Source organism: Streptomyces cyaneofuscatus (assembly GCF_000718135.1).
Taxonomy (GTDB): Bacteria; Actinomycetota; Actinomycetes; order Streptomycetales; family Streptomycetaceae; genus Streptomyces; species Streptomyces cyaneofuscatus.
In genome coordinates, this window is record NZ_JOEM01000002.1 from 284,905 (window position 1) to 341,645 (window position 56,741).

49 protein-coding genes and 2 pseudogenes (2 of these 51 only partly in view) are annotated in these 56,741 nt (G+C 71.4%); 34 read left to right on the forward strand and 17 right to left on the reverse strand.

Annotation, left to right across the window (positions count from 1 at the left end; translation table 11 throughout):
• The 7 genes from IF17_RS0105130 to IF17_RS0105160 form a co-directional block, all read left to right on the forward strand.
• On the forward strand, positions 1–421 hold the 3' portion of the coding sequence (locus IF17_RS0105130) for a GntR family transcriptional regulator (RefSeq protein ID WP_076966672.1). 341 nt of this gene lie to the left of the window's left edge; 421 of the gene's 762 nt are visible here — the last part of the coding sequence; the start codon falls outside the window, past its left edge; it ends in the stop codon at positions 419–421.
• A gap of 357 nt (positions 422–778) precedes the next feature.
• Positions 779–1,783: a sugar ABC transporter substrate-binding protein gene (locus IF17_RS0105135; RefSeq protein ID WP_443045700.1), complete on the forward strand. Its 1,005-nt coding sequence runs from the start codon at positions 779–781 to the stop codon at positions 1,781–1,783.
• Positions 1,780–2,826, forward strand: coding sequence for an ABC transporter permease (locus IF17_RS0105140; RefSeq protein ID WP_030562579.1), 1,047 nt, complete (start codon positions 1,780–1,782; stop codon positions 2,824–2,826). The genes IF17_RS0105135 and IF17_RS0105140 overlap by 4 nt, the downstream gene beginning before the upstream one ends.
• Complete coding sequence (locus tag IF17_RS0105145) at positions 2,823–3,677, forward strand: ATP-binding cassette domain-containing protein (RefSeq protein WP_030562581.1); 855 nt, start codon at positions 2,823–2,825, stop codon at positions 3,675–3,677. Before IF17_RS0105140 ends, IF17_RS0105145 begins: the two co-directional genes overlap by 4 nt.
• Before the next feature lie 154 nt (positions 3,678–3,831).
• On the forward strand, positions 3,832–4,998 hold the full coding sequence (locus IF17_RS0105150; protein ID WP_030562583.1) for an ROK family glucokinase: 1,167 nt from the start codon (positions 3,832–3,834) through the stop codon (positions 4,996–4,998).
• 67 nt (positions 4,999–5,065) lie between these two features.
• Positions 5,066–5,662, forward strand: a complete 597-nt coding sequence (locus IF17_RS0105155) for a hypothetical protein (RefSeq protein WP_030562585.1) — start codon at positions 5,066–5,068, stop codon at positions 5,660–5,662.
• Between the two features lie 72 nt (positions 5,663–5,734).
• Complete coding sequence (locus IF17_RS0105160) at positions 5,735–6,511, forward strand: uracil-DNA glycosylase (protein ID WP_030562587.1); 777 nt, start codon at positions 5,735–5,737, stop codon at positions 6,509–6,511.
• Positions 6,512–6,575: 64 nt separating this feature from the next.
• On the opposite strand, the gene IF17_RS0105165 is transcribed toward IF17_RS0105160, so the two are convergent.
• Genes IF17_RS0105165 through IF17_RS0105175 form a run of 3 tightly spaced genes read right to left on the reverse strand, consistent with a single transcriptional unit; the run spans position 6,576 to position 11,008 of the window.
• Complete coding sequence (locus IF17_RS0105165; protein ID WP_030562589.1) at positions 6,576–8,270, reverse strand: alpha-amylase family protein; 1,695 nt, start codon at positions 8,268–8,270, stop codon at positions 6,576–6,578.
• Entirely contained in the window at positions 8,267–9,265 is a 999-nt protein-coding gene (locus IF17_RS0105170) for a TIGR03885 family FMN-dependent LLM class oxidoreductase (protein WP_030562592.1), read from the reverse strand. Before IF17_RS0105170 ends, IF17_RS0105165 begins: the two co-directional genes overlap by 4 nt.
• 42 nt (positions 9,266–9,307) lie before the next feature.
• Complete coding sequence (locus IF17_RS0105175; protein WP_030562594.1) at positions 9,308–11,008, reverse strand: glycoside hydrolase family 13 protein; 1,701 nt, start codon at positions 11,006–11,008, stop codon at positions 9,308–9,310.
• A gap of 211 nt (positions 11,009–11,219) precedes the next feature.
• On the opposite strand from IF17_RS0105175, the gene pcaDC reads away from it, so the two are divergent.
• The 4 genes from pcaDC to IF17_RS0105195 all read left to right on the forward strand — a co-directional run bounded on the left by pcaDC (position 11,220) and on the right by IF17_RS0105195 (position 14,809).
• The gene (gene pcaDC, locus IF17_RS0105180; protein ID WP_425315158.1) at positions 11,220–12,482 is read left to right on the forward strand and encodes a bifunctional 3-oxoadipate enol-lactonase/4-carboxymuconolactone decarboxylase PcaDC; all 1,263 of its coding nucleotides are present in this window, start codon (positions 11,220–11,222) and stop codon (positions 12,480–12,482) included.
• 12 nt (positions 12,483–12,494) lie between these two features.
• The gene (locus IF17_RS0105185; protein ID WP_030562598.1) at positions 12,495–13,148 is read left to right on the forward strand and encodes an MBL fold metallo-hydrolase; all 654 of its coding nucleotides are present in this window, start codon (positions 12,495–12,497) and stop codon (positions 13,146–13,148) included.
• Positions 13,149–13,190: 42 nt separating this feature from the next.
• Positions 13,191–13,976, forward strand: coding sequence for an exodeoxyribonuclease III (locus IF17_RS0105190; RefSeq protein WP_030562600.1), 786 nt, complete (start codon positions 13,191–13,193; stop codon positions 13,974–13,976).
• Positions 13,977–14,065: 89 nt separating this feature from the next.
• Positions 14,066–14,809 (forward strand): Clp protease N-terminal domain-containing protein, encoded by a 744-nt coding sequence (locus IF17_RS0105195; RefSeq protein ID WP_030562602.1) that lies wholly within the window; start codon positions 14,066–14,068, stop codon positions 14,807–14,809.
• A gap of 38 nt (positions 14,810–14,847) precedes the next feature.
• Here the strand turns inward: IF17_RS0105195 and IF17_RS0105200 are convergent, their stop codons facing one another.
• On the reverse strand, positions 14,848–15,627 hold the full coding sequence (locus tag IF17_RS0105200; protein WP_030562605.1) for an SDR family NAD(P)-dependent oxidoreductase: 780 nt from the start codon (positions 15,625–15,627) through the stop codon (positions 14,848–14,850).
• Positions 15,628–15,778: 151 nt separating this feature from the next.
• On the opposite strand from IF17_RS0105200, the gene IF17_RS0105205 reads away from it, so the two are divergent.
• From IF17_RS0105205 to IF17_RS0105225, 5 genes are all read left to right on the forward strand, one after another.
• On the forward strand, positions 15,779–16,219 hold the full coding sequence (locus IF17_RS0105205; RefSeq protein ID WP_030562607.1) for a DUF6278 family protein: 441 nt from the start codon (positions 15,779–15,781) through the stop codon (positions 16,217–16,219).
• 151 nt (positions 16,220–16,370) lie between these two features.
• The gene (locus tag IF17_RS0105210) at positions 16,371–17,114 is read left to right on the forward strand and encodes an amino acid ABC transporter ATP-binding protein (RefSeq protein WP_030562609.1); all 744 of its coding nucleotides are present in this window, start codon (positions 16,371–16,373) and stop codon (positions 17,112–17,114) included.
• 13 nt (positions 17,115–17,127) lie between these two features.
• Positions 17,128–18,069: a glutamate ABC transporter substrate-binding protein gene (locus IF17_RS0105215; RefSeq protein WP_380890461.1), complete on the forward strand. Its 942-nt coding sequence runs from the start codon at positions 17,128–17,130 to the stop codon at positions 18,067–18,069.
• Positions 18,070–18,085: 16 nt separating this feature from the next.
• On the forward strand, positions 18,086–18,730 hold the full coding sequence (locus tag IF17_RS0105220) for an amino acid ABC transporter permease (protein WP_030562613.1): 645 nt from the start codon (positions 18,086–18,088) through the stop codon (positions 18,728–18,730).
• Positions 18,727–19,593 (forward strand): amino acid ABC transporter permease, encoded by an 867-nt coding sequence (locus IF17_RS0105225; RefSeq protein WP_030562614.1) that lies wholly within the window; start codon positions 18,727–18,729, stop codon positions 19,591–19,593. Before IF17_RS0105220 ends, IF17_RS0105225 begins: the two co-directional genes overlap by 4 nt.
• 32 nt (positions 19,594–19,625) lie before the next feature.
• Here the strand turns inward: IF17_RS0105225 and IF17_RS0105230 are convergent, their stop codons facing one another.
• Both IF17_RS0105230 and IF17_RS0105235 read right to left on the reverse strand, forming a co-directional pair.
• Entirely contained in the window at positions 19,626–21,224 is a 1,599-nt protein-coding gene (locus IF17_RS0105230; protein WP_030562616.1) for a CocE/NonD family hydrolase, read from the reverse strand.
• A gap of 149 nt (positions 21,225–21,373) precedes the next feature.
• The gene (locus IF17_RS0105235) at positions 21,374–22,567 is read right to left on the reverse strand and encodes a L,D-transpeptidase (RefSeq protein ID WP_030562618.1); all 1,194 of its coding nucleotides are present in this window, start codon (positions 22,565–22,567) and stop codon (positions 21,374–21,376) included.
• Between the two features lie 228 nt (positions 22,568–22,795).
• Between IF17_RS0105235 and murJ the strand changes: the two genes are divergently transcribed.
• Positions 22,796–24,469: a murein biosynthesis integral membrane protein MurJ gene (murJ, locus tag IF17_RS0105240; RefSeq protein ID WP_030562620.1), complete on the forward strand. Its 1,674-nt coding sequence runs from the start codon at positions 22,796–22,798 to the stop codon at positions 24,467–24,469.
• Positions 24,470–24,481: 12 nt separating this feature from the next.
• Here the strand turns inward: murJ and IF17_RS0105245 are convergent, their stop codons facing one another.
• Complete coding sequence (locus tag IF17_RS0105245) at positions 24,482–25,228, reverse strand: hypothetical protein (protein ID WP_030562622.1); 747 nt, start codon at positions 25,226–25,228, stop codon at positions 24,482–24,484.
• A 104-nt stretch (positions 25,229–25,332) separates the two neighbouring features.
• Between IF17_RS0105245 and ggt the strand changes: the two genes are divergently transcribed.
• On the forward strand, positions 25,333–27,150 hold the full coding sequence (gene ggt, locus IF17_RS0105250; protein WP_030562624.1) for a gamma-glutamyltransferase: 1,818 nt from the start codon (positions 25,333–25,335) through the stop codon (positions 27,148–27,150).
• A gap of 161 nt (positions 27,151–27,311) precedes the next feature.
• Complete coding sequence (locus tag IF17_RS0105255; RefSeq protein ID WP_030562626.1) at positions 27,312–28,055, forward strand: glycoside hydrolase family 75 protein; 744 nt, start codon at positions 27,312–27,314, stop codon at positions 28,053–28,055.
• Positions 28,056–28,068: 13 nt separating this feature from the next.
• Here the strand turns inward: IF17_RS0105255 and map are convergent, their stop codons facing one another.
• Positions 28,069–28,836 carry a type I methionyl aminopeptidase gene (map, locus tag IF17_RS0105260; RefSeq protein WP_030562628.1) on the reverse strand — a complete coding sequence of 256 codons (768 nt, stop codon included), beginning with the start codon at positions 28,834–28,836 and terminating at the stop codon, positions 28,069–28,071.
• Positions 28,837–28,909: 73 nt separating this feature from the next.
• Here map and IF17_RS0105265 point away from each other — a divergent pair, with 73 nt between their 5' ends.
• From IF17_RS0105265 to IF17_RS0105275, 3 genes are all read left to right on the forward strand, one after another.
• Positions 28,910–29,197: a helix-turn-helix domain-containing protein gene (locus tag IF17_RS0105265; RefSeq protein ID WP_030562630.1), complete on the forward strand. Its 288-nt coding sequence runs from the start codon at positions 28,910–28,912 to the stop codon at positions 29,195–29,197.
• 28 nt (positions 29,198–29,225) lie between these two features.
• Positions 29,226–29,606 carry a PPOX class F420-dependent oxidoreductase gene (locus tag IF17_RS0105270; RefSeq protein WP_030562632.1) on the forward strand — a complete coding sequence of 127 codons (381 nt, stop codon included), beginning with the start codon at positions 29,226–29,228 and terminating at the stop codon, positions 29,604–29,606.
• Positions 29,607–29,760: 154 nt separating this feature from the next.
• Positions 29,761–31,161, forward strand: coding sequence for a hypothetical protein (locus IF17_RS0105275; RefSeq protein WP_030562634.1), 1,401 nt, complete (start codon positions 29,761–29,763; stop codon positions 31,159–31,161).
• 34 nt (positions 31,162–31,195) lie between these two features.
• On the opposite strand, the gene IF17_RS0105280 is transcribed toward IF17_RS0105275, so the two are convergent.
• The gene (locus tag IF17_RS0105280; protein WP_030562636.1) at positions 31,196–32,239 is read right to left on the reverse strand and encodes an aldo/keto reductase; all 1,044 of its coding nucleotides are present in this window, start codon (positions 32,237–32,239) and stop codon (positions 31,196–31,198) included.
• A gap of 320 nt (positions 32,240–32,559) precedes the next feature.
• On the opposite strand from IF17_RS0105280, the gene IF17_RS0105285 reads away from it, so the two are divergent.
• The 5 genes from IF17_RS0105285 (at position 32,560) to IF17_RS0105305 (ending at position 38,801) form a co-directional block, all read left to right on the forward strand.
• Positions 32,560–33,402 (forward strand): nitrilase-related carbon-nitrogen hydrolase, encoded by an 843-nt coding sequence (locus IF17_RS0105285; RefSeq protein ID WP_030562638.1) that lies wholly within the window; start codon positions 32,560–32,562, stop codon positions 33,400–33,402.
• On the forward strand, positions 33,399–34,682 hold the full coding sequence (locus tag IF17_RS0105290; RefSeq protein ID WP_030562640.1) for an aspartate aminotransferase family protein: 1,284 nt from the start codon (positions 33,399–33,401) through the stop codon (positions 34,680–34,682). Before IF17_RS0105285 ends, IF17_RS0105290 begins: the two co-directional genes overlap by 4 nt.
• 72 nt (positions 34,683–34,754) lie before the next feature.
• Entirely contained in the window at positions 34,755–36,155 is a 1,401-nt protein-coding gene (gene hydA, locus IF17_RS0105295; RefSeq protein WP_030562642.1) for a dihydropyrimidinase, read from the forward strand.
• Between the two features lie 10 nt (positions 36,156–36,165).
• Entirely contained in the window at positions 36,166–37,167 is a 1,002-nt protein-coding gene (locus IF17_RS0105300) for a TIGR03842 family LLM class F420-dependent oxidoreductase (RefSeq protein WP_030562644.1), read from the forward strand.
• A 74-nt stretch (positions 37,168–37,241) separates the two neighbouring features.
• A complete protein-coding gene (locus IF17_RS0105305) occupies positions 37,242–38,801 on the forward strand; it encodes an NCS1 family nucleobase:cation symporter-1 (RefSeq protein ID WP_030562646.1) in 1,560 nt (519 codons plus the stop codon).
• A gap of 79 nt (positions 38,802–38,880) precedes the next feature.
• Here IF17_RS0105305 and IF17_RS0105310 read toward each other — a convergent pair whose 3' ends face one another.
• A complete protein-coding gene (locus IF17_RS0105310; RefSeq protein WP_030562648.1) occupies positions 38,881–40,188 on the reverse strand; it encodes a ThuA domain-containing protein in 1,308 nt (435 codons plus the stop codon).
• Positions 40,189–40,480: 292 nt separating this feature from the next.
• On the opposite strand from IF17_RS0105310, the gene IF17_RS0105315 reads away from it, so the two are divergent.
• A complete protein-coding gene (locus IF17_RS0105315; RefSeq protein WP_244890413.1) occupies positions 40,481–42,709 on the forward strand; it encodes an RICIN domain-containing protein in 2,229 nt (742 codons plus the stop codon).
• Positions 42,710–42,735: 26 nt separating this feature from the next.
• Here IF17_RS0105315 and IF17_RS0105320 read toward each other — a convergent pair whose 3' ends face one another.
• Positions 42,736–43,497, reverse strand: a complete 762-nt coding sequence (locus tag IF17_RS0105320) for a hypothetical protein (protein WP_030562652.1) — start codon at positions 43,495–43,497, stop codon at positions 42,736–42,738.
• Positions 43,498–43,723: 226 nt separating this feature from the next.
• On the opposite strand from IF17_RS0105320, the gene IF17_RS0105325 reads away from it, so the two are divergent.
• The 5 genes from IF17_RS0105325 to IF17_RS0105345 all read left to right on the forward strand — a co-directional run bounded on the left by IF17_RS0105325 (position 43,724) and on the right by IF17_RS0105345 (position 50,612).
• Entirely contained in the window at positions 43,724–44,116 is a 393-nt protein-coding gene (locus IF17_RS0105325; RefSeq protein WP_030562654.1) for a hypothetical protein, read from the forward strand.
• A 173-nt stretch (positions 44,117–44,289) separates the two neighbouring features.
• Positions 44,290–45,771, forward strand: a complete 1,482-nt coding sequence (locus tag IF17_RS0105330; protein ID WP_030562656.1) for an amidase — start codon at positions 44,290–44,292, stop codon at positions 45,769–45,771.
• Between the two features lie 129 nt (positions 45,772–45,900).
• Entirely contained in the window at positions 45,901–48,123 is a 2,223-nt protein-coding gene (locus IF17_RS0105335; protein WP_030562658.1) for an NADP-dependent isocitrate dehydrogenase, read from the forward strand.
• Positions 48,124–48,296: 173 nt separating this feature from the next.
• Positions 48,297–49,889 (forward strand): sulfite oxidase, encoded by a 1,593-nt coding sequence (locus tag IF17_RS0105340; protein WP_030562660.1) that lies wholly within the window; start codon positions 48,297–48,299, stop codon positions 49,887–49,889.
• Between the two features lie 72 nt (positions 49,890–49,961).
• The gene (locus IF17_RS0105345; protein ID WP_030562662.1) at positions 49,962–50,612 is read left to right on the forward strand and encodes a fasciclin domain-containing protein; all 651 of its coding nucleotides are present in this window, start codon (positions 49,962–49,964) and stop codon (positions 50,610–50,612) included.
• A gap of 58 nt (positions 50,613–50,670) precedes the next feature.
• Here the strand turns inward: IF17_RS0105345 and IF17_RS0105350 are convergent, their stop codons facing one another.
• The 4 genes and pseudogenes from IF17_RS0105350 to IF17_RS0105365 all read right to left on the reverse strand — a co-directional run.
• Entirely contained in the window at positions 50,671–52,347 is a 1,677-nt protein-coding gene (locus tag IF17_RS0105350; protein ID WP_051883889.1) for an FAD-dependent monooxygenase, read from the reverse strand.
• Positions 52,348–52,426: 79 nt separating this feature from the next.
• Positions 52,427–53,296: an oxygenase MpaB family protein gene (locus IF17_RS0105355; RefSeq protein WP_030562666.1), complete on the reverse strand. Its 870-nt coding sequence runs from the start codon at positions 53,294–53,296 to the stop codon at positions 52,427–52,429.
• Between the two features lie 33 nt (positions 53,297–53,329).
• On the reverse strand, positions 53,330–54,394 hold the full coding sequence (gene lplAB / locus IF17_RS0105360) for a lipoate-protein ligase LplAB (RefSeq protein WP_030562668.1): 1,065 nt from the start codon (positions 54,392–54,394) through the stop codon (positions 53,330–53,332).
• An 84-nt stretch (positions 54,395–54,478) separates the two neighbouring features.
• A pseudogene (locus tag IF17_RS0105365) lies at positions 54,479–54,769 on the reverse strand (citrate/2-methylcitrate synthase); the annotation flags it as partial.
• 3 nt (positions 54,770–54,772) lie between these two features.
• On the opposite strand from IF17_RS0105365, the pseudogene IF17_RS0105370 reads away from it, so the two are divergent.
• Positions 54,773–55,213, forward strand: a pseudogene (locus IF17_RS0105370) (DUF2083 domain-containing protein); the annotation flags it as partial.
• Here the strand turns inward: IF17_RS0105370 and IF17_RS0105375 are convergent.
• Together IF17_RS0105375 and mmsB are read right to left on the reverse strand one after the other, a co-directional pair.
• A complete protein-coding gene (locus tag IF17_RS0105375) occupies positions 55,200–56,009 on the reverse strand; it encodes an enoyl-CoA hydratase (protein ID WP_030562673.1) in 810 nt (269 codons plus the stop codon). The pseudogene IF17_RS0105370 and the gene IF17_RS0105375 overlap by 14 nt on opposite strands.
• On the reverse strand, positions 56,006–56,741 hold the 3' portion of the coding sequence (mmsB, locus tag IF17_RS0105380; protein ID WP_030562675.1) for a 3-hydroxyisobutyrate dehydrogenase. Its footprint extends 185 nt past the window's final position; 736 of the gene's 921 nt are visible here — the last part of the coding sequence; its start codon lies beyond the right edge, outside the window — the gene reads right to left on this strand; the stop codon is at positions 56,006–56,008. The genes IF17_RS0105375 and mmsB overlap by 4 nt, the downstream gene beginning before the upstream one ends.

Below are 56,741 nucleotides of genomic sequence, written 5' to 3' on the forward strand. Positions count from 1 at the left end.
CAAGGTCCTGCGCATCACCATGGAACCGGCCACCGCCGAGATCGCCGCCGCGCTCGGTGTCGCCGAGGGCACCGAGGTCCACCTCGTCGAGCGGCTCCGCTACGCCCACGACGAGCCGATGGCCCTCCTGCGCAACCACCTTCCCCCGGACCTGCTCGCCCTCACGGCGCAGGAGCTGGAGTCCACCGGGCTCTACCGGCTGATGCGGGCCTCGGGCATCACCCTGCACAGCGCCCGCCAGTCCGTCGGTGCCCGCACCGCCACGGCGGGGGAGGGCCGGGCCCTGGACGAGGAGCCGGGGGCGCCGCTGCTCACCATGGAGCGGACGACGTACGACGACACGGGCCGGGCGGTCGAGTTCGGCTCCCACGTCTACCGGGCGTCGCGCTACAAGTTCGACTTCCAACTCCTGGTCCGCTGACCCAGCCTGTGCGGACGCGCCCCTTCCATCCCGTCCGGCGTGCAACCTCCCGCCCGTCCGGGCCCGCCCACTCCTGCCCGTCTGGGGGTGCCCACTCCAGCCCGTCCGGCGTTTGAGGACGGAACCCTTGCGCTGGTGCGCCCGCAGGCAGAGGATCCTGGGGCACGGGCTCCCCCGAGGGCGACCGACCACCCCATCGACGGTTCCGTCCTCAAACGCCGGACGGGCTGGGGGCGGGCCCCCGGGCGGGAGCGGGCAGGGCTCGGGGATACTGGGCAGTCGGCCCGGGGCCCGTACACTCCCCGGCCCCGTCAAGCGCACAGCGCACAGCGAGCAGCAGCAGAAGGGCACAGCGTCGTGGCAAGGGTTCGGACAGGGGTACGCGCGCTGGGCGCCGTCCTGGCAGTGGTGCTGGCCGCCGCAGGATGCAGCAGCACCGGCGGCAAGCGGGCGGAAGAGCGCGCGGCCGAGGCCGCCGAGGGCCGGGCCGCGGTGAACACGCCCCGCTGGACCTTCGCCATGGTCACCCACTCGGGCGACGGCGACACCTTCTGGGACATCGTCCAGAAGGGCGCCGAGCAGGCGGCCGTCAAGGACAACATCAACTTCCTCTACTCGCACAACGACGAGGCCAACCAGCAGGCCCAGCTCGTCCAGACCGCGATCGACAAGAAGGTCGACGGGCTGATCGTCTCGCTGGCCAAGCCCGACGCCATGAAGTCCGTGATCGCCAAGGCCGTCAAGGCGGGCATCCCGGTCGTCACGGTGAACTCCGGCTCCGCCGAGTCCAAGGAGTTCGGCGCCCTGACCCACATCGGCCAGGACGAGGCGATCGCCGGTGAGGCCGTCGGCGACGAGCTGAACGAGCGGGACCGTAAGAAGGCGCTCTGCGTCCTGCACGAGCAGGGCAACGTGGGCCACGAGCAGCGCTGCGCCGGGGCGAAGAAGACCTTCGACGGCACGATGCAGAACCTGTACGTCGACGGCACCAACATGCCCGACGTCACCGCGTCCATCGAGGCCAAGCTCCAGTCCGACAAGAGCATCGACGCGGTCGTCACCCTCGGCGCCCCCTTCGCCGACGCCGCCGTCCAGGCCAAGCAGACGGCGGGCAGCAAGGCCGAGATCGACACCTTCGACCTGAACGCCAAGGTCGCCACCGGCCTCCAGACCGACAAGCTCGGCTTCGCCGTCGACCAGCAGCCCTACCTCCAGGGGTACGAGGCCGTCGACCTGCTCTGGCTCTACCGCTACAACCGCAACGTCCTCGGCGGCGGCCTGCCCGTCCTGACCGGCCCGCAGATCATCACCAAGGACGACGCCGACGCCCTGGCCGACTACACCAAGCGCGGCACCCGATGAGCGGCTCCACCGCCACGCCGGAGCAGGTGGACGAGCGCCTCGTCCGCACCTCGCCGCTGCGCAAGCTGCTCGGCCGCCCCGAGCTCGGCTCGGTCGTCGGCGCGGCAGCGGTCTTCCTCTTCTTCGCGATCGTCGCCGACAGCTTCCTCCAGGCCTCCAGCTTCGGCACCGTGCTGTACGCGGCCTCCGTCCTCGGCATCATGGCCGCCCCGGTCGCGCTGCTGATGATCGGCGGCGAGTTCGACCTCTCCGCCGGTGTCCTGGTGACCAGCTCCGCGCTCATCTCCTCGATGTTCAGCTACCAGATGACGGCCAACGTCTGGGTCGGCGTCCTCGTGTCGCTGCTGGTCACGCTCGCCATCGGCGCGTTCAACGGCTTCATGCTGACCCGCACCAAACTGCCGAGCTTCATCATCACGCTCGGCACGTTCCTGATGCTCACCGGTCTGAACCTCGGCTTCACCAAGCTGATCAGCGGCACGGTCTCCACCAAGGCCATCGGCGACATGGAGGGCTTCGAGTCCGCCCGCGCCCTGTTCGCCTCGACGCTGACCCTCGGTGGCGTCGAGTACAAGGTCACCATCCTGTGGTGGGTGGCGCTCGTCGCGCTCGCCACCTGGATCCTGCTCCGTACCCGCTTCGGCAACTGGATCTTCGCCGTCGGCGGCGAGGCGGACGCCGCCCGCGCGGTAGGCGTCCCCGTCATCCGTACGAAGATCGGGCTCTACCTGGGCGTCGCGTTCGCCGCATGGATCTCCGGACAGCACCTGCTCTTCAGTTACGACGTCGTCCAGTCCGGCGAGGGCGTCGGCAACGAGCTGACGTACATCATCGCGGCCGTCATCGGCGGCTGCCTGATCACCGGCGGCTACGGCTCCGCGATCGGCTCGGCGGTCGGTGCCTTCATCTTCGGCATGACCAGCAAGGGCATCGTGTACGCCGAGTGGAACCCGGACTGGTTCAAGTTCTTCCTGGGAGCGATGCTGCTCCTGGCCACCCTGCTCAACGCGTGGGTGCGCAAGCGCGCGGAGGCGACGTCATGACGGCCACTTCTGACACGACCGGGAAGACCGCCGGTCCCCTCGTCGAGCTGGACGACGTATCGAAGTTCTACGGCAACATCAAAGCCCTGGAGCACGTCTCGCTGGAGGTCCACGCGGGCGAGATCACCTGCGTCCTCGGCGACAACGGCGCCGGCAAGTCCACCCTCATCAAGATCATCGCGGGGCTGCACCGGCACGACGCCGGCCGGTTCCTGATCGAGGGCGAGGAGACCACCCTCGCCAACCCGCGCGACGCCCTGGACCGGGGCATCGCCACCGTCTACCAGGACCTCGCCGTCGTCCCGCTGATGCCGGTCTGGCGGAACTTCTTCCTCGGCTCCGAACCGACCACCGGCGTCGGCCCCTTCAAGCGCCTCGACGTGAAGAAGATGCGCGAGACGACCCGTACGGAACTGCTGCGCATGGGCATCGACCTGCGCGACGTCGACCAGCCCATCGGCACGCTCTCCGGCGGTGAGCGCCAGTGCGTGGCGATCGCCCGCGCCGTCTACTTCGGCGCCAAGGTCCTCGTCCTCGACGAGCCGACCGCCGCGCTCGGCGTCAAGCAGTCCGGGGTGGTGCTCAAGTACGTCGCCGCCGCCCGTGACGCCGGCCTCGGCGTGGTCCTCATCACGCACAACCCGCACCACGCTCACCTCGTCGGCGACCGGTTCATCCTCCTCAAGCGCGGGGTGATGTCCGGCAGCCACACCAAGGACGACGTCACGCTCGACGAGCTGACCCGGCAGATGGCGGGCGGCAGCGAGCTGGAGGAGCTCAGCCACGAGCTGGAACGCACCCCGGCACCCACCCTTCCCGGCACCTCCGCCGCGACCGAAGAAAGATCCTGACCGGCGACAGAAGGATCCTGACCGGCGACCCGCCCCGGCGCGGCTGACCCCGGCCGACCGCTCCGGGGGCCGGGCAGTGGCAGAATCGGGCGCGGCGGGCGCCGTCCGCCGCCGACCGTGACAGCGGCCCGGCCCCTCAGACCCCGCAGGGACGATGAGCACGTACCGCGACTTCGCAGACCGCGGCTCCGCCCGCGCCACCGTCCTCAAGACCGTCGGCACCAAGGAGCGCCGCTCGCACCTCACCGCCCCCCGCGTCCCGACGGTCGGGATCGACATCGGCGGTACGAAGGTGATGGCGGGCGTCGTCGACGCCGACGGCAACATCCTGGAACAGCTGCGCACCGAGACGCCCGACAAGTCCAAGAGCCCCAAGGTCGTCGAGGACACCATCGTCGAGCTGGTCCTGGACCTCTCCGACCGGCACGACGTTCACGCGGTGGGCATCGGCGCGGCGGGCTGGGTGGACGCCGACCGCTCCAAGGTCCTGTTCGCCCCGCACCTCGCCTGGCGCGACGAACCCCTGCGCGACGCGATCGCCTCCCGCCTCGTCGTCCCCGTCATGGTCGACAACGACGCCAACACCGCCGCCTGGGCGGAGTGGCGCTTCGGCGCCGGGCGCGGCGAGGACCACCTCGTCATGATCACGCTCGGTACTGGGATCGGCGGCGCGATCCTGGAGGACGGCCAGGTCAAGCGCGGCAAGTACGGCGTGGCCGGTGAGTTCGGCCACATGCAGGTCGTGCCCTCGGGCCACCGCTGCCCCTGCGGCAACCGGGGCTGCTGGGAGCAGTACAGCTCCGGCAACGCCCTGGTCCGCGAGGCCAGGGAGCTGGCCGCCGCCGACTCCCCGGTCGCGCACTATCTGCTGGACCGGGTGAAGGGCAACGTCTCCGACATCACCGGCCCGCTCATCACCGAACTGGCCCGCGAGGGCGATGCCATGTGCATCGAGCTCCTCCAGGACATCGGCCAGTGGCTCGGTGTCGGCATCGCCAACCTGGCCGCCGCGCTCGACCCCTCCTGCTTCGTCATCGGCGGTGGTGTCAGCGCCGCCGACGACCTCCTGATCGGCCCCGCCCGGGACGCCTTCAAGCGCCACCTCACCGGCCGCGGCTACCGCCCCGAGGCCAAGATCGCCAAGGCGCAGCTGGGACCCGAGGCGGGTATGGTCGGCGCCGCGGACCTCGCCAGGCTGGTGGCCCGCCGCTTCCGCCGGGCCAACCGGCGCCGCGTCGAGCGGTACGAGCGGTACGCGCAGATCTACGACCAGGCGGCGAGCACCATCCGCAACACCCGTTCGACCCGTACGGTCGACTGAACCGCAGCCGCCAGCCCGGCGTCTCAGCCTCCGTACCCCGCTCCGCAGCACGAGGGACCTCCTGATCATGATCGCAGCCGACCACCCCGTGGCGCCGCCCCAGTCCGATTCGCCGGGCGACGGCGAGGGCAAGCCGCCCGAGAGTCCCCGGCGGGTCTTCCGGCGGCGGTTCATCACCGCCACGATCATCGTCCTGCTGATCGGCATCCCGGCGGGCTACCTCCTCGTCTCCGCGGGCCAGAGCCGCCGCTCGGGCAAGGACAAGGAGGCCGAGGCGGCCGCCGTGGGCCTCCGCGAGGGCTGGCCCTCCAAGATGCAGCGCCGGATCTTCGAGATCCCGATCCCCGGGAACGGGATCGGGGTCCAGTACTACGAGACGAACAACTGGAAAGCCAGCCGGATGTACGCCAAGTTCCGGACGACCTCCGCCGGCCTCGACCGCTTCCTGAGCGGCATCGGCACCGGCCGCGCGGCCCTGGAGCCCGGGAAGGTCAACATCAGCTCCCGGGACATCGCCATCACCGGGTGGTACTTCAGCCCGAACGAGAACTGGGCCAGCGTCACCCACACCAACAAGAAGCCGCGCCCCACCCAGACCATCACGGTCAATATGACCGACCCGGCCAGTCCTGTCGTCTATGTCGTCTCCGCGGCGACCCCATGAGTCGTTCCGGGCCGAGCCTCCCCGCCGGCCGGGACACGGCGCCTCGACGGCCGCGGCAGGAGCGTGACGGGCATGGATGAGACGGCGGGCCCGGTACCGGCGGCCGACGACCCGGGCTTCCCGGCCCGCCACGCGGCCTCCTGCACCGGGCTCGGCGAGCTCGACGCTCTCGTCACGCACTGCCGGGCCTGTCCACGGCTTGTGACCTGGCGGGAGGAGGTCGGCGAGGTCAGGCGCGCCGCCTTCCGGGACCAGGAGTACTGGGCACGACCGGTGCCCGGCTTCGGCCCGGCGGACGCGACGATGGCCGTGGTGGGGCTGGCACCCGCAGCCCACGGCGGCAACCGGACCGGGCGGATGTTCACCGGGGACGCGACGGGCGACTTCCTCTTCGCCGCGCTGCACACGCTGGGCCTCTCCTCGCAGCCGTCCTCCGTCCACGCCGGGGACGGGCTCCGGCTGCGCGGCGTGCGGCTGACCTCGCCCGTGCACTGCGCGCCCCCGGAGAACCGGCCGACGCCCGGGGAACGCGACACCTGCCGGCCCTGGCTCGCGGCCGAGCTGAACCTGCTGGGTCCGCAGCTGCGCTCGGTCGTCGTCCTCGGCGGCTTCGGCTGGCAGGCGCTCCTGCCGGTCCTCGCACAGGCGGGATGGGAAATCCCGCGTCCGCGTCCCGCCTTCGGTCACGGCACCCGGGTCGTCCTGCCCGCCACCGGGAGCCGGCAGGAGCTGCACCTGCTCGGCAGCTACCACCCCAGCCAGCGCAACACGTTCACCGGGCGCCTGACCATGCCCATGCTGGTCGACGTGTTGCGTGAGGCCGCCGCTGTCGCCGGGATCGCCACCTGAGCCCGGCGACGACCTTCCTCCGTCAGGACGGGCGGACCGCCGGGAACGGGTTCCCGGCGGTTCCTCACACGTCGGTCACGCGGTCCGGGTCGTCCAGGGGGGTGTTCACCCGCAGCCAGCGGTAGCCGTACGGCTCCAGCTCGGTGCGGACGAGCCCCCCGGCCGCCGACTTCACCGTGTCGCCGGTGAAGACGTCGGTGAGCAGGCGGCCGCCTTTCAGCCCGGGGACCGTCGTGGCCGCGGTGACCGCCCGGTCGGAGAAGTTGTGCACCGCCAGCACCGCCCCTTCCGGCAGCGAGCTGATGTGCGCCAGGACGCCGGGGTCGTCCGCGTCGAGCACCTCGTACGCGCCCCAGGCCAGTTCGGGTGCCTCGCGATACCGCTCGATCAGTGTCCGCATCCGCGCGAGGAGCGAATCCGGATCGTGCGCCTGGTCGTGCACATTGACCCGCTTCGGTCCGAACGCGCCCTCCACGACCGGGTTGGGCAGAGCGGCGGCGTCCGCGCCGGAGAAGCCACCGCCCTTGTCGGCGGTCCACTGCATCGGGGTCCGTACGGCCTGCCGGCCCTCGGCGGCGAGGTTCTCCCCCATCCCGATCTCCTCGCCGTAGAAGAGCACGGGGGTGCCCGGCAGGGTGAAGAGCAGGCTGTAGGCCAGCTCGACCCGGCGCCGGTCGCCCTCCACCATCGGCGGCAGCCTGCGGCGCAGACCACGGCCGTAGAGCTGCATGTCCTCGTCCGGGCCGAAGGCCGCGAAGACCTCGGCGCGCTCGTCGTCGTCGAGCTTGTCGAGCGTCAGCTCGTCGTGGTTGCGGACGAAGGTCGCCCAGTGCGCGTCGCGGGGAGCGGTGGGCCGCTCCCGCAGGGCGGCGGCCAGCGGTCCCGCCTCGCCCCGGGCCATCGACAGGTACATCCGCTGCATGCCGATGAAGTCGAAGCACATGGTCAGCTCGTCGCCCCGGCCCGACTCCGGCTCCCCGAAGAACGTGGCGGTGTCGGGGTAGGGCAGATTGACCTCGCCCAACAGCACCGCCTCACCGTTGCGGCGCCCGAGGAAGGCCCGCAGGTCGGCGAGGTACTCGTGCGGGTCGGGCAGCCGGTCCGCGTCCTGCTGGCCGTCGGTCTCCAGCAGGAACGGAACCGCGTCGACGCGGAAGCCGGACAGCCCCAGCTGCGTCCAGAAACCCATGATGCGGGCTATCTCGTCGCGTACCGCCGGGTTGGCCACGTTCAGGTCGGGCTGCTGCTTGAAGAAGCGGTGCAGGTAGTACTGGCCGGTGGTCTCGTCCAGCTCCCACACACTGCGCTCCGCGTCGGGGAAGACCACGCCCTCGGGGCCGTCCTCCGGCGGCGAGTCGACCCAGACGTACCAGTCACGGTGGGCGGATGTGCGGCTGGAGCGGGCGTCCTGGAACCACGGGTGGTGGTCGGAGGTGTGATTGACCACCAGGTCGGCGATGACCCGGATGCCCCGGTCGCGGGCGGTCCGCACGAACTCGGTGAAGTCGCCGAGCGTGCCCAGGCGCGGATCGACACCGTAGAAGTCGGTGATGTCGTAGCCGTCGTCGCGCTCCCGGGTCGGATAGAAGGGCATCAGCCACACACAGGTGACTCCCAGGCGCACCAGATGGTCGATCCGCTGGGTCAGACCGGCGAAGTCGCCGGTCCCGTCACCGTCGCCGTCCTGGTACGTCTCCACGTCCAGGCAGTACACGACGGCGTTCTTCCACCACAGGTCGGAGGTCCGGGTCAGCCTCATCGGGCACTCTCCGCAAGGTAGGGCTCGGGGCGGGTCACATCGAGCCGGGGCAGCACCTCGGCGCCGAACGCGTCGATGAAGGCGCTCTGTTCCCGGCCGACGTGGTGCAGCATGACCACGTCGAAGCCGAGGTCGGCGTACTCCTGGAGCCAGGCCGCGTGTTGGCCGAGGTCCGCCGAGATGTTGACGGACCCGGCGACCTGCTCGGGCGTGACGTGCTCGCTGACGCCGTCGAACAGCTCGGCCGAGTCCAGGTCCCAACTGACCGGCGGACCGTGGACGTTGGTGCGCCATTGGTCGTGGGCGACGGCGCGGGCGGTCTCCAGGTCGGGGTCCCAGCTGAGGTGGACCTGGAGGTGCAAGCGCCCGGCGCCGCCGGCGGAGCGGTACGCGTCCACGATCCGGCGCAGCTTCTCGTGCGGCGCGTTGACGGTGATCAGCCCGTCGGCCCACTCGGCGCACCAGCGGGCGGTGGCCTCGCTGCACGCGGCGCCCACCAGCGGCGGCACGGTCTCGGGGCGGGTCCACAGCCGGGCCCGGTCCACGGTCACCAGCCCGTCGTGACTCACCTCTTCGCCGTTCAGCAGCGCCCGGATGATGTCGACGCACTCGCGCAGCCGTGCGTTGCGGACGTCCTTGCGCGGCCAGCGCGCGCCGGTGATGTGCTCGTTGGACGCCTCACCGCTGCCCAGCGCTGCCCAGAAGCGGCCCGGGTACATGGCGGCGAGGCTGCCGACGGCCTGAGCGATGATCGCCGGGTGGTACCGCTGCCCCGGCGCGTTGACGACTCCGAACGGGATGTGGTCGGTGGCCTGGAGCGCGGCGCCGAGCCAGGACCACGCGAAGCCGGACTCGCCCTGCCGGACGCTCCAGGGCGAGAAGTGGTCCGAGCACATGGCGGCGGTGAAGCCGGCGCTCTCCGCGTGGACGGCCGCCGCCAACAGCTCGGCGGGAGGCACCTGTTCGTGCGAGGCGTGGAATCCGTAGACGGTCATGGGGTGCGGGTACCCGGTGCCACCGCGAACACCGGCACGGGGTCAGAGCATCTGCCGGTGTACCCTCGCCTCCCACGGCGCGAGGACCAGCCGGCTGGGGGGAGCGGGGACGGACGGGCCGTTGCCCAGGACGAGTTCGGCTCCCTCCCAGCCGTCCGGCAGCGCCACGTCGACCGTCTCGCCGGTGAAGTTCCCGGCGATGAGCAGGGTCGTGGCCCCGTGGCGGCGGGTGAAGGCGTAGATCCGCTCGTCGTCCGGCAGCAGCATGGTGAAGTCGCCGTGCACGACGGCCGGTTCGCTGCGCCGCAGCGCGATCAGCCGCCGGTAGTGGTGGAGGACGGAGTCGGGATCCGTCCGGGCGGCAGCGGCGTTGACCTCGGTGTGGTCGGGGTTGACCGGCAGCCAGGGGGTGCCCGTCGTGAAGCCGGCCTGCGGCGAGGCGTCCCACTGCATGGGGGTACGGGCGTTGTCCCGGCCCATCGCCCGAAGCCCGGGCAGGATGTCCTCGGGCTCGGCTCCGGCACGCAGTTCCTGCGCGTAGTGGTTCAGGGACTCGATGTCCCGGAAGTCCTCGATGGTGCGCAGGGGCGCGTTCGCCATGCCCAGTTCTTCGCCCTGGTAGATGTACGGCGTGCCGCGGTGCAGGTGGAGGACGGTGGCCAGCATCTTCGCGGACCGTATCCGGTGGCGGGGCCCGTCGTCGCCGAACCGGGAGACCACGCGAGGCTGGTCGTGGTTGTTCCAGTACAGGCTGTTCCACCCGACGTCGGCGAGGCCGGCCTGCCAGCGGCCCAGTGACGCCTTGAGATCGGTCAGGCGCAGCGGCCGGGGATCGAACTTGCCGCTGCCGTGGTCGAGTCCGACGTGCTCGAACTGGAAGACCATGTCGACTTCGGCCCGTCGCGGGTCCGTGAACAGCCGGGCCTGTTCGACGGTCACCCCGGGCATCTCGCCGACGGTGAGCAGCCGGCCGGGATACCGGGCGAACACCTCACGGTGCATTTCCTGGAGGTAGTCGTGGATGCGCGGGCCGCAGACGTAGTGGGGCGAGCCGTCACCGTACGGGCCGTCGCCACGCAGTTCGCCGTCGGGCAGTTCCGGATCCTTGGAGATGAGGTTGATGACGTCCATCCGGAAGCCGTCCACCCCGCGCTCCAGCCACCAGCGCATCATGGCGTGGACGGCCTGCCGCAGGTCGGGGTTCTCCCAGTTGAGATCCGGCTGTTTCGGGGAGAAGAGGTGGAGGTAGTACGCGTCACTCGTGGCGTCGTGCGCCCAGGCCGAGCCGGAGAAGAACGAGCCCCAGTTGTTGGGTTCACCACCCTCACGCGGTGGACGCCACCAGTACCAGTCACGTTTCGGACTGTCCGGATCGCGTGACTCCTGGAACCAGGGATGCTCGTCGGACGTGTGATTGACGACCAGGTCCATGACCAGTTTCATCCCGCGCTCGTGCACGGCGGCGAGCAGCCGGTCGAAGGCCGCCAGGTCACCGAAGACGGGATCGATGTCCTGATAGTCGCTGATGTCGTAGCCGTTGTCGTCCTGCGGCGACGGGTAGACGGGGGACAGCCACAGCACATCGACGCCCAGCTCCGCGAGGTGGTCCAGCCGGCCGGTGAGGCCCGCCAGGTCGCCGATGCCGTCACCGTCCGAGTCGGCGAAGCTACGGGGATAGACCTGGTAGACGACCGAGGACTTCCACCACGCGTCGTTGTCCTGCGCTGCACTGCCGCCCGCCATGGGAGGTCCCTCTCTCGCCTCGGGAGTCACGCGATGTGGTTCCCCTTCCCCGGACAGGGCGGTTGTAGCGGACAGCCGCCCGTGTGCAGCGGACAGCGGCCCGTGCCCCGCGCCGGGCGAGGGGCGAAAAGCCGGTCAGTCCGACCCGGGGCAGCGAGAACCGGTGAGAGATGAGAGGGTCGGGCGGGTGAGTGAGACACCACCGAACACCATGCAATACCGCCTCGACGGGCCGGATGACGCTCCGGTCCTGGTCATCGGGCCCTCCCTCGGGACGACCTGGCACATGTGGGATCGCCAGATACCCGAGCTATCCCAGCACTGGAGAGTCTTCCGCTACGACCTGCCGGGCCACGGCGGCGCCCCCGCCCACGCGGCGTCCTCGGTCGCCGAGCTGTCGGACCGGCTGATCGCCACCCTCGACGGGCTCGGCATCCAGCGGTTCGGGTACGCGGGCTGCTCGATCGGCGGGGCCGTCGGGGCGGACCTGGCCCTGCGCCACCCGCACCGGGTGGCCTCGCTGGCGCTGGTGGCCTCCTCGCCCCGGTTCGGCACGGCCGACGAGTTCCGGCAGCGCGGAGTGATCGTCCGTACCAACGGCCTGGAGCCGATGGCCCGCACCGCGCCGGAACGCTGGTTCACACCCGGCTTCGCCGCCGCGCAGCCCGCCATCGTGGAGTGGGCCGTGCAGATGGTCCGTACCACCGACCCCGGCTGCTACATCGCGGCGTGCGAGGCGCTGGCCACGTTCGACATCCGCGACCGCCTGGGCCGCATCGGCGTCCCGACCCTCGTCCTCGTCGGCGCGGAGGACCAGGTCACCGGGCCCGCCGAGGCCCGCACGCTGGTCGCCGGGATACCGGACGCCCGCCTCGCGCTCGTCCCCGGCGCCTCGCACCTGGCCCCGGTCGAGCAGCCCGCGGCCGTCTGCGACCTGCTCCTGACGCACTTCTCCACCGCCTGGCAGGACGCGCCCGCCGCCGCCCCCGCCACCCCGCTCGTCCCCGGACCGGCCACGCCCGCCACCTCGTTCGCCCCCGTCGCCGAGATCGCCCCGGCGCCCGACGCGCCCGAGGCCGTGGGCCCGCAGCGGGAGAGCCGCCACGAGCGCGGCGTGAAGGTGCGCCGCGAGGTGCTGGGGGACGCGCACGTCGACGCCGTGAACGCCTCCGCCGACCCGTTCACCGAGGACTTCCAGGAGCTGGTCACCCGGTACGAGTGGGGCGAGGCCTGGAGCCGGGACGGCCTGGACCGCCGTACCCGCAGCTGCGTCGCGCTCACCGCGCTCGTCGCCTCCGGCCACCTGGAGGGCCTGGCCGCGCACACCCGCGCCGCCCTGCGCAACGGCCTGACCCCCGCCGAGATCAAGGAGGTTCTCCTCCAGACCGCCGTCTACTGCGGCATCCCGGCGGCCGGCGCGGCCTTCGCCATCGCGCAGTCCGTGATCCAGGAGGAAACCACCCCGCCCGCGTAGCAGGATGGAGCCATGAACGCATCGCCTCAGCCACTCACGCTCACCAAGAAGACCCACTCCTGCGTGCGGATCGAGAAGGAGGGGCGCGTCCTGGTCATCGACCCGGGCGGCTTCTCCGAGGACGACGCGGCACTCGGCGCCGACGTCCTGCTCGTCACGCACGAGCACCCGGACCACTTCGACGAGGCCAGGCTCCGGGCGGGTCTGGAGGCCAACCCGGCGGCGGAGATCTGGACCCTGCGCAGCGTGGCCGACCAGCTCTCGGCCGCCTTCCCGGGCCGCGTGCACACGGTCGGCGACGGGGACGCGTTCTCGGCGGCCGGGTTCGACGTCACCGTGCACGGGGAGCTGCACGCGGTGATCCACCCCGACATCCCGAGGATCACCAACATCGGCTTCCTGGTCGACGGTTCGGTCTTCCACCCCGGCGACGCCCTCACCGTCCCCGACCGCCCCGTGGACACCCTCCTGCTGCCGGTGATGGCCCCCTGGAGCAAGATCTCCGAGGTCATCGACTACGTACGCGAGGTGAAGCCGCGCCGGGCGATCGACGTCCACGACGCCCTGCTCACGGACCTCGCGCGGCCGATCTACGACAACCAGATCGGCGCTCTCGGCGGCGCGGACCACGGCCGGCTGGCCCCGGGCGGCACCACCGAGCTGTGAGCCCGGCGGCCGCTGTCAGTGGGAGCCGCTAGGTTGGCTGCCATGCGCATCGCGACCTACAACGTCAATTCGATCACCGCCCGGCTGCCGAGGCTCCTGGCCTGGCTGGAGAGCAGCGGCACCGATGTGCTGTGCATCCAGGAGACCAAGTGCACGGCCGAGCAGTTCCCCGCCGAAGCCCTGCGCGAGGCGGGCTACGAGTCCGCGGTCAACGCCACCGGCCGGTGGAACGGGGTCGCGCTGCTCTCCCGGGTCGGCCTCACCGACGTCGTCTCCGGGCTGCCGGGCGGCCCGGAGTACGAGGGGGTGCAGGAGCCCCGCGCGATCTCCGCGACCTGCGGCCCGCTGCGCCTGTGGTCGGTCTACGTCCCCAACGGCCGCGAGGTCGAGCACGACCACTACACGTACAAGCTGGCCTGGCTGGAGGCCCTGCGGAAGGCCGTCGCGGCCGACGCGGCGGGGACCCGGCCGTTCGCGGTCCTGGGCGACTTCAACGTGGCCCCGACCGACGAGGACGTCTGGGACCCGGCGCTCTTCGCGGGCGCCACGCATGTGACGCCCGCCGAGCGCGCGGCCCTCGCGGCCCTGGAGGGGGAGGGGCTGGGCGAGGTGCTGCCCCGCCCCCTCAAGTACGACCGGGCGTACACCTTCTGGGACTACCGGGAGCTGCGCTTCCCCAAGAACAAGGGCATGCGGATCGACCTGACCTTCGGCAACCCCGCGTTCACCGCCGCCGTCAAGGACAGCTATGTGGACCGCGAGGAGCGCAAGGGCAAGGGCGCGTCCGACCACGCGCCGGTGGTGGTGGACCTCGACCTCGACCTCTGAGCGGGTGCGAGCCGAGGCGGGCGAGAGGCAGGGGACCACGTGACAACCCAAGGTTGACACTCCCAGGAGTGTCAACCTACGGTTGTCACATGACGCAGCCTCTCCCTGTCACCCCTTCCGTGCGCCTCGACGATCTGATCGAGGCCATCAAGAAGACCAACGCCGACGCGCTGGAGCAGCTCTCCGGCGCCGTCCTCGCCGCCGACCACCTCGGTGACGTGGCCGACCACCTCATCGGTCACTTCGTGGACCAGGCCCGCCGCTCCGGCGCCTCCTGGACCGACATCGGCCGGAGCATGGGGGTCACCCGCCAGGCCGCCCAGAAGCGCTTCGTGCCGAAGAAGGGCGAGAGCTCCTCCGACCTGGACCCGAACGAGGGCTTCAACCGCTTCACCCCGCGCGCCCGCAACGTGGTGGTCGCCTCCCACAACGAGGCCCAGGCCGCCCGGCACGCCGAGATCGTCCCCGCCCACCTGATCCTCGGCCTGCTCGCCGAGCCCGAGGCCGTCGCCGTCCGCGTCCTCGCCGGGAAGGGCGTGGAGCCGGACACGCTGCGGGCGGCGGCGGCCGCGGCGCTGCCCGCCCCGGTGGACGAGGCGCCCGAGCTGATCCCGTACGACGCGGACGCCAAGAAGGTCCTGGAGCTGACCTTCCGCGAGGCCCTGCGCCTGGGCCACAACTACGTCGGCACCGAGCACATCCTGCTGGCCCTGCTGGAGTTCGAGGACGGCTCCGGCGTGCTGACCGGCCTCGGTCTGGACAAGGAGGCCGTGTCCGCCGCGGTGGAGCGGGCGGTGGGCGAGGCGGCAGGGGCGCTCGGGCAGCAGCCCTGAGGCTCCCGAGCGGCCCCCGCACCACGTGGACGGCGGCCTCAGTGCACCGAGAACCCGCCGTCCACGAACAACGACTGCCCGGTGACGTACGCCGATGAGCGCCCCGCCAGGAACACCGCCGCCCCGGCGAAGTCCTCCGCGAGCCCGTTGCGGCCGACCATCGTCCGGGCGGCCAGCGACGCCACCTTTTCCGGGTCCGACTGGAGGCGCGCGTTCAGCGGGGTCAGCACGAACCCCGGGACCAGGGTGTTCACGGTGACGCCGTACGGAGACCACGCCTCGGCCTGCGACCGGGCCAGCGACTCCAGCCCGCCCTTGGACACCCCGTACGCACCGCTGCTCACAAAGGCGCGGTGGGCCTGCTGCGAGCTGACATGAATGATCCGCCCGTAACCCCGCTCGGCCATCCCGGGCCCGAACCGCTGCCCCAGCAGGAACGGCGCCTTGAGGTTCACGGCCATGGTGGTGTCCCAGACGTCCTCACCCAGCTCGTCCATGGGCGGCCGCAGGTTGATCCCGGCGCAGTTGACGAGGATGTCCGGCTCCCCGAAAGCGGCCACCACCCCGTCGGCGGCGGCCCGCACACCCTCACCGGTCCCCAGATCGGCGCTCACCCAGGCGGCCCGGCACTCGGCGGCCGCCAACTCGTCGACGGTCGCCTTCAGTTCACTCTCCCGGCGGGCCACCACGACCACACGCGCCCCGGCCCGGGCGAGCGCCCCGGTGATGGCCCGCCCGATCCCGGAGCTGCCGCCGGTCACGACGGCGACCCGGTCGGCCAGCGAGAACAGGTCGGAAACATAGCTCTGAGCACTCATGTTCGTACCCTAGGACATCGGTTTCCGCCCGCTCGGTGCCACCTGCGGTCCGGGGTGGGCGGAGGCTGTCCGGGGTGGTCGCCGGCCCGGCCCCCGGCGGGGTCCGCGCGCCCTGTGGTGCGGAACCTGGCAAGGGTGGGACCCTAGTGGTATGAACATCCCTTTCTTGGACAACTGGCGTAAGCGTCAGGGCAGTACGCAGGGGCACGCGCTCGCGGCCGCCGTCGAAGCTGATCCCGACGGTGTGGCCGAGCTGCTCGCCGAATGCGAACTGCTGCGTGCCCGGGCGGGGCAGCAAGGACTCGAACTCGACGACAGCCCGGCCTCGTTGTCCGCGCTCGACCAGCTGCCGCCGCGCTGGCGCGACGACCCCGAGGAGCTGCCCTGGCTGGGCAACGACGCCGGGCTCTACCTGGGCACCGTCATCGTGCGCACCGTCCCGGGGGCGGCGTGGGACATCTGGCCGAGCGGGCAGCCCGTGGTGCGGCTGGAGTCCGGGCGGGAGATCGACGTCGTCGCCGCCGGGCTGGACTGGGCCATGACCGGTAGCCCCGAGCTCTCGCAGGTGTACGCGGAGTCGGCCGAGAACTGATCGCTACGGCCGGGAGCTCATCACCGGGAGCTCATCACCAAGAGAGATAAACAGCCTTATGTGCCATTTGAGCGTGTCGGGTGCGAAGTCCCTTTCCGGGCTGCATAGTTTGCGCTGACCTCGACACAGCGACAAGTGGGTAGGGCAGCGCATGGCCGTCGATCCGTTGATCGAACTGAGGGACGTCAACAAACACTTCGGAGAGTTGCACGTACTTCAGGACATCAATCTCACCGTCGGCCGCGGGGAGGTGGTGGTGGTCATCGGCCCCTCCGGCTCCGGGAAATCGACCCTGTGCCGGGCGGTCAACCGGCTGGAGACGATCGAGTCCGGTTCCATCCTGATCGACGGCAAGCCCCTCCCCGCGGAGGGCAAGGGCCTGGCCCAGCTCCGCGCCGAAGTCGGCATGGTCTTCCAGTCGTTCAACCTCTTCGCCCACAAGACCGTGCTGGCCAATGTGTCCCTGGCCCAGCTCAAGGTCCGCAAGCGCAAGAAGGAGGAGGCCGACCGGCGCTCCCGGGAACTGCTGGAGCGGGTCGGCCTCGCCTCCCAGGCCGACAAGTTCCCCGTCCAGCTCTCCGGCGGCCAGCAGCAGCGCGTGGCGATCGCCCGCGCTCTCGCCATGGACCCCAAGGCACTGCTCTTCGACGAGCCCACCTCGGCGCTCGACCCGGAGATGATCAACGAGGTGCTGGAGGTCATGCAGCAGCTTGCGCAGGAGGGCATGACCATGGTCGTGGTCACCCACGAGATGGGCTTCGCCCGGTCCGCCGCCAACCGCGTCGTCTTCATGGCCGACGGCCGCGTGGTCGAGGACCGTACCCCGGAGGACTTCTTCACCGCCCCGGAGAGCGACCGTGCCAAGGACTTCCTGTCCAAGATCCTCAAGCACTGACAGGGGGCCCTTCGTGTCGCGTACCCACACCTTGCCCACCAGCAGTGCCCGCCGCCGCGGCGCCGCCCTCGCCCTCTGCCTCCTGCTCACCGTGCTCGCCGCGGCCTGCGGCAAGGAGGGCAGCCCGCCGGTCAAGGGACCGGCGCCCGAGGCGCTGCCCGTCTACCCAGTGGACCAGGGCTTCGAACTGCCCGCGTCGCCCACCTGGCGGAAGGCGGAGCGGCGCGGCTACCTGATCGTCGGCGCCAAGGAGGACCAGCCCTATCTGGGCGAGAAGGACCCCGCCAGCGGCGTCTACTCCGGCTTCGACATCGAGATCGCCCGGATGATGGCGGCCTCCCTCGGCTTCGAACCGAAGACCATCCGTTTCCGGACGATCGCCTCCGCGAACCGCGAGACCGCCCTCCAGAACGGCCAGATCGACTACTACGTCGGCACCTACACCATCAACGACATGCGCAAGAAGCTCGTCGGCTTCGCCGGCCCCTACTACATGGCGGGCCAGGGACTCCTGGTGCGTACCGACGAGAACGACATCAAGGGCCCCCAGGACCTCGACGGCAGGACGGTCTGCTCGGCGGCCGGCTCCACGCCCTACCAGCGCATCGCCGAGGACTTCCCCAAGGCGGTGCTCGTCGCCTACGACACGTACTCGATCTGCGTCGACAACCTGCTGACCTTCCAGGTCGACGCCGTCACCACCGACGACGCGATCCTGCTGGGCTTCGCGGCCAAGGCGCCCGACGAGATGAAGGTCGTCGGCAAGCCGTTCTCCGAGGAGCCGTACGGCATCGGCGTACCGCGCAACGACAACGCGCTGCGGGGCGCCCTCAACGACGCGCTGGAGGCGAACGAGAAGAACGGCAACTGGAAGAAGGCGTTCGAGGCGACGCTGGGGCGCTCCGGCGTGCCCGCGCCGACCCCGCCGCCCATCGACCGCTACCCGGCGAACTGAGGGGACGGCGCCACCCATGGACGTACTGACAGACAACTTCTCCCTCTACGGCGAGGGCTTCCTCGGCACCGTCGAGCTGACGGTCTACTCCTCGGCCCTCGCCCTCGCCCTCGGCTTCGTGATGGCCTCCTTCCGCGTCGCGCCCGTAGGCTCACTGCGGGTGCTGGGCACGGTCTGGGTGACCGTGCTGCGCAACACCCCGCTGACACTGCTGTTCTTCGCGGTCCTCCTCGGCCTGCCCCGCTTCGGCCTCGTACTGCCCTTCCAGCTCTTCGCCGTCCTGGCGCTCGGCTGCTACACCTCCGCGTTCATCTGCGAGGTGCTGCGCTCCGGCATCAACACCGTGCCCACCGGCCAGGGCGAGGCCGCCCGCAGCCTCGGGATGACCTTCGGGCAGACCTTGAACCAGGTCGTCCTGCCGCAGGCCTTCCGCTCGGTGATCCCGCCGGTCGGCTCCACCCTGATCGCGCTGGCCAAGAACTCCGCGATCGCCGGCGCGTTCAGCGTCACCGAACTCCTCGGCACCTACCGGACGCTCAACGAGCTGGGCTACAGCATCATCTGGACGTTCATCTGGATCGCCGTCGGCTACCTGATCATCACCCTCACCATCAGTGCGCTCTTCAACGTGATGGAGAAGCGCTGGGGAGTCGCACGATGACCCATGTCCCCTCGGCCACTGCGCTCTACGACATCCCGGGGCCGCAGGCCCGTAAACGGCATCTCCTGTACGGGATCGCCTCGACGGCCGTGATCCTCGCCCTCGTCGGCTGGATCATCTATCTGCTCTTCGACACCGACCAGTTCACCGCCGAGAAGTGGCGCCCCTTCGAGTACAAGGGCATCCAGGAACTGCTCCTGCGGGGCCTCGGCAACACGCTCAAGGCGTTCGCGTACGCCGCCGTCCTCTCCCTCGCCCTCGGTGCGGTCCTCGCGGTCGGCCGGCTCTCCGTGCACCGCCCGGTGCGCTGGATCTCGACGCTGCTGGTCGAGTTCTTCCGGGCCATGCCGGTGCTGGTGATGATCTTCTTCATCTTCGTGGCGCTGAAGGTCCAGGCCCTGCCCGCCCTGGTCGCCGGGCTGACCCTCTACAACGGCTCGGTCCTCGCGGAGGTCTTCCGCACCGGGATCAACTCCGTGGACCGGGGCCAGCGGGAGGCCGCGTACGCCCTCGGGATGCGCAAGACCCAGGTCACGACGTTCGTCCTGGCCCCCCAGGCCGTGCGCGCGATGCTGCCGACCATCATCAGTCAGCTGGTGGTCGCCCTCAAGGACACCTCACTGGGTTACCTGATCACCTACGAGGAATTCCTCCACGCGGGAAAGCTGATCGCGTCGAATCTCGACTACGATCTTCCCTTCATCCCTGTCGTGATGGTGATCTCTCCGATCTACATCGGCATGTGCATGTTGCTCTCGTGGTTCGCCACCTGGGTGGCGCGAAGGCAGCGGCGCAATCCGAAGACGGAGGCGGTGGGGGTGGCCCCGGCCGAGCCGGGGAAGCTGCTGCCGGGAGGGCAGTAGCGGAGCATGCCCCGCCCGGCAGCAGTCGGTGATCACTTCTCGCGCAGCGGGACCGAGAGATGACTCGGGTCCGAGGCGGGCGAGGAGAAGGTCAGCTGCGCGCCGGTCGGGTTGTGCTCGATGTACAGCGGATCGACGGTGTCGATCACCAGGGCGAGCCGGTGACCGGCCGGGACGTCGTAGGCCGTGGAGAACAGCTCCAGGTCGACGGGGAACGGCCGGCCCGGCGTCTGCGCGTGGAACGTGTACGGGGCGTTGCTGACCAGCTTGCCCACGCCGAGCGGGCCGACGTCGTAGAGGTACGCGACGAAGGTGCCGCTCGACTTCGTGCTGGTGACCGTGGTGTGCAGCTCCGCCGTGCCCCGGACGCGCTGCTCGGAGCCGTACCGCTCCGACTGCCACACGCTCGCGAAGGTGCGCGGCAGAAGGGGTACGGAGACGGTCGGCGGCAGCTTCAGGAACTGGTCCAGCGCGTTGGAGAGCAGCGTGATGCCCCCGTTGGCGCCCGAATCGACGTTCGCCCAGACCTTCTTCGTACCGTCGAGCTGTATACGGTTCTTCGCCGCGCCCACCGACTTCCAGTCCGCGTACCCCTCGTACCCCTTGTCGGTACGGGACTTGAGCTGGACGGGCTGCTCGGTGTCGATGCCGTTGCGCTCGCCCTTGAGGTAGCGGTCGAACCAGCGGCGGGTGCTCGTCCAGGTGTCGTTGGGCAGCCCGAACAGGCCGGTCAGCTCGGCGGTCGCGTGGTCGCCGGGGCGGAACTCCAGCCGCTTGGGGCCGGTGAGCTTCTCGTAGAACGAGGCGTACTGGTTGGGCGGGAAGATCGTGTCGCCCCAGGCGTTGCCCATCATGATGGCGGCGCCGTTGGTGTTGATCTTGTCGAGGTGGGTCGCGGGGGAGCGCTTGGCGCCCCAGGCGATCATCTCCGGTTCCTTGGCCAGGTTGGAGCCGAGGAAGTCCTTGAGCGTCTGCGAGAGTTCGTCGCTGGGGCGGCCGGTGATCAGCCCGGCGCCGCCGAGCAGGGCCGCTGCCTGGAGGTGCTGGGTCCGGCCGCTGTAGATGGAGTCGATCAGGTCGGCCCAGCCGCTGAGCGCGGCCACTGCCTTGATCCGCGAGTCGTGCCCGGCGGCCAGCAGGCTGATGCCCGCCCCGTAACTGACCCCGCCCATGCCGATCCGATCCGGGTCGGCCGAGGTGTTGGCCAGCGCCCAGTCGATGACGGCGGAGGCGTCCGCGATGTCCGGCGGACCGGCCACCTCGATCTTCCCGCCGGAGAGCCAGAAGCCGCGCGAGGTGTAACTCACCACCACATAACCGGAGTCGGCGAGCTTCTGGGCCTGCGCCAGATACTCGATCTGAGGCATGGCCCAGCTGGTCGGGAAGACGATGAGGGGGTGCTTCGCCCCGGCCGGCGCTCCGGACGGTCTGAACACATTGCCCTTGAGCGTGATGCCCCCGGAGCCGGGGATGTCGTGGAACGTCAGGCCCGGCGCGGAGGCGGCGCTCGCGGGGGCGGTTGCGGGCGCGGCTCCCGCCGCCGGAGCCGCGCCGAGGGCGGCTCCGGTCAGCAGGACGGCGGCGGTGGTGATCGAAGCGGTGGTGCGCAGTGCCGGTTTCGGACGTACCACGGGTCACTCCTCACGCGTGTCAGTGCAAAGTGACCCGACGGTAACCCCGGTTGTTTACCGCTGGTAACTATCGGGTGTGTTGCGTGAAGGTAACGATTGTTGGACGTGGTGTCAGTAGGCCTTCCGTCGTACGGAGGTGAGCGGGCGGCTCACTTCAGCGCGCTCTTCGCCTGCCAGTCGGCCCAGGACACGTTCCACGCGCCGTACCCGTTGCCCTCGGCGACCGTGCCCTTGGCGTCGGCGCCGGTGATCTCGAACGGGTCGCCCACCCGCACCTGCCCGTAGAGCGCGGCCGCGTTCGCGTCGCTCATCCCGAGACAGCCCGAGCTGCGGTTGGCGTTGCCGAAGTAGCCCGCGTTCCACGGCGCGGCGTGCGCGTACATCCCCGACCAGGTCAGCCGCATCGAGTAGTCGACCATCTTGTCGTAGGCGTCGCCGAGGCCCACCGTCTCGGAGCGCATGTTGATCGTGCCCTCCTTGGACATCAGGACGGCCGTGCCCCGCCAGGACGCCTTGTCGCCGCCCGGGGTGCCACCCGACATCGGCGCCTGGAACACCTGCTTGCCGTCGCGGTGGAGGGAGAGGCGGTGCCCGTCGAGGTCGACCTTGACCACCTGGGCGGCGCCGATGGTGAACGTCGTGGCGTAGTCACGGACGAACCAGCCGCCGTCCGCGCCCGTGTCGATGCCGTTCAGCTCGGCGGCCAGCGTGACCTTCGTACCCGGCTTCCAGTACTCCTCGGGCCGCCAGTCGACGCGGTCCTTGCCCGAGTAGTCCTGCAGCCAGCCCCAGGAGCCCTCGGTGTCGTTCGACGTGGACACCTGCAGGGCCTTCTCCACCGCCGCCTTGTTCTTCACCGGGTGGTCGAAGACGACCGACAGCGGCTGGGCGATCCCGACCGTGGTGTTCTTGCCCGGCGCGAGCGACAGCTTGTTCACCTTCTCCGCCTCGGCGGTCGAGAAGGTGGCGGTGTCGCTGCCGCCGTCCGCGTCCTTCGCCTCGACCGTGTACGCGGTTCCGGGCGCGGCGACCCGCTCGGATATCCAGGTCCGGCCGTCGGCGGATATCTTCCCGGCCAGCGCGCCGCCCTTGTCGGCCGTCACCGCGACCGTCTTCAGCTTCCCCTCCGCCAGCGTGACCTTCACCGGTTCACCGGGGGCCGCCGCCTTGCCCTGGAGATTCACGGAGATGCTGGTCGCGGGCGCCTTGCCGTCCCCGCCCTCCTGCGCGGCGGAGCCGGACGCGCCACCGCCCGAACAGGCTGTGAGCGCGGCGGCGAGCAGCGCCGCCGGGACGACGGTCAGGGCGGTACGGCGGTGGATGCGCGGGCGTGGGGAACTCAACGGAAAAACCTCCAGGGCTGCAGGGCTCGACAGGGGAGAGGCGATTTCCCCCCTGCCGGGTTCCGTTTCCCCCATGTCGGGTTCGGCCGGTCCCCCCGCCGGACCGGCACCGGACCCTGCGGAGTACCCTCCACCGTCGGCCAGTACCTCGCAGCGCGGGAGAGACCAGTGAGCGGAACCGTCAAGCCCGAGGAGGCGGAAGGGGTCGATGGGCCGGCGGAGTCCGCAGTGACGCCCGACGGGTCCGCAGTGCCCGAAGAAGCCACGACCGAGCCCGGGATACTCCCGGCCCGGTCCGCCTCCGTCCTGCGCAGCGGGGCCGTGATGGCGGCGGGCTCCGTCGTCTCCCGCGCCACCGGCTTCGTCCGCTCGGCGGTCGTCCTCGCCGCGCTCGGCACCGGGCTGACCGCCGACGGCTACACGGTCGCCAACACCGTCCCCAACATCCTCTACATCCTGCTCATCGGCGGCGCGCTCAACGCGGTCTTCGTCCCCGAACTGGTCCGGGCCGCCAAGGAGCACGCCGACGGCGGAGCCGCGTACACCGACCGGCTGCTCACCCTGTGCACCGTCGGCCTCCTCGCCCTCACCGCGCTCGCCGTGGCGGCGGCGCCCCTGATCGTCGGCCTCTACACCGACTATGACGGACGCCAGGCCGAGCTGACCGTCGCGCTGGCCCGCTACTGCCTGCCGCAGATCCTCTTCTACGGGCTCTTCACCCTGCTCGGCCAGGTCCTCAACGCCCGAGGCCGGTTCGGCGCGATGATGTGGACCCCGGTCCTCAACAACATCGTGATCATCGGGGTGTTCGGCCTCTACATCGCCGTCGCCGCGAGCTCCGGCGGCGCCCTCTCCGACCGGGACGCCCACCTCCTGGGCTGGGGCACCACCGCCGGGATCGCCGTGCAGACCCTCGCGCTGCTTCCCGCGCTGCGGGCCGCGAAGTTCCGCTGGCGGCCCCGCTTCGACTGGCGCGGCAGCGGACTGACCCGGCCGATGCGCGCGGCCGGCTGGCTCGTCCTGCTGGTGCTCACCAACCAGCTCGCGTACTGGGTCGTCACCCGGCTCTCCACCACCGCCGGTCAGCAGGCGTTCGAGCAGCAGGTGGCGGGCGGGGCGGGGTATGCCGCCTACAGCTACGCCTACCAGCTCTGGGTCGTCCCGCAGGGCATCATCACCGTCTCCCTCGTCACCGCGCTGATGCCCCGGATGAGCCGGGCGGCGGCCGACGGGGACCTCGCCGGGGTGCGGCGCGATGTCGCGTACGCGCTGCGGACCAGCGCCGCCGTCGTCGTGCCCGCCGCCACCGTGTTCCTGGTCCTCGCACCCTGGGTGATCGGCTCCGTCTTCGGGTACGGGCGCACCACCGACGCCGACATCACGGTGATGGCCGGAATCATGATGGCGTTCGCCCCCGGACTCATCGCCTTCTCCGGGCAGTACGTCCTCTCCCGCGGCTTCTACGCGATGAGCGACACCCGCACACCGTTCCTGCTCAACCTCGTGGTCGCCGCCGTCAACGCCGGCCTCTCGGCGGCCGCCTACTGGGTGCTGCCCGTCCGCTGGGCCGTGACCGGGATGGCCGGAGCGAGCACGGTGGCCTTCGTCGTCGGCTTCGCCGTCACCGGGTACGTGCTGTCCCGGCGGCTCTCGGGGGCCGGGACCGGGACCCTGCTGCGCTCACCCACCCTCGGCGCCCACCTCAAGCTGATCGCCGCCTGCCTGCCCGCCGGGGCGCTCGCCTACGGGGCCGCCCGCGCGGCCGAGGGCGCGGGGGACATCGCGGCCGTCGGGGCCGGGACCCTCGCGCTGCTGCTCACGGTGGTGCTGCTGGCCCGGCCGCTGAGGATCGGTGAGATCACCGCGATGGTGGACGGCGGCCGGGACCGGCTGCGGCGCTGAGGCCGGACCCGGTCAGCTGTCCGCCCGGTGGGAGGCAGGTGGTGTCGTCGGTACGGGCGCCTGCGCCGCGCGGGTGACATCGCCGATGACCTCCACCACATCGGGGCCGTACGCCTGGGAGTTGACCACCTTCAGCAGCAGCGCGAACGACTTGGTGCCGTGCTTGCGCAGCAGCTTCTCGTAGTGGCGAGACACATAACGGGTCGCCGCCTGGTTAGTGATGGCCCGCTGCCCGCAGAACAGGAAGACCGGGCGCGCCTCCTGACCGCCCGTCAGCCGTGCGAGCAGGACGTACTCCGAGATCCCCGGCTCCAGCCGGTAGCGCTCCGAACCGATCTGGAAGGCGACCCGGTCCGGGCCGGGCTCCGGGTCGGTGTTGATCCGTACACCGGGGAGCAGGGTCCGCAGGTGGGCCGCCATCCGCTGGTTGGACGTCGGGCCGCCGACGCAGAACTCCGTACGCTCCCCGAAACCCTGCTGCGCCACGTCGTGCGTCACGATCTGCGCGTTGGCCGCGCAGTCCTTGATCAGCGCGGAGAGCTCCAGCAGCGCGAACACGTCGTACCGGTGCACGGACCCCTCGGCGCCCGCGTACCGGTTGACGACCAGCAGGCACTCGGAGTGGGCCGGCAGCCCGAAGAACGCCTGCTTACGGCGGAGCTTGCGCCGCAGGAGGTAGGTACGGGCCAGCCAGCCCAGCGATCCGCTGATCCCGGCGGCTATCACGCCCAGCACGATGTTGCGCACGTCGTCCGTCATGGCCGGGCATGTTATCGGTCATTCGGGTAACCGTTCGAGGCGGTCCTGACGATCCGGGCGCCCGCGGGCTAGCCTGCGCGGAGATCCGTTGACTGGAGGTTCGTATGCACCGTTCCGTCGGCCGGAACATGTCGATAGTGGCCGCCCTCGCCGTGGTCGCCTCGCTCGGGGCCACCGCCCCCGCGGGCTCCGCGGAGCCCGCCCACCGGCACCCCGCCCCACCCAAGTCCCCGGTGGCGGTGGGCTACGGGGGAGCGGTGGCCAGCGTCGACCGGGACGCGTCGGCGGCCGGGATCGAGGTGCTGCGCCAGGGCGGCAACGCGGTGGACGCGGCCGTGGCGACCGCCGCCGCGCTCGGCGTGACCGAGCCGTACTCGGCGGGCATCGGCGGCGGAGGCTACTTCGTCCACTACGACGCCAAGAAGCGCACGGTGCGGACCATCGACGGCCGCGAGACCGCACCCCGCAGCGCGGACGCCTCCCTCTTCCTGGAGAACGGCAAGCCCATCCCGTTCGAGGAAGGCGTCACCAGCGGCCTCGGCGTCGGCACCCCCGGCACCCCCGCCACCTGGGAGCGGGCGCTCGACACCTGGGGCTCCAAGTCCCTTCGTACGCTGCTGAAACCGGCCGAACGCCTGGCCCGGGACGGCTTCGTGGTGGACGGGACCTTCCGCTCCCAGACGGCCTCCAACCAGGCTCGGTTCGCCGACTTCCCCGCCTCCGCGAAGCTGTTCCTGCCGGGCGGTGAACTGCCCGTCGTGGGCTCGGTGTTCAAGAACCCCGACCTGGCCCGTACGTACGAGAAGCTCGGCCGCAAGGGCGTCGGGGAGCTGTACCGGGGCGAGTTGGCGGACGACATCGTGCGTACGGTCCACAAGCCACCCGTCGACGCGCAGGCCACCCGGACCGTCCGCCCCGGCGACCTGACCCGCAAGGACCTCGCCGCCTACCGCACGCTCCAGCAGAAGCCGACGAAGGCCGGCTACCGGGGCCTGGACGTCTACGGCATGGCGCCCTCCTCGTCCGGCGGTACGACGGTGGCCCAGGCCCTCAACATGTTGGAGCGCACCGACCTCTCCCGGGCGAGCCAGACCCGCTACCTCCACCGGCTCATCGAGGCCAGCCGTATCGCCTTCGCCGACCGGGGCCGCTGGGTCGGCGACCCGGCTTTCGAGGACGTGCCGACCAAGGAGCTGCTGAGCCAGCGGTTCGCGGACGCGCGCGGATGCCTGATCAGGGACGACGCGGTGCTGACCAGTCCGGTGACGCCCGGTGACCCACGGAACCCGGCCCGGTGCGGGAGCGGTGGTACGGCCGCGCCCACGACGTTCGAGGGCGAGAACACCACGCACCTGACGACGGCGGACAAGTGGGGCAACGTCGTCTCCTACACCCTGACGATCGAGTCCACCGGCGGCAGCGGCATCACGGTCCCCGGCCGCGGCTTCCTCCTCAACAACGAGCTGACCGACTTCTCCTTCGCCCCCGCCAACCCGGCCGTGCACGACCCGAACCTGCCGGGCCCGGGCAAGCGGCCCCGCTCGTCGATGTCCCCGACCATCGTGCTCAAGGACGGCAAGCCGCTCCTCGCCCTCGGCTCGCCGGGCGGCGCCACGATCATCACCACCGTGCTCCAGTCCCTCACCGGCCACCTCGACCGCGGGCTCCCGCTCGTCGACGCGATCGCCGCACCCCGCGCCAGCCAGCGCAACGCGGCCACCACCGAGATCGAGCCGGACCTGTGGAACAGCCCGGTCCGCGGCGAGCTCGAAGCGCTCGGCCACGCCTTCCGGCAGAACCCGGAGATCGGCGCCGCCACCGGCGTACAGCGGCTCCCCGACGGCCGCTGGCTGGCGGCGGCGGAAAAGGTGCGGCGGGGCGGCGGCTCGGCCATGGTGGTGCAGCCGGGCGGCAGGAGCTGACCCGGCCTCACGCAGCAGGGGCGGCGGGACCGGCCGTACGCGGACACACCGCGGGCGACCGGGACCGCCGCCGGGGGAGGGGAGAGCCGGAGATCCCGTGCCGGCAGCCGAGGAGGAGCCGCACGGGTTCCTCCGGTCGACCGAAGGGCCCGTCCCCCACGATGCGCACCCGAACGTTCGCTCTGACCGCCGTCACCTCCGCCGTCTGCGGTGCCGCCCTGCTCGGCCCGGCGGCCCTGCCCGCCACCGCCGGGGTCCCCGTACCTGACACACCGCCGGATACCCGGGTGGGTCCCGCGCCGGGAGACGTCGAGGACCCGGCGGTGAGCGCGGAGGAACTGCTCGCCGAGGTCCGCTCCTGTCGGCAGATCTCGCGCGGCAGGTACCGCACGGACGCGAACCGCTCCAAGGCCACCGTCCCCGTCTGCGGCACCACGGACGCCGTGTTCTGGAAGGCGGACATGGACATCGACTGCGACGGCCGGAAGACCAAGGCCTGCAACACGAAGTCCGACCCCTACTTCCAGCCGCAGACCGCGTTCCAGACCTCCGGGGGCACACCGCTGGACTCGGCCCGGCTGCCGTTCGTGGTGGTGCCCGCGCCGGGCCGGATCTGGGACTACCGGAAGTCCGGGCTGACCGGCGGCAGCGTCGTCGCCGTCATCCACAAGGGCCAGGTGCGGTACGCCGTCATCGGGGACACCGGGCCCGCCGGGATCATCGGCGAAGGGTCGTACGCACTGGCGGAGGAGCTGTCCATCGACCCCCACCCGACGACCGGCGGGGCCGCGTCCGGTGTCACGTACATCGCGTTCAAGGACTCCCGGATCTCACCGATCGAGAGCCGCGCCAAGGCGGAGCGCCGGGGCGAGGCACTGGCGAGGGCGTTCGTCGGACACGGGTGACGGGCCGGGCGGGTCAGAGAGCGGTGAGGACGCGCGGGCCGTCCTTCGTGATGGCCACCGTGTGCTCGGCGTGCGCCGCCCGGCTGCCGTCGGTCGTCCGCAGCGTCCAGCCGTCCGGGTCGTGGCGGAACTCGTCGAGGCCGCCGGCGAGCAGCATGGGCTCGATCGCGAGGACCATCCCGTGGCGCAGCGGCATGCCGCGCCCGGGCCGTCCCTCGTTCGGCACGGACGGGTCCTCGTGCATCGAACGGCCGATGCCGTGGCCGCCGTATCCGTCGAGGATGCCGTAACCCGCCTTGCGGCAGACCGTGCCGATGGCGTGGGCGATGTCTCCGATCCGGTTGCCGACGACCGCCGCCGCGATGCCCGCCTCCAGCGCGGTGGTGGCCGCGTCGATCAGCTCCGTGTCGGCGGGGCGGGCCTCGCCGACCGTGAAGCTGACCGCCGCGTCGCCCGCCCAGCCGCCGAGGAGGGCGCCCGCGTCCACGCTGACCAGGTCGCCGTCGCGCAGCGGTTCGGCGGAGGGGATGCCGTGGACGACCGCGTCGTTCACGGAGACGCAGATGACGGCGGGGAACGGGGTGGGCGCGAAGTGCGGCTTGTAGTCGAGGAACGGCGAGGAGGCCCCCGCCTCGCGCAGCACCTCGCGCGCCGCCTCGTCCAGCTCGCGCGGCGTCACGCCGATCGCCGCGACCTCCTGGGCGCGGGCCAGGATCCGCGCGACGACGCGTCCGGACTCACGCATGGCTTCGATGGATGTGTCTGTCTTGATGTGCACCATGCCCATTACTATACCGGTCGAAGCGGTATAGTAATGACGGTATAAGAATGGTGAACCGTAGTAGAGTGGCCTCATGGTCCGCACCCCTCTCACCCCTGAAGAGCGCCTCCGCGGCGAACGGCTCGGCCGCCTGCTCCGCGAGGCGCGCGGGGAGCGCAGCATGGTCGCCGTCGCGGCGAGCGCCGGAATCTCCGCCGAGACCCTCCGCAAGATCGAGACCGGCCGCGCCCCCACCCCCGCCTTCTTCACGGTCGCCGCGCTCGCCGGGGCGCTCGGCCTCTCCATGGACGAGCTGCTCGGCCGCTGCGCCCTGGAGCCCGCCGAGTCCGCCGAACCCGCCGTCGTACCCCTGATCGCGTAACGGGCGTGCGGTGCGTAGGGTCGCGTCCGTGACTCTCCAGGACTTCGCGCGCAGCGAATACGTCAGCCTGACCACCTACCGCAAGGACGGCACGCCCGTCGCCACGCCCGTATGGGCCGCGGCCGAGGGCGAGGTGCTCTACGTGTGGACCCGCTCCGACTCATGGAAGGTCAAGCGGCTCCGCAACAACACCGACGTGGTCGTCACCGTCTGCGACGTACGCGGCAGGATCGCCGAGGGTGCCCCGAGTGCCGAGGGCACCGCGCGCCTTCTCGACGCGGAGGAGACCCGCGCGGTGCGCAAGCTGCTGGCCCGCAAGTACACCTGGAAGTTCTGGCTCGTCGACTGGCCCGCCACCATCGCCCGCTTCGGCAAGCGCCCGCACACCGGGATCGCCGTCACCTTCTGAGCCCGCCCGCCGGTCGCGTACGGGGGCGCGCGGCGCCAACCCCTGTGCACCCGCCGCAGCGCGGACGAAAGCTGCGCGTAGCCGCCCCGTAACACACCTGCGGTCGAATGCCTGCGGACTGGAAGGCTCCAGTCGACGGTCGGCGAGGGCGACGATGACGGTGCATCAGCATGCGGTGGATGTAGGCACGTTCGCGCAATACCTACGGGAGATGACGGCACGGCTCGACCCCGGACGCGGGTGGTACGGGGTCTTCACCCGGCGCGATCCGCAGGGCATGCGGTCCTGTCTCGACGGGGTGGAGATCCCGCCCTGGGACGTCGTGGAGTCCCTGCTCGCCGATCTGGCCGAGGTCCACGGCGCGTACTTCGCCGAGCAGGTCTCGGTACGGGCCGCCGCGCTGTACTCCGCCTCAGCGGCCGCCCACGACCGGCGGCCCGGCGGACGCCAGGAGCTCGTCCACCGGCTGGAGTTGATGATCCGCGAGCAGGGCCGGGCGGCCGAGCGGCTGCGCACGGCCGGGGCGGGCGGTGTGGACCCGGCCGACCCGGAGGCGGTGGCCTGGGCCCACGACGACCACCGGCGCGCCTCGGCCCGGTGCGCGGAGCTGCGCAAGCGGCTGGCGGCGGTGACGGTTCCGCACCCGCGCGCCGGGGCGGGCCCGGAGCGGGTACCGGGGCCCGCGCCGGAGCGGGAGGTGGCGCCGGAGCCCGTACCGAACCCTGTGCCGGAGTCCGCGCCTGCGTCGGGCGGCGGTGAAGCGCCGGGGTGGTCCCGGTCCCGCAGACCCGCCGCCGGTCCCGCCCTTGAGCCCGCGCCCCGGCGCAAGAAGCCGCGCGGCGCCCGGTTCGCCGGTCTCGACGTGGACGACGAGGAGGCGACCGCGTACGCCCCCTCGCCCGTTCCCGCCCTGCCCGCACCCCCGTCGGAGGGCGGCTCCGCCCCGCGCGGCGCCCGGTTCGGCGGTGGGCCTGCGGAGGCGGCGGCGGAGGAGGCCCCCGGCCCCGCCGCTCTGCCGGACCCGGGCGCCGGAGAGGCCGTGGCCGCCGCCGTCGGGCGGCTCGTCCGGCTGCGGGCCGAGGGGCGCAGCGGCGAGGCCCATGTCGTGCTCTGCGAGGTGGCGGCCTGGCCCGCGCCCCGGCTGCCGGTGCTGGCGGTCGCCCTGTACCGGGCCGGCCTGGCCGCCGACTGGACGACCCTGCTCTGGGAGGCGTCCTCGCTGCCGCCCGCCGGGTTCGCCGCGGCGGCGGGGGCGCTGGCCGCGGCGGGCCGGGACGAGGACTGCGGGCTGCTGCTCCGGCAGGGGGTGGCCAGGCCCGCCGCCGAGGTCGCCGAGGCGGTCCTCGCCCTGGACGGCGCGGGCCGCGAGGGCGAGGCGCGGGCGCTGCTCGGCGCCTTCGTCCGCGTACGTACGCCGCAGGAGGCGGCCGAACTCGCGGGCGGCGGCGGGGACCGCGTCCTGCCGCACCTGCTGGCGGCGGCCCGCGAGGTGTCGGTGGAGCGGGAGTGGGACCTGATCCACGCGCTGCGGGTGGCGGGGGTACCGGGGGTGTGAAGCGGCTTCCGAGCCCTCCCCGGCCGGTCAGGGCTCAGAGCACCTCGGAGGTCGTCCGCCGATAGGTCGAGCGCCGGTCCTCGATGGCCGCCCAGCGGTCCCCGTACACCGCCTCGCGCACCCCCTCATCCCGCAGGAAGTCGTGCGGGAAGCCCAGCGGGACCCTGCTCAGCGTGTCCAGCCGGTCCACGGCGTCCACGTCCAGCTCCACGTTCAGGCAGCCGAGGGCGTCGGTGAGCTGGTCCGGGGTGGACGGGCCGAGGATCGGGACGATGTTGCCCGGGCGGCCGCGCAGCCAGGCGAGCGCCACCGCGGCCGGGCTCCAGCCGCCCTCCCGGGCGATCTCCACCACGGCCCGCACGGTCTCCCGCGCGCGCAGCTCCGCCTCGTCCGCCGCGCCCACCGCGGCCTCCTCCTGGCGGCCGGTCAGGCGGCCCCGGGCGAGCGGACTCCAGGCGAACACGGCCTGGTCGAACGCGCGGGCCTGCGGGAGCAGTTCACGCTCCGGGGTGCGCTCCAGCAGGCTGTAGCGCAGCTGCGAACCGGTGAACGGAGTCCAGCCGCGGAGCTCGGCGACCGTACTGGCCTGGGCGATCTCCCAGGCGGGCCAGTCGGACACTCCCACGTACAGCACCTTGCCGCTCCGGACCAGATCGTCGAGGGCGCGCATGACCTCCTCGACCGGGGTGAAGTTGTCCCGGGCGTGCACCCAGAGGACATCCAGCCGGTCCGTGCGCAGCCGCCGCAGGCTCGCCTCCACGGACTGCACCAGGTTCTTGCGGTGGTTGCCCCCGGAGTTGACGTCGCCCGGCCGGGTCGCACAGGTGTACTTGCTGGCGAGGACGAGCGCGTCGCGGCGGTCGCCCAGCAGCTCGCCCAGGACCGTCTCGGAGGTGCCGCCCGCGTACACGTCCGCCGTGTCCAGGAAGTTCCCGCCCGCCTTCAGGTAGGCATCGAGGATCTGTCCGGAGGTCTCGCGTACGGCCGCGTGGCCGGATTCGTGCCGGCCCAGGGTCATGGCGCCGAGCGCGAGCTCGCTGACGCGCAGACCGGTCCTGCCGAAGAGTGTGCAGCGCATGAAGGATCCTTTTCGTTCGACCGATGCCGGGTGACGCCCGGAGGTGCCCGGAGAAGCCCGGGGACGCCAGAAGGCTATGAGCTGGAGCGCACTTCAGGGCAACCTCTCGCGGCTCTTCACGGACGTGCCGCGCGTGCGCGGAGTGATGCGTACCGTGACTGTTGTGGACCGCTCGGGTGCGAAACATGATCGACTCAGCCGGTTCACGGCGATGGTCTTGCCCCGCCGGACGGAGGGGCTTACGTTCTCCATCCATGCACCGATCTACGTGCGTAGAAAACGCGTAGAGGCTCTCTGACGCCGCGTCGAAGGAGCAGCTCATGTCCCACGTCGTACGCGCCGCACTCGTCCAGGCGACCTGGACCGGCGACACCGAATCCATGATCGCCAAGCATGAGGACCATGCGCGCGAGGCCGCCCGGCAGGGGGCGAAGATCATCGGCTTCCAGGAGGTGTTCAACGCCCCCTACTTCTGCCAGGTCCAGGACCCCGAGCACTACCGCTGGGCCGAGCCGGTCCCGGACGGGCCGACCGTCCGCCGGATGCAGGACCTCGCCCGCGAGACCGGCATGGTGATCGTCGTCCCGGTCTTCGAGGTCGAGCAGTCCGGCTTCTACTACAACACCGCTGCCGTGATCGACGCCGACGGCTCGTACCTCGGCAAGTACCGCAAGCACCACATCCCGCAGGTCAAGGGGTTCTGGGAGAAGTACTACTTCAAGCCCGGGAACGCCGGCTGGCCCGTCTTCGACACCGCCGTCGGCAAGGTCGGCGTCTACATCTGCTACGACCGGCACTTCCCCGAGGGGTGGCGTCAACTCGGACTCAGCGGAGCTCAGTTGGTCTACAACCCGTCGGCCACCTCGCGCGGCCTCTCCGGCTACCTCTGGCAGCTGGAGCAGCCCGCGTCCGCCGTCGCCAACGAGTACTTCGTCGCCGCGATCAACCGGGTCGGCCAGGAGGAGTACGGCGACAACGACTTCTACGGCACCAGCTACTTCGTCGATCCGCGCGGCCAGTTCGTCGGGGAGGTGGCCAGCGACAAGGAGGAGGAACTCGTCGTCCGCGACCTGGACTTCGGCCTGATCGACGAGGTCCGCCAGCAGTGGGCCTTCTACCGGGACCGCAGGCCCGACGCCTACGACGGGCTGGTGGAGCCGTGAGCGGACTGTACGAACGCCACCTCGCCGTCAGCCCCGAGTGGCTGGCCCTCTACTACCGCCACCCCATCGAACTCACGCATGGCGAGGGCCGGTACGTCTGGGACGCCGACGGCAACCGCTACCTCGACTTCTTCGGCGGCATCCTCACCACCATGACCGCCCACGCCCTGCCCGAGGTCACCAAGGCGATCTCCGAGCAGGCCGGGCGGATCATCCACTCCTCCACGCTCTACCTCAACCGCCCCATGGTGGAGCTGGCCGAGCGGATCGCCACCCTCTCCGGCATCCCGGACGCCCGGGTCTTCTTCACCACCTCGGGCACCGAGGCGAACGACACCGCGCTGCTGCTCGCCACCGCGTACCGCAGGTCCAACCAGATCCTCGCGATGCGCAACAGCTACCACGGCCGCTCCTTCTCCGCCGTTTCCATCACCGGCAACCACGCCTGGTCGCCCACGACCCTCTCCCCGCTCCAGACGTTGTACGTCCACGGGGGCGTCCGATCCCGTGGCCCGTACGCGGATTTGAGCGACGACCGGTTCATCCGGGCGTGCGTCGCCGATCTGGAGGACCTCCTCGGGCACACCCGGGAGGCCGCGGCGCTGATCGCGGAACCCATCCAGGGCGTCGGCGGCTTCACCTCGCCGCCCGACGGGCTGTTCGCCGCGTTCCGCCAAGTCCTGGACCGGCACGGCATCCTGTGGATCTCCGACGAGGTGCAGACCGGCTGGGGCCGTACCGGTGAGCACTTCTGGGGCTGGCAGGCGCACGCCGAGCACGGCCCGCCGGACATCCTCACCTTCGCCAAGGGCATCGGCAACGGCATGTCCATCGGCGGGGTCGTCGCCCGCGCGGAGGTGATGAACTGCCTGGACGCCAACTCCATCTCCACGTTCGGCGGTTCACCCGTCACCATGGCGGCCGGCCTCGCCAACCTCTCGTACCACCTGGAACACGACCTCCAGGGCAACGCGCGGCGCGTGGGCGGGCTCCTCATCGAGCGGCTGCGGGGGATCGCGGCCGCATCCGACGCCGTACGCGAAGTGCGCGGCCGGGGCCTGATGATCGGCATCGAGCTGGTGAAGCCCGGCACGGACGAGGCGAACCCGGAGGCCGCCGCGGCCGTCCTGGAGGCGGCGCGCGCGGGCGGGCTGCTCATCGGCAAGGGCGGCGGCCACAACACCAGCGTGCTGCGGATCGCCCCGCCCCTGACCCTGACCGTCGCCGAGGCGGAGGAGGGTGCGTCGGTCCTCGCCGACGCCCTGCGCGCGGCCGACTGAACACCGTACGACCGAACAGCGTGCGGGGGCCCGTGTGCAGGGCCCCCGTACCGCCCCAGCGAGGAGGTACCCATGAGCCGTACCGTCATCCGCGGTGGTCTGGTCATCACCGCGTCCGACGAGATCCACGCCGACGTCCTCGTCGAGGGCGGGCGCATCGCCGCACTCGCCGCACACGGCACCGACGCCGCGGAGAGCTGGAGCGCCGACCGCAGCATCGACGCCACGGGGAAGTACGTCATCCCGGGCGGCGTCGACGGCCACACCCACATGGAGATGCCGTTCGGCGGGACGTACGCCGCCGACACCTTCGAGACCGGCACCCGCGCCGCCGCCTGGGGCGGGACCACCACCATCGTGGACTTCGCGATCCAGAGCGTGGGGAAGTCCCTGCGCGAGGGGCTCGACGCCTGGTACGCCAAGGCCGACGGCAACTGCGCCGTCGACTACGCCTTCCACATGATCCTCGCCGACGTGAACCCGTCCTCGCTCAAGGAGATGGACCGCCTGGTCGCCGAAGGCGTCACGTCCTTCAAGCTGTTCATGGCGTATCCGGGCGTCTTCTACTCCGACGACGGCCAGATCCTTCGGGCCATGCAACAGGCCTCCGGCAACGGCGGGTTGATCATGATGCACGCCGAGAACGGCATCGCCATCGACGTCCTGGTCGAGCAGGCGCTCGCCGCCGGCCGCACCGACCCCCGCTACCACGGAGACGTCCGCAAGGTCGCCCTGGAGGCCGAGGCCACCCACCGCGCCATCCAGCTCGCCCGGGTCGCGGGATCGCCTCTCTACGTCGTCCACGTCTCCGCCGACGAGGCCGTGGAGGAGATCGCCGCCGCCCGCCACAAGGGGCTTCCGGTGTTCGGCGAGACCTGTCCGCAGTACCTGTTCCTCTCCACGGACAACCTCGCCGAGCCCGACTTCGAGGGCGCGAAGTACGTCTGCTCCACCCCGCTGCGACCCAAGGAACACCAGGAGACGCTGTGGCGGGGCCTGCGGAACAACGAGCTCCAGGTCGTCTCCACCGACCACTGCCCCTTCTGCTTCTCCGGCCAGAAGGAGATGGGCCGCGGCGACTTCTCCAAGATCCCCAACGGTATGCCGGGCGTCGAGCACCGGATGGACCTGCTGCACCAGGCCGTCGTGGACGGGCACATCACCCGCCGCCGCTGGATCGAGATCGCCTGCGCCTCCCCGGCCCGGATGTTCGGCCTCTACCCGAAGAAGGGCACCATCGCCCCGGGCGCCGACGCGGACATCGTCATCTACGACCCGCACGCCGAGCAGACCCTCTCCGCCGAGACGCACCACATGAACGTCGACTACTCGGCGTACGAGGGCAAACGGATCACCGGCCAGGTCGAGACCGTGCTCTCCCGCGGCGAACTCGTCATCGACGGACGGAAGTTCACCGGCCGCGCCGGACACGGCATGTACACCCCGCGTGCCACCAGTCAGTACCTCGACTAGGAGATCCCGCATGGACTTCGGACTCGTCCTCCAGACCGACCCGCCCGCCTCCGCCGTCGTCGGCCTGATGCGCCGCGCCGAGCGGAACGGCTTCCGGTACGGCTGGACCTTCGACTCGGCGGTGCTCTGGCAGGAGCCGTTCGTCATCTACAGCCGCATCCTGGAGCACACCGACCGGATGACCGTCGGCCCGATGGTCACCAACCCCGGCACCCGCACCTGGGAGGTCACCGCCTCCACCTTCGCCACCCTCAACGACATGTACGGCAACCGCACGGTCTGCGGGATCGGGCGCGGCGACTCCGCGATGCGGGTCGCGGGCCGCAAGCCCAACACGCTGGCCCGGCTGGGGGAGGCCATCGACGTCATCCGGGACCTCGCCGAGGGCCGGGAGGCCACGGTCGACGGGCAGCCGGTGCAGATCCCGTGGGTGAAGGACGGGCGGCTGCCGGTCTGGATGGCGGCGTACGGGCCCAAGGCCCTCGCCCTGGCCGGCCAGAAGGCGGACGGCTTCATCCTCCAGCTCGCCGACCCGTTCCTCAGCGAGTGGATGATCAAGGCGGTACGGGACGCGGCGTCCGACGCCGGCCGGGACCCGGACTCCGTCACCATCTGCGTCGCCGCCCCCGCCTATGTCGGCGACGACCTCGACCACGCCCGCGAGCAGTGCCGCTGGTTCGGCGGGATGGTCGGCAACCACGTCGCCGACCTGGTCGCCCGCTACGGCGAACACTCGGGGATGGTGCCGGACGAGCTGACCGCGTACATCGCGGGCCGCTCCGGTTACGACTACAGCCACCACGGGCGCACCGGCAACCCGGACACCGCCTTCGTCCCGGACGAGATCGTCGACCGGTTCTGTCTGCTGGGGCCGGCCGAGGCGCATATCGAGAAGCTCCGGGCGCTACGGGACATGGGCGTCGACCAGTTCGCCGTCTACAACATGCACGACGCCCGCGAGGCGACCATCGACGCGTACGGTTCCACGATCATCCCCGCGCTGAACGCCTGAGGACCACACCTCTTCAGGAGCCCCGCCCGCACCGCCCCGCACGGCACCGCTCCCGAGCGAAGGGCTCAGCCGCCATGACCGCCACCGTCCCGCCCACCCCACCCACGCCACCCCCGTCCCCGCACGACGCGATACCTGGCGAGGCCGCCACCGCCGCGTCCGACCGCGTCGAACTCGCCCACGGATACGCCCCCGACGACGCCCGCTTCGCCAACGACGACCTGCTGCCCGTCCCCGTGGAGCGGCGCACCTGGACGACGTACAACTTCGCGGCCCTGTGGATCGGGATGGCCCACAACATCCCGTCCTGGCTGCTCGCCTCCGGTCTGGTGGCGCTCGGCATGGACTGGAAACAGGCCGTGTTCACCATCGCGCTCGCCAATGTGATCGTGCTGGCCCCGATGCTGCTCACCGGGCACGCCGGACCCAAGTACGGCATCCCTTTCCCGGTCCTGGCCCGCGCCTCCTTCGGCCTGCGCGGCGCCAACCTGCCCGCTCTGATCCGGGCCGCCGTCGCCTGTGCCTGGTTCGGCATCCAGACCTGGATCGGCGGCGTCGGGATCTTCACCCTGCTCGGCAAGGTCTTCGGGGGCTGGGCGAACGCCGGGGAGATCGGCGGGCAGCCGTGGACGCTCTGGCTCTGCTTTACGTTCTTCTGGGCGCTCGAACTGGCCATCATCTACCGGGGGATGGACGCCCTGCGCCGGTTCGAGAACTGGGCGGCGCCCTTCGTCCTGGTCGGGGCCGTCGCGCTGCTGGTGTGGGTCGCGGCGAAGGCGGGTGGCTTCGGCCCGCTGCTGGACCAGCCGTCCGCGCTCGGCTGGGGCGCCGACTTCTGGCCGGTATTCTTCCCGTCGCTGATGGGCATGATCGCCTTCTGGGCGACGCTCTCCCTCAACATCCCCGACTTCACCCGCTTTGGCGCGGGCCAACGTGCCCAGATCTGGGGCCAGTCGCTCGGTCTGCCGACCACGATGACGTTCTTCGCCCTGCTGTCGGTCTTCGTCACCTCCGGCTCCCAGGCGGTGTACGGGGTCGCCATCTGGGACCCGGTCCAGCTCGTCGCCCGCACGGACAACGTCTTCGGGCTCCTCTTCGGCCTGGTCACCGTGCTGATCGCGACGATCTCCGTGAACATCGCGGCGAACGTGGTCTCACCGGCGTACGACCTGGCCAACCTCGCGCCGAGGTTCATCAGCTTCAAGGGCGGGGCGCTGATCACGGGCGTGGTCGGGGTCGTCATCATGCCGTGGAAGCTCACGGAGACGCCCGAGCTGTACATCTTCACCTGGCTGGGGCTGGTCGGCGGGCTGCTCGGTACGGTGGCGGGCATCCTGATCGCCGACTACTGGATCGTCCGCCGCACGGTCCTGGACCTGGCCGACCTCTACCGGCCCGGCGGCCGCTACTGGTACCGGGGCGGCTGGAACTGGCGGGCGGTTGCGGCCTTCGCGGTGGGCGGTGTCCTGGCGGTGGGCGGCTCCCACTCGGCTCCCGGGAAGGGGCCCTTCCCGGCCGACGGGCTGATTCCGTTCCTCAAGCCGCTCGCCGACTACGGCTGGGCGGTCGGGCTCGCCTCTTCGCTGCTGCTGTACGTGGCGCTGACCGGGCGGGAGCGTCGGGCCGGGGAGTGAGCGAGTGACGGCCCGTCAGGCCCGGTCGGTGGCCGCTCCTTTCGGGAAGCCATCGGCCGGGCCTGCGGCGGGTGCTCCGCTAGCCGGCGAGAGCGAAGGACTGAGCCGTGGAGCCGTCGCACGTGCGCTGCACGAGCGCGGTGGACGGGGCGCCGCCGCCGGCGGGCAGGCTCAGGCACTTGCCGCTGTGCCGGGCCGTGAAGTGGTAGCGCCCCGACGCCTCCCGGACCGGCTTCCACTGCTGGTTGGCGCCCCCGCTGTACATCCAGAGCTGGAGCGGGGCGTTGTCGGCCGTCGACACCCCCGTCACGTCCACCGCCTTCGCGGGGTCGTTGCGGGCGGCGATGCGGGTGAAGCCGCCGTCGGTCGGCTGGAACCGGAACTGCTGGGCCGTGGTGCCGTTGCACGCGTACTGCTGGACCACCGTCCCGTTGGCCGTGGCGGCCGCACGGGTGTCGGCGCAGCGGCCGTTGGCGGCGTTCGTCAGGCTGTACCAGGCGGTCGGCGGGATCGGGTCGTCGGGGCCGGGGTTGCCGGTCGAGCCGGTGCCGAGCCAGGTGAGGCCGTCGAGCAGGAAGGTGTTCTGGGTGGCGGAGGCGAAGGTGGACGACAACGGGGTGTTCGTGGCGTAGTTCATCGCGTTGTGGCCGAAGTTGGCGTACAGCATGCGGTAGTTCTTGTTCGTCCACACGATGGGGTAATCACCGCTGTACCAGCTCTGGTTGGGGTCGGTGCCCAGGGGAAAGCTCACCGGGTCCACCGAGACCAGCACATCGATGTCCGGGTTGGTCCGCAGGTTGCGGCTCCAGCTGTACCACTCGCTCACCGACGAGGTGAACGTACCCGGAAGGTGGCCCGTCGACGGGTGGGTGCGGTGGTCGGTGTGCAGGGTCGCGGTGGTGGGGCCCCAGGTGTTGGTGGCGAAGTTCCCGCTGCCCAGGAACTGGTTGTGGTACCAGGGCCAGTTCTGGGCGCTGGTCGTGAACGCGGCCACATGGAAGCCCATCCAGGCCCCGCCGCCCCTCATGTACGCCTCGAAGCCGCTGCGTTGGGCGGCGGACTGCGGGGCGTCGTCCAGGAAGAGGACCACCTGGTACTGGGTCAGGGCCGCGCTGTCGGTCAGCAGGTTCCAGTTGTTGGTGGAGGTGTACGTGAAGCCGTGCTCGGCGCCCGCCCTTGGGAACCACTCGTTGGCTTCCTTCACGAAACTGATGTGGGCCGCGTCCCAGGTGCCGTTGTAGAACGCGATGACCTTGAACGCCGGTGCCGATGCGGGAGCTTGAGGAGGAGCCGCTCCGGCCGGTGAGGTGAGGAGCGTGAGGAGCAGGGCCAGCAGCGCGAGCAGGGACAGGCCGGCGCGCGGGCGGCCGTGGGGGGCCTGAGGCATGGGTGTGATCCTTTGTTCGTCCATGTGGCGGACGTTCTCCCATGTGATTAAGAAGTGAACGGAACAAGGTGTCAAGGCTTTGGTCCGGACCAGTTCCGGTGCGAGGTCGGGGTGGTGCCCGTGCGGCCTGTGGCTAGCTCTAAAGGCTTGAGGTGCAAGGGAGTTGACGCAGGACGCCCCTGGCCGGCCCGGATTCACCTTCCGTACGCGCAGTCTTGACGTGTCCACGGAACGGGCCTAACTTCACGGCCTGAAGTAAGCCCACCCCCCGCCCCCGGAGACACATATGAGAATGCCCGGCCCCTTCGCGCACCGCGGACCGCGCCGCGACGGACACAGACCCCGGCGCCTCGCCGTCCCGCTGCTGGCCCTCGGCGGTCTGGTGGGCTCCCTGCTCACTGCCGTCGCCACGGCCCCCGCCGCCCAGGCCGCCGAACTCCCCACGGGCTGGACCACCGTGACCGCCGCCCACAGTGGCAAGTGCGTGGACGCGGCGGCCGCCGGAACCGCCGACGGCACGGTGGTCCAGCAGTACACGTGCAACGGCAGCAACGCCCAGCAGTGGCAGTTCCGGTCCGTCGGCGGAGGGTACGTCCGGGTCGACAACCGCAATGACGCGGCGAAGAGCTGGGACGTGACCAACGTGTCCACGGCCGACGCCGCGCCCGTACAGCTCTGGTCGTACTCCGGCGGATTCAACCAGCAGTGGCTGCCCGTCGAAGAGCCCGGCGGGGCCTTCCACTTCGTGAACCGCAACAGCGGCAAGTGCCTCGACATCCCGGCCGCCTCCACCGCCGACAGCGCCCGCGTCCAGCAGTACACCTGCAACGGCTCGGCCGCGCAGTCCTTCCGGGTCGGCCCGACCGGCGTACCGAACCCGCCCGGCACCCCCGACCTCGGCCCCAACGTCTCCGTCTTCGACCCCTCCACACCGAGGGCGACCATCCAGAACAAGCTCAACCAGGTCTTCGCCCAGCAGGAGACCAACCAGTTCGGCTCCCAGCGCCAGGCCCTGCTCTTCAAGCCCGGCCGCTACGACGTCGACGCCAACGTCGGCTTCTACACCCAGGTCGCCGGGCTCGGCCTCTCGCCCGACGACGTCACCATCAACGGCGGCGTCCATGTGGAGGCCGACTGGTTCCAGGGCAACGCCACCCACAACTTCTGGCGGTCCGCCGAGAACCTCTCGGTCAATCCGCCCTCAGGAACCGACCGTTGGGCTGTCTCGCAGGCCGCCCCGTACCGCCGTATGCATGTACGAGGCAACCTCCAGCTCGACGACGGCGGCTGGTCCAGCGGCGGGTTCATGGCCGACTCCAAGATCGACGGACAGGTCCGCTCCGGCACCCAGCAGCAGTGGCTCTCCCGCAACAGCCACTGGAACAGCTGGACCGGATCCAACTGGAACATGGTCTTCGTCGGCGACGTCAACGCCCCCGCCAACAGCTTCCCCAACCCGCCCCACACCACGGTCGCCCAGACGCCCGTGAGCCGTGAGAAGCCCTTCCTGTACGTGGACGGGGCCGGCGCCTACCAGGTCTTCGTACCGGCCCTGCGGACCAACACCCAAGGAACCACCTGGGGTTCGGGCACCCCCGCCGGACAGTCCTTGCCCATCAGCCAGTTCTTCATCGTGAAGCCCGGCGCCACCGCGTCCCAGATCAACGCCGCGCTGGCGGAGGGCAAGAACCTGCTCTTCACCCCGGGCGTCTACCGCCTCAACCAGACCATCAACGTCACCCGCGCCGACACCGTCGTCCTCGGCCTGGGACTCGCCACCGTCATCCCCGAGAACGGCATCACCGCCCTCAACGTCGCCGACGTCGACGGCGTCAAGATCGCCGGAATCCTGATCGACGCGGGCACCGTCAACTCCCCGACGCTCATGCAGGTCGGCCAGGCCGGAGCCAGTGCCCGGCACACCGCCAACCCGACTTCACTCCACGACGTCTTCTTCCGCATCGGCGGCGCCGCCGTCGGCAAGGCCACCCAGAGCCTCGTCGTCAACAGCTCCGACGTCATCGGCGACCACCTGTGGCTCTGGCGCGGCGACCACGGCACCGGCATCGGCTGGAACACCAACACCGCCGCCACGGGCCTGGTCGTCAACGGCACCGACGTGACGATGTACGGGCTGTTCGTCGAGCACTACCAGCAGCACCAGGTCATCTGGAACGGCAACGGCGGCCGCACGTACTTCTTCCAGAACGAGATGCCCTACGACCCGCCCAACCAGGCGGCCTGGATGAACGGTTCGACCCGCGGCTACGACGCGTACAAGGTCTCCCCGTCCGTCACCCGCCACGAGGCGTGGGGCCTGGGCAGCTACTGCTTCTTCAACGCCAATCCGTCCGTGGTGGCCGAGCGCGCCTTCGAGGCGCCGAACGCCCCGGGCGTCCGCTTCCACAACATGGTGACCGTCTCGCTCGGCGGTACGGGAACCATCAACCGCGTCATCAACAACTCGGGAGGACCGTCCAACTCCAGTACGAACGTGGCCAACTTGGTGGCCTACCCCTAGGCTCCACCGCTCTGCTGGGCCGCCGCTCAGGTCGGTTTGACGCTGCGGCCCAGCAGAGCCGTCACATCCACCGTGTCGGACGCCGACGGGGTCTCGGCGGGCACCGGACGGTCGAAGCCCGAGAAGCTCACGGTCCCCTCCTCGTCCGCCCCCCGCACGGTGATCCGCACCGGGTACGGTTCGCCCTCGGTGGCGACGTCCACCGTCAGCCGCTCGGTCCCCTGGGTGCGGGTCACCGGGATGACGGGCGCGCCGTTCACCTCGGTCTCCCGGCCCTTCGTCAGCGTGCCGCGCTCGGTGGCGCCGGGGTTGTCCGTGATCAGCTCGCGGAAGGTGTCGAGATCGCACACCTCGGTCACCGTCAGCAGCCGGGGGTCGTCGGCCTTCGCCTTCATGAAGCGGCCGTCGAGGATCGCGTCGAAGGTGGAGCCGCCGATCGGGACATGGGTCTCCCAGAACGCCTTGTCCGGCTTCAGCCAGACATCGTCGGCGCGCTTCACGATCTCCACGGAGCCGTCCTCGCCCATGTCGACGCCGCCCGCGCAGTTGCCCTCACGGTCGAGCGTCAGGTCGACGCTCATCCGGTCGCCGCTCCCGTCGAGATCGCCCCGGGCGCTCAGATGCAGCGACGAGACCCCGAGCAGGGCGTCGCGTGAGCGGTCCGCGATCTGCTCGGCGGTGAGCGAGGCGATGTCGTCGTCAGCCTGCGCGACCGCACCACCCGTCACGGTGAGAGCGACGGCCGCCGCGCCCGCTGCCGCCCGTGCGGCCCAACGGTGTCCGCTCACGTCGCCTCCTCGAAAAGGCCCCGGTCAGGGCGTGCGAACCAGAGTGACCGGCACATTCGAGCGTACGCCGGGAGCGGGGGCGCCGCCCGGCGCGTGTACGGAGAGTGAAGTGCGGCGGTGTTTTCGGCCACGGAGCGTGGGCAGAGCTGCGGCGATCCCACCCGGGATCCCGTACGGACGCACCACGGGCGTCACGTACGCGCAGGCACTTCCACGAAGGAGAACCATGAACCTGTTCACGGGGACGAGGAGCAAGGGTGGCGCGGCCACGGGGGCGCGCTCCCGGTCCGTCCTGCGGACGCTCGCCGTCGTGTCGACGGCGCTCGCGCTGGCGATCCCGGTCACCTCGGCGACCGCGACGCCGGCCGCCGCGCCGACCGCGATCCCGCCGGGCCTGTCCTGTCACACCGGCAAGCACGCCATCGACGAGTACACGGGCTTCGCGCTCTGCCGCAACAACGGGAGCCAGACGCAGACCTTCTGGGTCCACCTGGTCTGCGGCTGGGCACCGGACGTCGACGGCAACCGCGTCACGGTGCGGCCCGGCGAGTCGGACCAGTCCACCGCGCACTGCGGGAAGATCGGCACGGGCATCGGCGAGATCCACGTCCGCCCGTGACGCCGGGGCCGTAGGCCCGTGACACCGTGGCAGCCGGGACGGCCGGAGGGGCCGGCCGGAGTGGCCGCAACGGTTGAGCGTGCCGCCTCCTCTCGTTACCCTCCAGTAAGTACGTGTGGGTAGTGGCCGGGACGACCGGCCGACCCCGCGGCCACGAGGGAGGCGGCACGCCCATGTCCTCAGCGGAGCCCACCGAGCAGACCGGCCCGGCCGTACGGTCGCACCCGGACCACGCCCAGCGCCCCGAGCACGCCCAGCGCCCCGCCCCGGCGCCCGGCCTCGCGGAGAGCGCACGCCGGCTGGCCGACTCCACCACCACCTCCACCGCACTCGTCGCCGACGCCCTCGCCCGGATCGAGGCCGCGCAGCCCACCCTCAACGCCTTCCGCCATCTGCGGGCCGACGCCGCCCTCGCGGAGGCCGCCGAGGCCGACCGCAGTCTGGCTGCGGGGGAGCGGCTGCCGCTGCTCGGCGTCCCGGTCGCGGTCAAGGACGACACCGATGTGGCGGGCCTGCCCACCCACTTCGGCTGCGACGGCGAACGGCCCCCGGCCACCACCGACAGCGAGGCGGTCCGCCGGCTGCGTGCCGCCGGGGCCGTCATCGTCGGCAAGACCAACTCCTGCGAACTGGGCCAGTGGCCGTTCACCGAGGGCCCCGCCTTCGGCGCCACCCGCAACCCCTGGAACACCGCCCACACCCCCGGCGGCTCCTCCGGCGGATCGGCCGCCGCCGTCGCGGCCGGGCTCGTCCCCGCCGCCCTCGGCTCGGACGGCGCCGGCTCCGTCCGCATCCCCGCCGCCTGGACCCACCTCGTCGGCATCAAGCCCCAGCGCGGCCGCGTCTCGGTCCACCCGCACCACGACGCCTTCCAGGGCCTCACCGTCAACGGCCCTCTCGCCCGTACGGTGGCCGACGCGGCGCTCCTGCTGGACGCGGCGGCCGGTGCCCACCCCGACGACTTCCACCGCCCGCCCGCCGTCCGCGCCTCCGACGCCGCCCGCCGGGACCCGGGCCGCCTCCGCATCGCCCTCGCCTGGCGGCCCCCGCTCACCCTCACCGGCGCCGGACCCGACCCCGAGGTACGCCGGGCCGTCGCCGCGCTCGCCGAGACCCTGGCCCGCCTCGGCCACCACGTCGAGGAGGCCCGCCCCCGGTACGGGCTGATCGGCCTCACCTTCGTGCCCCGCGCCACCGCCGGCATCGCCGAATTCGCCGCCCGCCACCCCGAACCGGCCCTCCTCGACCCCCGCACCCGCAGCGCCCTGCGGACCGGGACGCGGCTCGGCGGCCGGGTGGTGCGGGCGGCCCGCGCCCGCGAGGTACGCCAGCACCGCCGGATCGGCGCCCTCTTCGACGCGTACGACGTCCTCCTCACCCCGACGACCGCGGCGCCCCCGCCCCGTATCGGCACCTTCGACGACCTCAGCGCCTGGCGCACCGACGTCACCATGGCCGCCGCCTGCCCCTACGCCTGGCCGTGGAACGTCCTCGGCTGGCCCGGCATCAACGTCCCGGCCGGCTTCACCCGCTCCGGCCTCCCCGTCGGCGCCCAGCTGCTCGGCCCCTCCCGCAGCGAGGAGCGGCTGATCGCCCTGGCCGCCCAGCTGGAGGACGACCTGCGCTGGTACGAGCACCGGCCGCCGATCTCGTAACGCGGAGTGAGGTAGCGCTCACCGGCCCCCGTACGGACTGTGAAGCCGTGCGGGGGCCTTGTGGAGCCACGGGCGGTGACGAGATATCTTGATGTCAAGCAATGTTGCAGACGTGGAGCGGAGCACCCGGTGACTGACTCGACCATCATCTATACGCACACCGACGAGGCCCCTGCCCTGGCGACCTACTCGTTCCTGCCCGTGGTCGAGGCCTACGCCTCGACCGCAGGCGTCACGGTCGAGCGCCGTGACATCTCCCTCGCGGGCCGGATCATCGCCAGTTTCCCGGAGCACCTCAAGGCCGAGCAGCGTATCGATGACGCACTCGCCGAGCTGGGCGAGCTGGCCAGGACCCCCGGCGCGAACATCATCAAGCTGCCGAACATCTCGGCGTCGATCCCGCAGCTCAAGGCCGCGATCGCCGAGCTGCAGGAGCAGGGCTACGCGCTCCCGGACTACCCGGACGACCCGCAGACCGACGCCGACAAGGACGTCCGCGCCCGGTACGACAAGGTCAAGGGCAGCGCCGTGAACCCGGTGCTGCGCGAGGGCAACTCCGACCGCCGCGCCCCCGCGTCCGTCAAGAACTACGCCAAGGCCCACCCGCACCGCATGGGCGCCTGGAGCGCCGACTCGAAGACGAACGTCGCCACCATGGGCGTCGACGACTTCCGTTCCACCGAGAAGTCCGCGGTCATCGCCGAGGACGGCTCGCTCCGGATCGAGCTGCACGGCGACGACGGCACCACCACCGTGCTGCGCGAGTCCGTACCCGTACTCAAGGGCGAGGTCGTCGACGCGGCCGTCATGCGCGTCGCCGCGCTGCGCGAGTTCTTCACCGCGCAGGTCGCCCGCGCCAAGGCGGAGGGCGTGCTGTTCTCCGTGCACCTCAAGGCCACCATGATGAAGGTCTCCGACCCGATCATCTTCGGCCACGCGGTCCGCGCCTTCTTCCCGAACACCTTTGCGAAGTACGGCGAGCAGCTCACCGCCGCCGGCCTCACCCCGAACGACGGCCTGGGCGGCATCCTCAAGGGCCTCGACTCGCTGCCGGGCGTCGGCGCCGAGATCCAGGCGTCCTTCGAGGCCGAGCTCGCCGAGGGCCCCGCCCTCGCGATGGTCGACTCCGACAAGGGCATCACCAACCTGCACGTCCCCAGCGACGTCATCGTCGACGCCTCCATGCCGGCCATGATCCGCACCTCGGGCCACATGTGGGGCCCGGACGGCAACGAGGCCGACACCATCGCCGTCCTCCCGGACAGCAGCTACGCCGGTGTCTACCAGGTCGTCATCGACGACTGCCGCGCCAACGGCGCCTTCGACCCCGCCACCATGGGCTCGGTGCCCAACGTCGGTCTGATGGCGCAGAAGGCCGAGGAGTACGGCAGCCACGACAAGACCTTCGAGATCCCCGCCACCGGCACCGTGCGCGTCGTCGACGCCGACGGCAACGCCGTGCTGGAGCAGGCCGTCGGTGCCGGTGACATCTTCCGGATGTGCCAGACCAAGGACGCGCCGATCCAGGACTGGGTCAAGCTCGCCGTCACCCGCGCCCGCGCCACCGGCAACCCGGCCGTGTTCTGGCTGGACGAGACCCGCGCGCACGACGCCAACCTGATCGCCAAGGTGACGACGTACCTCGCCGACCACGACACGGACGGCCTGGACATCTCCATCAAGTCCCCGGAGGAGGCCACCGCCTTCTCCCTGGAGCGCATCCGCCGCGGCGAGGACACCATCTCCGTCACCGGCAACGTGCTCCGTGACTACCTGACCGACCTCTTCCCGATCCTGGAGCTCGGCACCAGCGCGAAGATGCTCTCCGTCGTCCCGCTGATGAACGGCGGCGGCCTCTTCGAGACCGGCGCCGGCGGCTCGGCCCCCAAGCACGTCCAGCAGCTCGTCAAGGAGAACTACCTCCGCTGGGACAGCCTGGGCGAGTTCCTGGCCCTCGCGGTCAGCTTCGAGCACCTGGCCACCACCACGGACAACGCGCGGGCCCAGGTCCTCGCCGACACCCTGGACCGGGCGACCGGCACGTTCCTCAACGAGGACAAGTCCCCGAGCCGCCGCCTCGGCGGTATCGACAACCGCGGCAGCCACTTCTACCTGGCCCTCTACTGGGCCCAGGAGCTGGCGCAGCAGACCGACGACGCCAAGCTCGCCGAGGCGTTCGCGGCGCTCGCCAAGACGCTGGCCGAGCAGGAGGAGACCATCGTCGCCGAACTGGTCGCGGTGCAGGGCTCCCCGGCCGAGATCGGCGGCTACTACCAGCCCGACCCGGCCAAGGCCGAGGCGATCATGCGCCCGTCCGCCACGTTCAACAAGGCGATCGCGTCCCTCGCCTGACATGAGGTGAGGGCGGCCGCGTCCGCCCTCACTCCGCTCCGCCCCGGTAGGCCCTGTGCCTGTCGGGGCGGTTCGCGTTCCGCCCTTACGCCGGTCCGTCCAGCCGCCGCAGGCGAACCCCTGAGTTTCACGTGATCGGGTGATCGACCAATCCGCCCGCCCCACGGCTCCGAATGACGACCGTGAGGATCACCCGGACAGCCCTGACCCGCGGAACGCTCGCAGCCCTGAGCGGGCTGCTGGCGGGATTCGCCGCACTGACCGTCGCCGAACTCGTCTCGGCCGCCGTCAGGCCCGAGGCGAGCCCCGTGACAGCGGTCGGCGGGGCGGCCATCGACCGTACGCCCGCCGGGGTGAAGGACTTCGCCATCCGGAACTTCGGCGAGAACGACAAGCTCGTCCTGCAACTCGGCATCGTCGTCACGCTCGCCCTCTTCGCCCTCGCCGTCGGCCTGTTGGCGCTGCGCCACCGTCGTACGGGCTCCGCCGCCGTCCTGGCCTTCGGCGTGGTCGGCGCCGCATCGGCCGTCAGTCGCCCCGACTCCACCGGAATCGTCGACGGGCTCCCGTCGCTGGTGGGAGCGGTGGCCGGGGCAGTCCTCCTGTACGTCCTCATCGGCAGGCTCACCCGGCCGCGCCGGGTCCCGGGGGAGGAGGAGCAGGAGAGCGAGGGCGGCTGGGACCGGCGGGGCTTCCTCATCGCCGCCACCGCCGCGGCCGCCGCCTCCACCGTGGCGGGAGCGGTCGGCCGGACACTCAACGGCCGCAGCGCCCAGGACGCCGTCGCCTCCCGTGAGGCGGCACGGCTCCCCGCCCCGGCCTCGCCCGCGAAGCCCATCCCGGCCGGAGCGCAGTTGCGGGTGCCTGGCCTCCCCCCGTTCACCACCCCCAACAGCAAGTTCTACCGGGTGGACACCGCCTTGGTGGTCCCCAAGGTCGACGCCGACTCCTGGCGGCTGCGCATCCACGGCAAGGGCGTACGCCGGGACCTGGAGTTCACCTACCAGGACCTGCTGGACCGGCCACTGATCGAGCGCGAGATCACCCTCTGCTGCGTCTCCAACGAGGTCGGCGGCCCCTACATCGGCCACGCCCGGTGGATCGGCGTACGCCTGGCCGACCTGCTCAAGGAGGCGGGCGTCAAGCCGCCGTCGCGGGGCGGAAAGGCGGACCAGATCATCGCCCGCTCCGTGGACGGCATGACGCTCGGCACCCCCGTCGAGGACGTCATGGACGGCCGGGACGCGATGCTCGCCGTCGGCATGAACGGCGAACCGCTCCCCTTCGTCCACGGGTTCCCCGTCCGCATGCTCGTCCCCGGCCTGTACGGGTACGTCTCGGCCTGCAAGTGGATCGAGGACATCGAGCTCACCACGTTCGACGACTACGACGCGTACTGGGTGAAGCGCAAGTGGGCCCGCAAGGCCCCTATCAAGACCCAGTCCCGGATCGATACCCCCAAGCCCTTCGGGCGCCCCGAGGCCGGCACGGTCATGGTCGCCGGAGTGGCCTGGGCCCAGCACCGCGGGATCGAGAAGGTCGAGATCCGCGTCGACGACGGCCCGTGGCGCCCGGCCCAGCTGGCCGAGCAGGACACCGTCGACACCTGGCGCCAGTGGTCCTACCCCTGGAAGGCCACCCCCGGCGGCCACACCCTCACCGTCCGCGCCACCGACGGCACGGGCGAGGTCCAGACCGAGAAGCGCACCAAGACCGTCCCGGACGGTGCGAGCGGCTGGCACTCGGTGGTGGTCACCGTGGACTGATTTCTCGTCAGCAGGCCTGTCTACAGCAGCACTTCATCCCCTTTCCCCTTACGTACGAACCAGGAGAATTCCATGAACGCCCTTCGCCACCGCCGTGCAGCCGTCGCCGTCGCCGCCGCCGTGATGCTCCCCCTCACGCTGACCGCCTGCTCCGACTCCGGCTCGGACAAGGCTTCCGACAGCTCCTCCGCCGCGGGCTCCACCCCCGAGGAGTCCAAGCCGGCTGCCGGTGACGACGACGCCATGACGGACAAGCCGTTCGGCCCGGCCTGTGCCGGCGTCCCGAAGGACGGCGCGGGCAGCTTCGACGGCATGGCCAAGGACCCGGTCGCCACCGCCGCGTCCAACAACCCGGCGCTCTCCACGCTGGTCGCCGCCGTGCAGAAGGCCGGCCTGGTCGACACCCTCAACAACGCCGAGAACATCACGGTGTTCGCCCCGACCAACGACGCCTTCGCCAAGATCCCGAAGGCGGACCTGGACGCGGTCCTCAACGACAAGGCCAAGCTCACCGAGATCCTCACCTACCACGTCGTGGGCCAGAAGCTCACCCCGCAGCAGCTGGAGAGCGGCACCTTCGACACCCTCCAGAAGAGCACGCTGACCACGTCGGGCTCCGGTGAGTCGTACAAGGTCAACGACAGCGCCAGCGTGGTCTGCGGCAACGTGCCGACCGCCAACGCCACCGTCTACATCATCGACACGGTGCTGATGCCGAAGTAGCAGAGGACAGCTCCGCTGCGGGAGGGCGGCCGCCACTCCCGCAGCGGGACTCCTGCCTTCACCAGGCGAAGACCCTCCCCAGCGCCTCCTTCAACTGCCCGACCGTGGGCGGCCGGAGGCAGGCGCCGAGGTAGCCGTCCGGACGCACGACGAACGCCGCGCCCTCCTCCACCCTGTACTGCCGCGCGAACTCGCCCCGGCTGTCGTGGTGATGAGGAACCCCCGTAGCCTCGTCCGGCGGCGCGTCGGCCGGCATGATCCGGCACGTCTCCATCCGGCCTCCGGTCAACTCCCGTGCCGCTGCCGCGAGATCGCCGGGCGTGTCACCGGCCGGGTGGTGCCCGTACACCAGCAGGACGTGGCCGCGCCCGCGCAGCAGGTCGAACAGGCGCACCGGATACGCGGCGATGTCCCCGGTGAGGCCCCCGCAGTCCGGGGCCCGGTCGCCGGGCCGGAGTACGGCCTCGTCCCCCGGGGGCAGCGGCGACACGATCGGGCTCTCCCGGTAGCCGACCAGCAGTTGGGCCTCGCGGAGCAACAGCGTCTCCAGGTCCGTCGGATCGGCCTGCACACCCTCGGCGGCATGGCGCACCGTCCGGCCCACCACCTCCTCGCCCACCGGGTGCCGCTCGGCGTCGTAACTCGGCAGCAGGCCCGGGTCCGCCGCGCCCTCGACGGCCAGGGCCAGCTTCCACGCCAGGTTGCAGGCGTCCTGGACCCCGGTGTTCATGCCCTGGGCCCCGGTCGGCGGATGGATGTGCGCCGCGTCCCCGGCGACGAACACCCGGCCCTCCCCGTACCGGTCCACCAGCCGGTGGCTGATCCGGAACACCGAGGACCAGCGCAGCGCGGACGCGGTGACCGGCTCCGGCGCCAGCCGGTCCAGGACCTTCTGGATGTCGGCGAGGGCGGGAGTCGTACCGCCTTCGAGGCCGTGCGCGACGCCGTCCCCGGAGGCCGGGCGGTCCGCCGACAGCTCCGGTGGCACCAGCATCGACATCCGGTAGCGGCCCTCGCCCGGCAGTGGGATGCAGACCAGCAGGTCATCGATGGTGCCGTCCTCGGCGCGGTGCATGGACCGCACCCCGTACCCGGGCGGCAGCCCCCACCCCACCTCCACATCGGCCAGCATGTACTCCTCGGGGAAAGCACCGCCCTCGAAGGTGAGCCCGAGCGCCTTGCGGACCACGCTGTGCGCCCCGTCGCACCCCACCAGGAACCGGGACCGGACCTCCTCCTCTTCCTCCTCGCCGCCGGACGACGACCTCAGCCGGCTGGTCACCCCCACGGGGTCCTGGGCGAACGCCACCAGCTCCGTCGAGCGCTCGATCCGGGTGCCGAACCGCCCGAGGAACTCCTCCAGGACGCGTTCGGTCTCGTACTGCGGCAGCGCGGCGAAGCCGTACGGCACCTCGGGCGGGAGGGCGAGCTCGATCCGGCCCTGCTCGGCCCCGTTCACGTACGTCAGCTGTCCGCGCATCGGGACCGCCGCGTCCAGTACGTCCCGCACCAGGCCCATCCGGTCGAAGAGCTCCAGGGTGCGCGGCTGAATCCCCACCGCCTTGGCGTACGGCAGCCGGGCGGGCAGGCGGTCCACGATCCGGCAGGAGACGCCCGAGCGCCGCAGCTCGGCGGCGAGCGTCAGCCCGACCGGGCCGGCGCCCGCGATGAGTACGTCGGTCGATGCGCCGCGTGCCGTCGATGCGCTGCGTCCCGTCGATGCGCTGCGTGCCATCGGGGCCTCCCGCCGTGGGCCCCCCTGCGTACGGTCCCCTCCATCGTCCTGCCGCCGGCCGACCTCGGCACCCGGAGGGTCAGGCGGGCGGAGGCGGCGGGGTCATCGCCCACCGGATGGTCCGGGTCAGGGCCTTCCCGGCAGGGCGTACGCAGACCTCCTCGACCCCCGGCACCCGGGGCAGCCCCAGCGGCTCCCGGGCCCACGGCGGGAGCGCGGCCACGGCGTTGGCGGCGAGTACGGCGTACGGGGGACGGGCCGCCCAGGGCAGCGGCGGGTGCAGAAGGATGAAGCGGGCCGCGTCCAGAGCCTCCTGGGTGGCGCGCAGCTCCGGACGGTAGGCGGCGATCCGCTCGGCCAGCTCCGCCCGGTCGTGCGGCGGGTCGGGGACCCCGAGCGCGTGCGCCACCGTCGCCATGTCGTGGATGTACCCGTCGCACCCGGCACCGTCCAACGGCCTTGCCCCGTACCGCTGGTGGGCGCGGAGGAAGCTGTCCACCTCGGCGATGTGCACCCAGCACAGCAGGTGCGGGTCGGCCGCGTGGTACGGCTCCCCGGAGGGCGCGGTCCCGCGTACCCGCTCGTGCACGGACCGTACGCGGTCGACCGCCTCCTGGGCGTGATCGGCCGTGCCGAACGTGGTGACCGCCAGGAACGTGCTGGTCCGCTGGAGCCGCCCCCATGGATCGCCCTTGAACCCGGAGTGGCCCGCGACGGCGGCCATGGCGAGGGGGTGCAGCGACTGGAGGAGCAGGGCGCGCAGCCCGCCGATGAACATGGACGCGTCCCCGTGCACCCGGCGCACCGGCCGGTCCGGGCCGAACCAGCGGGGGCCGGGGGTGTTGTGGATACGGGCCCGGTTCTCCGGGCCGGAAGGCCCCGCGACCCGGGAGAACAGGGCCCGGCCGAGCCGTTCCCGTACCCCGGAGTCTGGCTGCGCTCTGTCCATGCCTCCCAGTATGCGGGGCCCGTGGAGGAGGCCCTACGGCACCCGGGCCGTCCACTCCTCCGTCGCGAACTTCGTCCGTACGAGCTCCTCGGCGCGCGCCAGTTCCGCCGCCGTCACGCTGCCGTCCGTGAGGCCGTGGCGCTTGCGGAACGACTCGATCATGTGCTCGATCACGACCTGGCGCGGCAGCCCGGTCTGCCGGCGCAGCGGGTCGACGCGCTTCTTCGCCGACCGGGTGCCCTTGTCCGACATCTTCTCCTTGCCGATGCGGAGCACCTCCAGCATCTTGTCGGCGTCGATGTCGTACGCCATCGTCACGTGGTGCAGCACGGCCCCCGGCCCGCCGTCCGGCCCGACCACCCGCTTCTGCGCCGCGCCCGCGATCTTGCCGACCTCGGTGGCGATGTCGTTGAGCGGCTGGTACCAGGCCTTGATGCCCATGTCCGCCAGGGCTTCGAGGACCCAGTCGTCCAGATAGGCGTAGCTGTCGGCGAAGGAGAGCCCGGAGACCAGCGCCTGCGGGACGGCCAGCGAGTACGTGATGGTCGAGCTGGGCTCCGCGAACATCGCGCCCCCGCCGGAGATCCGGCGCACGACGTTCACGCCGTGCCGCTCCACGCCCGCCGGGTCCACCTCGTTGCGCAGCGACTGGAAGCTGCCGATGATCACGGCGGGGGAGTCCCACTCCCAGACCCGCAGCGTCGGCGGCCGCACCCCCGCCGCGACCTCGGCGGTGATGACCTCGTCCAGCGCCATGTGCAGGGCGGGCGACTGCGGCGCGTCATGGATCAGCTGCCAGTCGTAGTCGCTCCACTCCGCGGCCTGCGCCAGCGCCCGGCGTACGGCGATGGCGACGCCCTCCCCGCTCAGTCCGAGCATCACCGTGGAGTCGGGCAGCGCCGCCTCGATCCGGGCCGCGAGACCCGCCGTGTCCGTGTTGGCCGGGGCGCCCTCCAGCGCCGCGTCGATCGCGAGGATCGCCTCGTCGGGTTCGAGGAAGAAGTCCCCGGCCACGCGGACGTTCCGCAGCGCCCCGCCGTCCACATCCAGGTCCACCACGACCAGCTTGCCGCCGGGAACCTTGTACTCACCGTGCACAGCGCCGCCTCCAGCTCCAGTTGCCTCGGCCCGGCTCGGTGATGAGCCGGACACATCCGGCTATAACGCGCGCGGGGGCGTCGATCATCCCCCGCTCTGTGGAGGCACTGCTCGCTGGTCGGGCCCGTTGTAGACGCCGAGCGGGCGGATCAGCGCGTTGTATTCCAGCTGCTCGCTGATGTGCGCGGTCCATCCGGTGATCCGGCTCATCACGAAGATCGGGGTGAAGGCCGCGATGTCGAACCCCATCAGGTGGTAGGCGGGCCCGGCCGGGTAGTCCAGGTTCGGGTGGATGCCCTTGCGGCTGATCATGGCGTGGCGGAGCGCGGCGTGCAGGGTCGCCAGCCGGGTCACGTCCGGGTCGCCCGCGCGCGCCCCGCCAGCGACTTCCACTTCTCCCGGCTCGGCGGCACCTGCCCGCTCTGGACGGTGTACGAGGCGTTCTCCGCGCCCGGCCGCATCCTCACCCAGGTCGCCGAAATGCCCGACGGCAAAAGGTACTTCTGGGTGACCCGGGCCGTGACGCGCGGCGGATTCGGGCACCGCGCGCCCCGGGCCGACTTCGCCGTCGCCCTCGGCTGCGAACTGCGCCACGCCCACCGGCTGGTGTACGCCGAGGGCCTGGCCCTGGACGACCCCCGGTCGGTCACCCCCATCGGGCTCGGCTGCCGGATCTGCGAACGGCAGGACTGCGCCCAGCGGGCCCGGCCCCCGGCCGGGGGCCGGCTGGCCGTCGACCCCGACCGGCGCACCCATGTGCCGTACCCGGTGGTCGCCGACGGCCGGTCCGCACCGCCTCCTGGGCTCAGCGGTGGGTGAACTCCGCCGGTCGCTTCTCGGTGAACGCCTTCATGCCCTCCTTCTGGTCGGCTGTCGCGAACACCGCGTGGAACAGGCGGCGTTCGAAGCGGACGCCCTCGGCGAGCGTGGTCTCGAAGGCCCGGTTCACCGCCTCCTTCGCCATCATCGCGACGGGTGCCGACATGCCGGAGACCGTGTCCGCGACGGCGAGCGCCTCGGTCAGCAGATCCGCGTCCGGGACGATCCTGGACACCAGACCGGCCCGCTCCGCCTCCTCCGCGTCCATGTTCCGGCCGGTGAGACAGAGGTCCATCGCCTTGGCCTTGCCGACCGCGCGGGTCAGCCGTTGGGAGCCGCCGATGCCGGGGATCACCCCGAGCCGGATCTCCGGCTGCCCGAAGACCGCCGTCTCCGAGGCGATCACCAGGTCGCACAACATGGCCAACTCGCAGCCGCCGCCCAGGGCGTAGCCCCGTACGGCGGCGATCGTCGGGGTCCGGAGCTGGCCGAGCCGGTCCCAGGCGGAGAACCAGTCGCTGAGGTACATGTCCATGTAGCTCTGCGGCTGCATCTCCTTGATGTCCGCCCCCGCCGCGAACGCCTTGTTCCCACTGCCGGTGATGACGATGCAGCCGACGTCCGGGTCCCGGTCCAGAGCCTCGGTGGCCTCGACCGTCTCGCGCATGACGTCCAGGCTGAGCGCGTTGAGCGCCTTGGGCCGGTTCAGGGTGAGCAGGGCGGTACGGCCCCGGCGCTCGACCAGGATGGTCCCGTACGGGCCCGGGGTGGACGCGCTCTCGCTGTTCTCGCTCACGCGGTGGTGCCCTTCTCTGTATCGGTGGTGGCCGTCGAAGCGGCCCGGATGGCCCGGACGATCCCGGAGAAGTCCTGGTCCGCCCCGGCTCCTTCCGCGAACCGGGCGTACAACTCGGCTGCCCGTAGACCCAGTTCGGCGTCGATGCCGCCCGTGCGCAGGGCGTTGGCGGCCAGCCCGAGGTCCTTGGCCATCAGCGGCGCGGCGAACCCGGGGCGGTAGTCACGGTTGGCCGGGCTGGTCGGGACCGGGCCGGGGACCGGGCAGTTGACGGTGAGCGCCCAGCACTGGCCGGAGGCCGCCGACGCCACGTCGTACAGCGCCTGGTCCGAGAGGCCCAGACTCTCCGCGAGGACGAACGCCTCGCTGACGGCGATCATGGAGACGCCGAGGATCATGTTGTTGCAGATCTTTGCCGCCTGCCCGGCGCCGGCGCCACCGCAGTGCACCGCCTTCTTGCCCATGACGGCCAGCAGCGGTTCGGCCGCCGCGAACGCGGCCTCCTCGCCCCCGGCCATGAAGGTGAGCGTCCCCGCCTCGGCCCCCACCACCCCGCCGGAGACCGGGGCGTCCAGCAAGCGGTGACCGGCCGCCGCCGCTGCCGCGTGGGCGGCGCGGGAGTCGGCCACGTCGATGGTCGAGCAGTAGACGAACAGGGTGCCGGGGCGAGCGGCTTCGAGCAGCCCCTCCTGCCCGTACAGCGAGAGGACATGGCGTCCGGCGGGCAGCATC

Excerpts from the sequence above, each read along its gene's own strand:
- IF17_RS0105310 (WP_030562648.1), bottom strand. The coding sequence starts at position 40,188 with ATGCCTCAGGCCCCCCACGGCCGCCCGCGCGCCGGCCTGTCCCTGCTC.
- IF17_RS0105160 (WP_030562587.1), top strand. The coding sequence starts at position 5,735 with ATGGATGAGACGGCGGGCCCGGTACCGGCGGCCGACGACCCGGGCTTC.
- IF17_RS0105190 (WP_030562600.1), top strand. The coding sequence starts at position 13,191 with ATGCGCATCGCGACCTACAACGTCAATTCGATCACCGCCCGGCTGCCG.
- IF17_RS0105305 (WP_030562646.1), top strand. The coding sequence starts at position 37,242 with ATGACCGCCACCGTCCCGCCCACCCCACCCACGCCACCCCCGTCCCCG.
- IF17_RS0105205 (WP_030562607.1), top strand. The coding sequence starts at position 15,779 with ATGAACATCCCTTTCTTGGACAACTGGCGTAAGCGTCAGGGCAGTACG.
- IF17_RS0105245 (WP_030562622.1), bottom strand. The coding sequence starts at position 25,228 with ATGACGGACGACGTGCGCAACATCGTGCTGGGCGTGATAGCCGCCGGG.
- IF17_RS0105165 (WP_030562589.1), bottom strand. The coding sequence starts at position 8,270 with ATGAGGCTGACCCGGACCTCCGACCTGTGGTGGAAGAACGCCGTCGTG.
- IF17_RS0105220 (WP_030562613.1), top strand. The coding sequence starts at position 18,086 with ATGGACGTACTGACAGACAACTTCTCCCTCTACGGCGAGGGCTTCCTC.
- IF17_RS0105330 (WP_030562656.1), top strand. The coding sequence starts at position 44,290 with ATGTCCTCAGCGGAGCCCACCGAGCAGACCGGCCCGGCCGTACGGTCG.
- IF17_RS0105200 (WP_030562605.1), bottom strand. The coding sequence starts at position 15,627 with ATGAGTGCTCAGAGCTATGTTTCCGACCTGTTCTCGCTGGCCGACCGG.
- IF17_RS0105275 (WP_030562634.1), top strand. The coding sequence starts at position 29,761 with ATGACGGTGCATCAGCATGCGGTGGATGTAGGCACGTTCGCGCAATAC.
- IF17_RS0105345 (WP_030562662.1), top strand. The coding sequence starts at position 49,962 with ATGAACGCCCTTCGCCACCGCCGTGCAGCCGTCGCCGTCGCCGCCGCC.
- IF17_RS0105340 (WP_030562660.1), top strand. The coding sequence starts at position 48,297 with ATGACGACCGTGAGGATCACCCGGACAGCCCTGACCCGCGGAACGCTC.
- IF17_RS0105150 (WP_030562583.1), top strand. The coding sequence starts at position 3,832 with ATGAGCACGTACCGCGACTTCGCAGACCGCGGCTCCGCCCGCGCCACC.
- IF17_RS0105145 (WP_030562581.1), top strand. The coding sequence starts at position 2,823 with ATGACGGCCACTTCTGACACGACCGGGAAGACCGCCGGTCCCCTCGTC.
- IF17_RS0105280 (WP_030562636.1), bottom strand. The coding sequence starts at position 32,239 with ATGCGCTGCACACTCTTCGGCAGGACCGGTCTGCGCGTCAGCGAGCTC.
- IF17_RS0105185 (WP_030562598.1), top strand. The coding sequence starts at position 12,495 with ATGAACGCATCGCCTCAGCCACTCACGCTCACCAAGAAGACCCACTCC.
- IF17_RS0105195 (WP_030562602.1), top strand. The coding sequence starts at position 14,066 with ATGACGCAGCCTCTCCCTGTCACCCCTTCCGTGCGCCTCGACGATCTG.
- IF17_RS0105355 (WP_030562666.1), bottom strand. The coding sequence starts at position 53,296 with ATGGACAGAGCGCAGCCAGACTCCGGGGTACGGGAACGGCTCGGCCGG.
- IF17_RS0105285 (WP_030562638.1), top strand. The coding sequence starts at position 32,560 with ATGTCCCACGTCGTACGCGCCGCACTCGTCCAGGCGACCTGGACCGGC.
- IF17_RS0105325 (WP_030562654.1), top strand. The coding sequence starts at position 43,724 with ATGAACCTGTTCACGGGGACGAGGAGCAAGGGTGGCGCGGCCACGGGG.
- IF17_RS0105175 (WP_030562594.1), bottom strand. The coding sequence starts at position 11,008 with ATGGCGGGCGGCAGTGCAGCGCAGGACAACGACGCGTGGTGGAAGTCC.
- IF17_RS0105265 (WP_030562630.1), top strand. The coding sequence starts at position 28,910 with ATGGTCCGCACCCCTCTCACCCCTGAAGAGCGCCTCCGCGGCGAACGG.
- IF17_RS0105255 (WP_030562626.1), top strand. The coding sequence starts at position 27,312 with ATGCGCACCCGAACGTTCGCTCTGACCGCCGTCACCTCCGCCGTCTGC.
- IF17_RS0105315 (WP_244890413.1), top strand. The coding sequence starts at position 40,481 with ATGCCCGGCCCCTTCGCGCACCGCGGACCGCGCCGCGACGGACACAGA.
- ggt (WP_030562624.1), top strand. The coding sequence starts at position 25,333 with ATGCACCGTTCCGTCGGCCGGAACATGTCGATAGTGGCCGCCCTCGCC.
- IF17_RS0105350 (WP_051883889.1), bottom strand. The coding sequence starts at position 52,347 with ATGGCACGCAGCGCATCGACGGGACGCAGCGCATCGACGGCACGCGGC.
- IF17_RS0105155 (WP_030562585.1), top strand. The coding sequence starts at position 5,066 with ATGATCGCAGCCGACCACCCCGTGGCGCCGCCCCAGTCCGATTCGCCG.
- map (WP_030562628.1), bottom strand. The coding sequence starts at position 28,836 with ATGGTGCACATCAAGACAGACACATCCATCGAAGCCATGCGTGAGTCC.
- IF17_RS0105225 (WP_030562614.1), top strand. The coding sequence starts at position 18,727 with ATGACCCATGTCCCCTCGGCCACTGCGCTCTACGACATCCCGGGGCCG.
- IF17_RS0105140 (WP_030562579.1), top strand. The coding sequence starts at position 1,780 with ATGAGCGGCTCCACCGCCACGCCGGAGCAGGTGGACGAGCGCCTCGTC.
- IF17_RS0105210 (WP_030562609.1), top strand. The coding sequence starts at position 16,371 with ATGGCCGTCGATCCGTTGATCGAACTGAGGGACGTCAACAAACACTTC.
- IF17_RS0105300 (WP_030562644.1), top strand. The coding sequence starts at position 36,166 with ATGGACTTCGGACTCGTCCTCCAGACCGACCCGCCCGCCTCCGCCGTC.
- hydA (WP_030562642.1), top strand. The coding sequence starts at position 34,755 with ATGAGCCGTACCGTCATCCGCGGTGGTCTGGTCATCACCGCGTCCGAC.
- pcaDC (WP_425315158.1), top strand. The coding sequence starts at position 11,220 with ATGCAATACCGCCTCGACGGGCCGGATGACGCTCCGGTCCTGGTCATC.
- IF17_RS0105170 (WP_030562592.1), bottom strand. The coding sequence starts at position 9,265 with ATGACCGTCTACGGATTCCACGCCTCGCACGAACAGGTGCCTCCCGCC.